The 57671-nt window shown below is 68.0% G+C and carries 50 protein-coding genes (2 of these 50 only partly in view); 23 read left to right on the top strand and 27 right to left on the bottom strand.

What is annotated here, in order from left to right; genetic code table 11:
* Nucleotides 1-124, bottom strand: the 5' end (the start) of a protein-coding gene (locus KV110_RS34600) for a flavin-containing monooxygenase (RefSeq protein WP_218471347.1). It extends 1418 nt beyond the left edge of the window; only the first 124 of its 1542 coding nucleotides appear in the window; it begins with the start codon at nt 122-124; its stop codon lies beyond the left edge, outside the window.
* Between the two features lie 69 nt (nt 125-193).
* Here KV110_RS34600 and KV110_RS34595 point away from each other — a divergent pair, with 69 nt between their 5' ends.
* Nucleotides 194-820: a TetR/AcrR family transcriptional regulator gene (locus KV110_RS34595; RefSeq protein ID WP_218471346.1), complete on the top strand. Its 627-nt coding sequence runs from the start codon at nt 194-196 to the stop codon at nt 818-820.
* Nucleotides 821-958: 138 nt separating this feature from the next.
* Complete coding sequence (locus KV110_RS34590; protein WP_218471345.1) at nt 959-1672, top strand: GAP family protein; 714 nt, start codon at nt 959-961, stop codon at nt 1670-1672.
* 259 nt (nt 1673-1931) lie between these two features.
* Here KV110_RS34590 and KV110_RS34585 read toward each other — a convergent pair whose 3' ends face one another.
* The 10 genes from KV110_RS34585 to KV110_RS34540 form a co-directional block, all read right to left on the bottom strand.
* A complete protein-coding gene (locus tag KV110_RS34585; RefSeq protein WP_218471344.1) occupies nt 1932-2252 on the bottom strand; it encodes a hypothetical protein in 321 nt (106 codons plus the stop codon).
* A complete protein-coding gene (locus tag KV110_RS34580) occupies nt 2252-3613 on the bottom strand; it encodes a hypothetical protein (RefSeq protein ID WP_218471343.1) in 1362 nt (453 codons plus the stop codon). Before KV110_RS34580 ends, KV110_RS34585 begins: the two co-directional genes overlap by 1 nt.
* A 3-nt stretch (nt 3614-3616) precedes the next feature.
* Nucleotides 3617-3916: a WXG100 family type VII secretion target gene (locus tag KV110_RS34575; RefSeq protein WP_218471342.1), complete on the bottom strand. Its 300-nt coding sequence runs from the start codon at nt 3914-3916 to the stop codon at nt 3617-3619.
* Nucleotides 3913-4254: a WXG100 family type VII secretion target gene (locus tag KV110_RS34570; protein WP_218471341.1), complete on the bottom strand. Its 342-nt coding sequence runs from the start codon at nt 4252-4254 to the stop codon at nt 3913-3915. The genes KV110_RS34575 and KV110_RS34570 overlap by 4 nt, the downstream gene beginning before the upstream one ends.
* Nucleotides 4255-4369: 115 nt before the next feature.
* Nucleotides 4370-8143, bottom strand: coding sequence for a multifunctional oxoglutarate decarboxylase/oxoglutarate dehydrogenase thiamine pyrophosphate-binding subunit/dihydrolipoyllysine-residue succinyltransferase subunit (locus KV110_RS34565; protein ID WP_218471340.1), 3774 nt, complete (start codon nt 8141-8143; stop codon nt 4370-4372).
* A gap of 159 nt (nt 8144-8302) precedes the next feature.
* The gene (locus tag KV110_RS34560; protein ID WP_246634162.1) at nt 8303-11908 is read right to left on the bottom strand and encodes an ABC transporter ATP-binding protein; all 3606 of its coding nucleotides are present in this window, start codon (nt 11906-11908) and stop codon (nt 8303-8305) included.
* A gap of 132 nt (nt 11909-12040) precedes the next feature.
* Nucleotides 12041-12823, bottom strand: coding sequence for an ABC transporter permease (locus tag KV110_RS34555; protein ID WP_218471338.1), 783 nt, complete (start codon nt 12821-12823; stop codon nt 12041-12043).
* Complete coding sequence (locus tag KV110_RS34550; protein ID WP_218471337.1) at nt 12820-13821, bottom strand: ABC transporter ATP-binding protein; 1002 nt, start codon at nt 13819-13821, stop codon at nt 12820-12822. Before KV110_RS34550 ends, KV110_RS34555 begins: the two co-directional genes overlap by 4 nt.
* A complete protein-coding gene (locus tag KV110_RS34545) occupies nt 13818-14549 on the bottom strand; it encodes a hypothetical protein (protein ID WP_218471336.1) in 732 nt (243 codons plus the stop codon). Before KV110_RS34545 ends, KV110_RS34550 begins: the two co-directional genes overlap by 4 nt.
* A gap of 98 nt (nt 14550-14647) precedes the next feature.
* Nucleotides 14648-15670 carry a glutathione S-transferase family protein gene (locus tag KV110_RS34540; RefSeq protein WP_218471335.1) on the bottom strand — a complete coding sequence of 341 codons (1023 nt, stop codon included), beginning with the start codon at nt 15668-15670 and terminating at the stop codon, nt 14648-14650.
* A gap of 38 nt (nt 15671-15708) precedes the next feature.
* Here KV110_RS34540 and KV110_RS34535 point away from each other — a divergent pair, with 38 nt between their 5' ends.
* Nucleotides 15709-16503, top strand: coding sequence for an enoyl-CoA hydratase/isomerase family protein (locus KV110_RS34535; RefSeq protein WP_218471334.1), 795 nt, complete (start codon nt 15709-15711; stop codon nt 16501-16503).
* 92 nt (nt 16504-16595) lie between these two features.
* Complete coding sequence (locus tag KV110_RS34530) at nt 16596-17870, top strand: class I adenylate-forming enzyme family protein (protein WP_218471333.1); 1275 nt, start codon at nt 16596-16598, stop codon at nt 17868-17870.
* Nucleotides 17871-17877: 7 nt separating this feature from the next.
* On the opposite strand, the gene KV110_RS34525 is transcribed toward KV110_RS34530, so the two are convergent.
* The gene (locus tag KV110_RS34525) at nt 17878-18621 is read right to left on the bottom strand and encodes a tyrosine-protein phosphatase (RefSeq protein ID WP_218471332.1); all 744 of its coding nucleotides are present in this window, start codon (nt 18619-18621) and stop codon (nt 17878-17880) included.
* A gap of 479 nt (nt 18622-19100) precedes the next feature.
* Here KV110_RS34525 and KV110_RS34520 point away from each other — a divergent pair, with 479 nt between their 5' ends.
* Together KV110_RS34520 and KV110_RS34515 are read left to right on the top strand one after the other, a co-directional pair.
* Nucleotides 19101-19487 carry a TetR family transcriptional regulator gene (locus KV110_RS34520; RefSeq protein WP_246634161.1) on the top strand — a complete coding sequence of 129 codons (387 nt, stop codon included), beginning with the start codon at nt 19101-19103 and terminating at the stop codon, nt 19485-19487.
* Between the two features lie 161 nt (nt 19488-19648).
* Nucleotides 19649-20827, top strand: a complete 1179-nt coding sequence (locus tag KV110_RS34515; protein WP_218471330.1) for an amino acid deaminase/aldolase — start codon at nt 19649-19651, stop codon at nt 20825-20827.
* A 13-nt stretch (nt 20828-20840) separates the two neighbouring features.
* Here the strand turns inward: KV110_RS34515 and KV110_RS34510 are convergent, their stop codons facing one another.
* Together KV110_RS34510 and KV110_RS34505 are read right to left on the bottom strand one after the other, a co-directional pair.
* Nucleotides 20841-24206: an AAA domain-containing protein gene (locus KV110_RS34510; protein WP_246634160.1), complete on the bottom strand. Its 3366-nt coding sequence runs from the start codon at nt 24204-24206 to the stop codon at nt 20841-20843.
* Between the two features lie 259 nt (nt 24207-24465).
* The gene (locus KV110_RS34505; protein WP_218471328.1) at nt 24466-26259 is read right to left on the bottom strand and encodes a DEAD/DEAH box helicase; all 1794 of its coding nucleotides are present in this window, start codon (nt 26257-26259) and stop codon (nt 24466-24468) included.
* A 62-nt stretch (nt 26260-26321) separates the two neighbouring features.
* Here KV110_RS34505 and KV110_RS34500 point away from each other — a divergent pair, with 62 nt between their 5' ends.
* Both KV110_RS34500 and KV110_RS34495 read left to right on the top strand, forming a co-directional pair.
* On the top strand, nt 26322-27170 hold the full coding sequence (locus KV110_RS34500) for a carbon-nitrogen hydrolase family protein (RefSeq protein ID WP_218471327.1): 849 nt from the start codon (nt 26322-26324) through the stop codon (nt 27168-27170).
* A 109-nt stretch (nt 27171-27279) separates the two neighbouring features.
* Entirely contained in the window at nt 27280-27903 is a 624-nt protein-coding gene (locus KV110_RS34495) for a phosphoribosyltransferase (protein ID WP_218471326.1), read from the top strand.
* A gap of 16 nt (nt 27904-27919) precedes the next feature.
* Here the strand turns inward: KV110_RS34495 and KV110_RS34490 are convergent, their stop codons facing one another.
* Genes KV110_RS34490 through KV110_RS34475 form a run of 4 tightly spaced genes read right to left on the bottom strand, consistent with a single transcriptional unit; the run spans nt 27920 to nt 31273 of the window.
* Nucleotides 27920-28714: an ESX secretion-associated protein EspG gene (locus KV110_RS34490; protein WP_218471325.1), complete on the bottom strand. Its 795-nt coding sequence runs from the start codon at nt 28712-28714 to the stop codon at nt 27920-27922.
* Nucleotides 28711-30033, bottom strand: coding sequence for a PPE domain-containing protein (locus KV110_RS34485; protein ID WP_218471324.1), 1323 nt, complete (start codon nt 30031-30033; stop codon nt 28711-28713). The genes KV110_RS34490 and KV110_RS34485 overlap by 4 nt, the downstream gene beginning before the upstream one ends.
* Complete coding sequence (locus KV110_RS34480; RefSeq protein WP_246634159.1) at nt 30026-30487, bottom strand: hypothetical protein; 462 nt, start codon at nt 30485-30487, stop codon at nt 30026-30028. The genes KV110_RS34485 and KV110_RS34480 overlap by 8 nt, the downstream gene beginning before the upstream one ends.
* An 18-nt stretch (nt 30488-30505) precedes the next feature.
* The gene (locus KV110_RS34475; RefSeq protein WP_246634158.1) at nt 30506-31273 is read right to left on the bottom strand and encodes an alpha/beta hydrolase; all 768 of its coding nucleotides are present in this window, start codon (nt 31271-31273) and stop codon (nt 30506-30508) included.
* Between the two features lie 100 nt (nt 31274-31373).
* Here KV110_RS34475 and KV110_RS34470 point away from each other — a divergent pair, with 100 nt between their 5' ends.
* Complete coding sequence (locus tag KV110_RS34470) at nt 31374-32303, top strand: SMP-30/gluconolactonase/LRE family protein (RefSeq protein WP_218471323.1); 930 nt, start codon at nt 31374-31376, stop codon at nt 32301-32303.
* Here the strand turns inward: KV110_RS34470 and KV110_RS34465 are convergent.
* Nucleotides 32288-33280: a helix-turn-helix transcriptional regulator gene (locus tag KV110_RS34465; RefSeq protein ID WP_218471322.1), complete on the bottom strand. Its 993-nt coding sequence runs from the start codon at nt 33278-33280 to the stop codon at nt 32288-32290. The two genes, KV110_RS34470 and KV110_RS34465, sit on opposite strands and share 16 nt — an antisense overlap.
* 97 nt (nt 33281-33377) lie before the next feature.
* Between KV110_RS34465 and KV110_RS34460 the strand changes: the two genes are divergently transcribed.
* The gene (locus tag KV110_RS34460) at nt 33378-34523 is read left to right on the top strand and encodes an epoxide hydrolase family protein (protein WP_218471321.1); all 1146 of its coding nucleotides are present in this window, start codon (nt 33378-33380) and stop codon (nt 34521-34523) included.
* Nucleotides 34524-34563: 40 nt separating this feature from the next.
* On the opposite strand, the gene KV110_RS34455 is transcribed toward KV110_RS34460, so the two are convergent.
* Nucleotides 34564-35451 (bottom strand): hypothetical protein, encoded by an 888-nt coding sequence (locus tag KV110_RS34455; protein WP_218471320.1) that lies wholly within the window; start codon nt 35449-35451, stop codon nt 34564-34566.
* 240 nt (nt 35452-35691) lie between these two features.
* On the opposite strand from KV110_RS34455, the gene KV110_RS34450 reads away from it, so the two are divergent.
* Complete coding sequence (locus KV110_RS34450) at nt 35692-36864, top strand: acyl-CoA dehydrogenase family protein (RefSeq protein ID WP_218471319.1); 1173 nt, start codon at nt 35692-35694, stop codon at nt 36862-36864.
* A gap of 9 nt (nt 36865-36873) precedes the next feature.
* Entirely contained in the window at nt 36874-38001 is a 1128-nt protein-coding gene (locus KV110_RS34445) for an acyl-CoA dehydrogenase family protein (protein WP_218471318.1), read from the top strand.
* Nucleotides 38002-38039: 38 nt separating this feature from the next.
* On the opposite strand, the gene KV110_RS34440 is transcribed toward KV110_RS34445, so the two are convergent.
* Nucleotides 38040-38534 (bottom strand): hypothetical protein, encoded by a 495-nt coding sequence (locus KV110_RS34440; RefSeq protein WP_218471317.1) that lies wholly within the window; start codon nt 38532-38534, stop codon nt 38040-38042.
* Nucleotides 38535-38882: 348 nt separating this feature from the next.
* Between KV110_RS34440 and KV110_RS34435 the strand changes: the two genes are divergently transcribed.
* Entirely contained in the window at nt 38883-39116 is a 234-nt protein-coding gene (locus KV110_RS34435; RefSeq protein WP_218479550.1) for a hypothetical protein, read from the top strand.
* A 74-nt stretch (nt 39117-39190) separates the two neighbouring features.
* A complete protein-coding gene (locus KV110_RS34430) occupies nt 39191-40024 on the top strand; it encodes a GNAT family N-acetyltransferase (RefSeq protein WP_218471316.1) in 834 nt (277 codons plus the stop codon).
* Nucleotides 40025-40044: 20 nt separating this feature from the next.
* Here KV110_RS34430 and KV110_RS34425 read toward each other — a convergent pair whose 3' ends face one another.
* A complete protein-coding gene (locus KV110_RS34425) occupies nt 40045-41268 on the bottom strand; it encodes an ROK family transcriptional regulator (RefSeq protein ID WP_218471315.1) in 1224 nt (407 codons plus the stop codon).
* Nucleotides 41269-41371: 103 nt separating this feature from the next.
* On the opposite strand from KV110_RS34425, the gene KV110_RS34420 reads away from it, so the two are divergent.
* Complete coding sequence (locus KV110_RS34420) at nt 41372-42895, top strand: carboxylesterase/lipase family protein (RefSeq protein ID WP_218471314.1); 1524 nt, start codon at nt 41372-41374, stop codon at nt 42893-42895.
* A gap of 45 nt (nt 42896-42940) precedes the next feature.
* Here KV110_RS34420 and KV110_RS34415 read toward each other — a convergent pair whose 3' ends face one another.
* A complete protein-coding gene (locus KV110_RS34415; RefSeq protein WP_218471313.1) occupies nt 42941-44710 on the bottom strand; it encodes a protein kinase domain-containing protein in 1770 nt (589 codons plus the stop codon).
* Between the two features lie 319 nt (nt 44711-45029).
* Between KV110_RS34415 and KV110_RS34410 the strand changes: the two genes are divergently transcribed.
* From KV110_RS34410 to tuf, 5 genes are all read left to right on the top strand, one after another.
* Nucleotides 45030-45800: a deoxyribonuclease IV gene (locus KV110_RS34410; RefSeq protein ID WP_218471312.1), complete on the top strand. Its 771-nt coding sequence runs from the start codon at nt 45030-45032 to the stop codon at nt 45798-45800.
* A 172-nt stretch (nt 45801-45972) separates the two neighbouring features.
* The gene (locus KV110_RS34405) at nt 45973-47190 is read left to right on the top strand and encodes a CaiB/BaiF CoA transferase family protein (protein WP_218471311.1); all 1218 of its coding nucleotides are present in this window, start codon (nt 45973-45975) and stop codon (nt 47188-47190) included.
* A 222-nt stretch (nt 47191-47412) separates the two neighbouring features.
* Nucleotides 47413-48339: a hydroxymethylglutaryl-CoA lyase gene (locus KV110_RS34400; RefSeq protein ID WP_218471310.1), complete on the top strand. Its 927-nt coding sequence runs from the start codon at nt 47413-47415 to the stop codon at nt 48337-48339.
* 429 nt (nt 48340-48768) lie between these two features.
* Nucleotides 48769-48960, top strand: a complete 192-nt coding sequence (locus tag KV110_RS34395; protein ID WP_218471309.1) for a hypothetical protein — start codon at nt 48769-48771, stop codon at nt 48958-48960.
* A 420-nt stretch (nt 48961-49380) separates the two neighbouring features.
* Complete coding sequence (gene tuf, locus KV110_RS34390) at nt 49381-50559, top strand: elongation factor Tu (RefSeq protein WP_218471308.1); 1179 nt, start codon at nt 49381-49383, stop codon at nt 50557-50559.
* A gap of 96 nt (nt 50560-50655) precedes the next feature.
* Here tuf and cqsA read toward each other — a convergent pair whose 3' ends face one another.
* From cqsA to KV110_RS34370, 4 genes are all read right to left on the bottom strand, one after another.
* Nucleotides 50656-51945 (bottom strand): alpha-hydroxyketone-type quorum-sensing autoinducer synthase, encoded by a 1290-nt coding sequence (cqsA, locus tag KV110_RS34385; protein WP_281427702.1) that lies wholly within the window; start codon nt 51943-51945, stop codon nt 50656-50658.
* A gap of 230 nt (nt 51946-52175) precedes the next feature.
* Nucleotides 52176-53429 carry a formamidase gene (gene fmdA, locus KV110_RS34380; protein WP_218471306.1) on the bottom strand — a complete coding sequence of 418 codons (1254 nt, stop codon included), beginning with the start codon at nt 53427-53429 and terminating at the stop codon, nt 52176-52178.
* Nucleotides 53430-53446: 17 nt separating this feature from the next.
* Nucleotides 53447-53725: an FmdB family zinc ribbon protein gene (locus KV110_RS34375; protein WP_218471305.1), complete on the bottom strand. Its 279-nt coding sequence runs from the start codon at nt 53723-53725 to the stop codon at nt 53447-53449.
* Between the two features lie 103 nt (nt 53726-53828).
* Nucleotides 53829-54917 carry a substrate-binding domain-containing protein gene (locus KV110_RS34370; RefSeq protein ID WP_218471304.1) on the bottom strand — a complete coding sequence of 363 codons (1089 nt, stop codon included), beginning with the start codon at nt 54915-54917 and terminating at the stop codon, nt 53829-53831.
* Nucleotides 54918-54968: 51 nt separating this feature from the next.
* Between KV110_RS34370 and KV110_RS34365 the strand changes: the two genes are divergently transcribed.
* The 3 genes from KV110_RS34365 to KV110_RS34355 all read left to right on the top strand — a co-directional run.
* Nucleotides 54969-55406, top strand: a complete 438-nt coding sequence (locus KV110_RS34365) for a MarR family winged helix-turn-helix transcriptional regulator (RefSeq protein ID WP_218471303.1) — start codon at nt 54969-54971, stop codon at nt 55404-55406.
* Between the two features lie 92 nt (nt 55407-55498).
* Nucleotides 55499-56275: an ABC transporter ATP-binding protein gene (locus KV110_RS34360; protein ID WP_218471302.1), complete on the top strand. Its 777-nt coding sequence runs from the start codon at nt 55499-55501 to the stop codon at nt 56273-56275.
* An 11-nt stretch (nt 56276-56286) separates the two neighbouring features.
* Nucleotides 56287-57671 carry the 5' portion of an ABC transporter permease gene (locus KV110_RS34355; protein WP_218479255.1) on the top strand. It continues 1129 nt past the right edge of the window, so only the first 1385 of its 2514 coding nucleotides appear in the window; its start codon is at nt 56287-56289; the stop codon falls past the right edge of the window.

Genomic DNA, 57671 nt, shown 5'->3' with positions numbered 1-57671 from the left:
TGCGGCCCCGTTGGCTCAACCGGATCGCTAGGCCTAGGCCCGCGAAACCGCTGCCGATGATGATCGTCTTGACGTGGCGCACTGGCCGGTCGCCGACAGCTTTGTCTGTAACCTTGCGACTCATGTAACTGAGCGTAGATGCTTATTGAGCAGCAGTCAACAGTATTGAATCACGTTCAGTAGGATGTGAGATGTGAGCAGCAGTCGTTCCGGAGAGACCAAGCGTGTTCGGCTCAGCCCGGACGAGCGCCGCCTGCAACTGATCACGCTGGGGGCCGAGATGCTCGCCGAGCGGGCGCTCGAGGATATCTCTGTCGAGGACATCGCCAAAGAGGCGGGTATTTCCCGCGGCCTGCTGTTCCACTACTTCGCCTCGAAGAACGAATTCCACGAGGCCATCGCACGGCACGTCAGCGCCGAGTTCCTGGCCGCGACCGCGCCCGACCGCAGCCTCGGTCTGTTCGACATGCTCCGCGATTCGGTCGAACGCTACGTCGACTACGTAGAACAGAACCGGGCCGCCTACCACGCCATCCTGCGCGGACCCTCCAGCTACAACCCCGGCATGGTCACCTTCGTCAACGAATCCCGCAGTGCGATAGCCGAACTCGTGCTCTGCGAAGTACCCATCCCCGCCGATGACCCCGACCGTCCCCGCCTCGCCCTCGCCGTCCGCGGTTGGATCGCCTTCGTCGAGGAAACCATTCTCACCTGGATGAGCGAAAAGTCCGTCCCCCGTGAGCAACTCATCGAGCTACTCGTCGAATCCCTTCCCGCACTTGCCCTCAGCCCCGCCCTGGCCGCCGCTTTGCGCGGCTGAGACTTCCACCCGTACCGCCCGGCCTCGCCGGGAACGACTACGTCGCGGGGGTGACCGGGGTCCTCCCTTTGTCGGACGCGGCGGGGGGACCGGCTGCGACACCATCAAAGGCGTGTCGCATCCCGGAACGGAATACTGATGACAGTCACCCTCGTCGGGGCGCTGATCGGCCTCGCCCTCATCGACAGCACCAGCTTCGGCACCCTGCTGATCCCGATCTGGTTGCTGCTGACCCCCGGTCGGCTGCGGTTCGGTCGCATCGCGATCTACCTCGCCACCGTCGCCGTCTTCTACTTCGGGGTCGGCGTCCTACTGGTCCTCGGCGCCGACGCAGTGCTGACGGCGATCCGATCCGGTTCGATCGACATCCCGCAGTTGCCGTTGCGAATCGGCCAGCTGATCCTCGGCATCTCCATCATCGCCCTGAGTTACCGGCTGGAAGCCAGGGCCGAACGGCAAGCAGGCAAACCCGGCAAGATCCAGCGCTGGCGCGCCAAAACAATGTCCGGCAGCGGCAGCGCACGCAGCCTGATGAACCTCGCCTTGGTAGCCGCCACCCTCGAAGTCGCCACCATGCTCCCGTACCTCGCCGCCATAGCCCTGATCGCCAACACCGACCTCAACTGGCCCCTCACCGGCGCAACCCTGGCCGCATACTGCCTGGTAATGACCCTCCCCGCCCTCCTCCTAGCCGCCGCCCGCCTACTAGCCCACGACCGAATAGACCCCCTACTCCAACGAATGAACAACTGGCTCACCAAAAACAGCGCCAAAGCCATCGGCTGGGCCGTAGGCGGCATAGGCATCTGGCTAACCCTCAACGCCGCCGCCACCCTCGCCTTCCAAGCCTGAACCGTCGTAGCCGTGATCAGAACCCCAACTTCGGCCGCTCAGCCGGACGCAGCCGTCCATGCCGGACCAGAAGCGTTTTGGCGAAGAGCTTGATCGGACAAGCCGTGATGGGGCAATCGATGTGCGATTGCATCACCACCTGAGCCGCTTCGATGGTCAGGCCGTTCGCGGCCCGTGCTTGCCGAGCTTAGGGTCGCATCGGACGAACCGACCACGGGCTCTATACGTAAGCCGTGCAGGAAAGTTGGGAACCTATCGCTCAGGCAGGCTCTGTCGAAGTCAAGGCAAGGTACAAGCCCGCTTGTCCTGGTTCGAAGACGGTGTCGTCGTACAGTCGGTCATCGGGCACGTCGGTGGATACGATCTCGTTAGTAGGCCATCGCAGTTGCACGAGCGATGCGGCACCTGTAGAGATCAGGCTTGCCGCGGTCTGTCGGGCTAATTGTTTGGCGGCAGCCTCGTTCAACACGAATTCAGACCCACGCAGTAACCAAAGTAGCTCATAGACGCCGACATTGTCTTCCGTCAGATGGTCGACAGCCTCCTGCATCAACCATTTGGCAGCAGCCGACTCGCCCACTAGTTGCCTCCCAGCGTTGTGTTCCCTTGAAGGGGGATCTTAGTTGTTTTACCATTCTGGGACACTTCCGCGTATGGACCATGGGTCAGTGGATCCGGCCGGTTCCCTTCGGTGTAGCCCGGCATTATGCGGATCTGTCTACCAAAATTGTCCGGATCTCGGTAGACAGTTCCATCGCCGCTCTTGCTGGGTGACTCCACCCATTTGTGGGGAATACCTTCCGCAACTTCCTCTTGGCTTTTGCCCGCGAGAGTCTGCGGATCGAATGCTTTGGGATCACGTACGTTGGGTAGTTCGCGGCTGCGGTCTTCTTCAGCACTGTCTCCGCCGCCGTTGCCGCTTTCACCCTCATCATCGATCAGCACGCGCATGGCGATGATGCCGGTGAGGGCGGTTAGGGTGTTGCCGAGGTCGGGGACGTTGTCGAAGGATTTGATTATGCCGACGGTTCCGGCGGCGGCGGTGGCGAGGCCGACTGCTTTGAGGAGATTGCTGCCCTGGTAGACGGTGCGGATGGTGTTGATTGTGTTGGTGACGATGACGCCGACACCGCCGGCTCCGGCGGCGGCGCTGCCGCCGAAGGTGAAGAAGGCTGCGGCGGCAGCGGCGACCACGGTGAGACCGATTGCCCACTCGGCGGTGGTGATCGCCGATTCGATGTCTGCGCGTACCGCGACCGTTCCGGCGTGATAGTCGGCGACCGGTCCGGCCAGGTTCTGGGATGCGGCGGCGACCTGGCCCGCGCCATTACGCAGGGTTTCGAGGTGATTGAGGATCGGTGGCAGGTTGGTTTTGTCGTCGATGTTGTCGAATAAGCCGATAATTGAGGTGATCCGGGTTGCGGCACCGGTGACTGATTCGTGGTTGGCGAATGTCTTCCAGGTGGACGCCGCTTTGTCGAGCTTCTTGACATCGCCGTTCGGGAGTTTGCCGAATTTTTCCAGGATTTCCGCGACCAGCAAGTCGAAAAGTTCCTGAACCCCGCTGTGGCGTTCGATGCCGATCCCGTTGTCGCGCACCGAGGTCGGGATCGTGACCTGGTGTTGGGTCATCTCGCGAACGTCGGGACGCGGCGGAGGTGGATTGCTCCTGTTGTTTATGCCGTAGTTGTAGCCGGTCGCGTACAGCACATAACCGAAGTTGGTGAGCGCGTCGGCCAGGTTGGTGCACGACTGCATCGTGTCTCGGGCGGTGCGGTCGTAGGTTTCACCCCACTGCTTGCAACCGGGTGCGTCACCGGCCATGCCGGCGCACTCGCCTTTGACGGCGTCGTGGACGGGCTTGTCTGCGCGGCGCAGCTCGGCGGCGAGGTCGTGGCATTTCTTGGCGGCGTCATAGTAGGTCTGCCAATCGATGCGCACTGCTCAGCCCCCTTCCAGCATCTTGTTGTTGATGGCGATCGCGCGGGTATAGCGCGTGTGCGCCTGACGGGCCGCGTCACTCATCTCGCGCACACCTTCGACGAATTCGCGTGCGCCGGTGGCCCATCCGCGATGGGCATCGGCATATGCCTGGGCGGCAACGCTTTCCCATCCGGTCCCATGCAGCGTCGCCACCTTGTCGTCGATTTCATCGAGGTGCTCGGCGACGAACCCGGCAAGTCCGGAGAGCCGGGCCACGATCTGGTCGAGGTGCTCGAGGTCGACCGAGAATTCGGAGCTCATGGCAGATCCAGGCTGGATGTGTTCAGTGCGGTCGCGTTGTTCGAGTCGCGGGATCGGTAGGTATCGGCGGTGACACCGAGTTTCTCCGCCATGCCGGTCAATGCGGACATGATCCGGGTGCCGCCGTCGCGGACGTCGGTCCAGCCGTTGGCGAACTCGGTGGCGGAGTCGCCGGTCCAACTTCCGTTGGTCAGCGCGCCCACGTCCTTGGCCGCGGAATCCAATGCCGAGCGCAGTGCCTCGGCCAGCTCGTAGACGTACCTGCCGACATCGCGCACCTGCTCGGGGACGACCGTGAGCTGCTGTCCCGGAACCACTGGCGTCCCCCCGTCGCTCATGCCGACGAATTCTAGTGACCGCCCTCAGCAGTGTCGACCTCGGAAAACGCCGAACGCCGGGTCGGATCCGCTCATCCAGGAGCGGATCCGACCCGGCGTTCGGGTCAACTAGGGACTAGCTGGTCGGCTCGAAAGCTTCGGCGACGATCTCCGCCTGCTCCACCGCGTGCACCTTGCTGGACCCCGAGGAGGGGGCCGACATGGCGCGGCGGGAGATGCGGCGCAGTTTGCCGAGGCGGTCGGGCAGAACCTCGGGGAGGTTCAGGCCGAAGAAGGGCCAGGCGCCCTGGTTGGCCGGTTCCTCCTGGACCCACGCGATGTCGGTGGCGTTGGGGTAGCGGTCGAGCGACTCGTTCAGGCGGTAGGTGGGCAGCGGGTAGAGCTGCTCGATCCGCACGATCGCGACGTCCTCGCGCTTCTGCTTGGCCTTCTCCGCGGCCAGCTCGTAGTAGAGCTTGCCGCTGGTCATCAGGATCCGCTTGACCTTGCTGCGGTCGCCGATGCCCTGCTCGTAGGCGGGCTCGTCGAACACCGAGCGGAACTTGCTCTCGGTGAAGTCCTTCAGATCCGACACGACGGCCTTGTTGCGCAGCATCGACTTCGGAGTGAAGACGATCAGCGGGCGGCGGATGCCGTCCAGCGCGTGGCGGCGCAGCAGGTGGAAGTAGTTCGCCGGGGTGGACGGCACGGCGACCGTCATCGAGCCCTCGGCGCACAGCTGCAGGAACCGCTCGATCCGGCCGGAGGTGTGGTCCGGACCCTGGCCCTCGTGGCCGTGCGGCAACAGCAGCACGACGTCGGAGAGCTGGCCCCACTTGGCCTCACCGGAGGAGATGAACTCGTCGATGATGGACTGCGCGCCGTTGACGAAGTCACCGAACTGCGCCTCCCACAGCACGAGTGCGTTCGGGTTGCCCAGCGAGTAGCCGTATTCGAAGCCGACGGCGGCGTATTCGCTCAGCGCCGAATCGTGCACCGCGAACCAACCGGGGTTGGTGCTGCCGATGTTGTGCAGCGGGGTGTACTCCTCGGCGGTCTTGCGGTCGATGATCACCGCGTGCCGCTGGGTGAAGGTGCCGCGCCGGGAGTCCTGACCGGTCAGGCGCACCGCACGACCCTCGTCGATCAGCGTGCCGAAGGCCATCAGCTCGGCGAAGGCCCAGTCGACCTTGCCCTCGTAGGCCATTTCACGGCGCTTCTCCAGCACCGGCTTGACGCGCGGGTGCACGTTGAAGCCGTCGGGCACATTCAGGAACGCGTCGCCGATGCGTTGCAGCACCGCCTTGTCCACGGCCGTCTGCACGGTGGTCGGCACCCGCTGGTCGTCCTCGACCGACTCGCTCGGTTCCGGGGTGTACTTCTCCAGCTCGCGGACCTCGTTGAAGACCCGTTCCAGCTGGCCCTGGTAGTCGCGCAGCGCGTCCTCGGCCTCTTTCAGCGAGATGTCGCCACGGCCGATCAGGCTCTCGGTGTAGGCCTTGCGCACCGAGCGCTTGGTGTCGATGACGTCGTACATCGACGGCTGGGTCATCGACGGGTCGTCGCCCTCGTTGTGGCCACGGCGCCGGTAGCAGACCATGTCGATCACGACGTCCTTGCGGAACTTCTGCCGGAAGTCGACCGCGAGCCGGGCCACCCAGTCGCAGGCCTCCGGGTCGTCGCCGTTCACGTGGAAGATCGGCGCGCCGATGAACTTCGCGATGTCGGTGGAGTATTCGGTGGAGCGGCTGTTCTCCGGGGCGGTGGTGAAGCCGATCTGGTTGTTCACCACGATGTGGATGGTGCCGCCGACCCGGTAGCCGCGCAGGCCGGACATGTTCAGCGTCTCGGCGACCACACCCTGACCCGCGAACGCGGCGTCACCGTGCAGCATCAACGGCATGACGGAGTAGCCCTCCTGGCCGTCGCCCTTGTCCAGCAGATCCTGCTTGGCGCGGACCAGGCCCTCCAGGACCGGGTCGACCGCCTCCAGGTGCGACGGGTTGGCGGTCAGCGAGACCTCGATCTCGTTGTCGCCGAACATCTGCAGGTAGGTGCCGTGCGCGCCGAGGTGGTACTTCACGTCGCCGGAGCCGTGCGCGCCGGCCGGGTTCATGTTGCCCTCGAACTCGGTGAAGATCTTCGAGTACGGCTTGCCGACAATGTTGGCAAGCACGTTCAGCCGACCGCGGTGCGGCATGCCGATGACGACCTCGTCGAGCCCGTGCTCGGCGCACTGGTCGATGGTCGCGTCCATCATCGGGATGACGGCCTCGGCGCCTTCCAGCGAGAAGCGCTTCTGCCCGACGTACTTGGTCTGCAGGAAGGTCTCGAAGGCCTCCGCCGCGTTCAGCCGGTTCAGGATGTACTTCTGCTGGGCGACAGTCGGTTTGACGTGCTTCTGCTCGACCCGCTCCTGGATCCACTGCAGCTGTTCGGTCTCCAGGATGTGGGTGTACTCCACACCGACGTGGCGACAGTAGGCGTCGCGCAGGACCGAGAGGACCTCGCGCAGCTTCATCTGGTCCTGGCCGTGGAAGCCGCCGACGTTGAAGGTGCGGTCCAGGTCCCACAGCGTCAGGCCGTGCTGGGTGACGTCGAGGTCGGGGTGGCTGCGGAACTTGTCCTTGACCAGGCGCAGCGGATCGGTGTCCGCCATCAGGTGGCCGCGGTTGCGGTAGGCCGCGATCATCTCCAGCACGCGGGTGCTCTTGTCGACGCCGCGTTCGCGAATGTCCTTGCGCCAGCGCACCGGCTCGTACGGCACGCCGAGGCCGTGGAAGATCTCGTCGTAGAACTCGTCGGAGATCAGCAGGTTGTGGATGGTGCGCAGGAAGTCACCGGACTCCGCGCCCTGGATGATGCGGTGGTCGTAGGTGGAGGTCAGCGTCATCAGCTTGCCGACGCCGATATCGGCGATGCGCTCGTCGCTCATGCCCTGGAACTCGGCCGGGTACTCCATCGCGCCCGCGCCGATGATGGCGCCCTGTCCCGGCATGAGGCGGGGCACCGAGTGCACGGTGCCGATGGTGCCGGGGTTGGTGAGCGAGATGGTGACGCCGCTGAAGTCGTCGGCGGTCAGCTTGGCGTCGCGGGCGCGGCGGACGATGTCCTCGTAGGCGGTGTGGAACTGACCGAAGGTCATCGCCTCGGTGCCCTTGATGGCCGCGACGACCAGCGACCGGCTGCCGTCCTTGCCGGGCAGGTCGATGGCGAGGCCGAGGTTGGTGTGCGCGGGGGTGATCGCGTTCGGCTTGCCGTCGATCTCGGCGAAGTGCCGGTTCATGTTCGGGAACGACTTGACCGCCTGCACGATCGCGTAACCGAGCAGGTGGGTGAACGAGATCTTGCCGCCGCGAGTGCGGGCCAGGTGGTTGTTGATGACCAAGCGGTTATCGATCATCAGTTTGGCCGGGATGGCGCGCACGCTGGTCGCGGTCGGGATGGTCAGCGACGCGGCCATGTTCTTGGCCACCGCGGCCGCGGCGCCACGCAGCACCTTGGCTTCGTCGGCCACGTTGTCGGTCTTCGGGCCACCGGAGGTAGGCGCCGCGTTGGAGGTCGGCGCGGGCGTGGTCTGCGGTGCGCGCGCGGTGGTCTTGGCCGGCGCCGGTGCCTTCGCGGGCGCCGCGGCCTTGGCCGGTGCGGGGGCGGCGGCCTTGGGGGCCGAGTTCACCGACGCGGGAGCCGGAGCCGGGTTCGGCGCCTGCGCGGGAGCGGCCGCGGCCGGAGCGGCCTGGCTGTTACCGGAATCACCCGTGGCTTCGGGCGTGTAATCGGCGAGGAACTCGTGCCAACTCTCATCGACCGAAGATGGATCCTGTTTGAACTTCTGATACATCTCATCGACTAGCCACTGGTTCTGTCCGAACTGGGAAGTTGAGCTGCTCACAGCAGGTGTTCGCCTCATTTCATTTCGCGCTGCGACGTTTGTGACGTGCCCGGCACTCCGTAGCGACTGCTTGCAGGTCGCTCGAAAGGACCAGCATCAGCGGATGCGCGCCGATGCGCCCTATCTGAGGATAGGCCCAGCAGCAAACCGACGGAGCGACTGACCACCCGACAAACCTCACCTCATAGAAGACGACTTGTCCGTTACCGAGAATATTCCCCCGGTTTCCCGTGCCGCTGCCCACAGTCGGGCATACCCGCCGCCGGCGGCAAGCAACTCGGCGTGGGTGCCGATTTCGGCGATCCGGCCGTGCTCGACGACGGCGATCCGATCGGCCCGCGCCGCCGTACCGAGCCGGTGTGCGACGAGGACGGTGGTCCGGCCGCGGGTCAATGATCGACTCGCTGCCAGCACCGCTGCCTCGGCGTCCGGGTCGAGCGTAGCCGTGGCCTCGTCGAGCAGTAACAAGTCGGGGCGCACGAGTTCGGCGCGAGCCAGCGCGATCAGCTGGCGCTGACCCGCGGACAGGCCGCGTCCGCGTTCGCCGACCGGCTGGCGCATACCGAGCGGAAGTGCGGCGATCATGTCGGTCGCCCCGACGGCCGCGGCGGCTTCGGCGATGTCGGCTTCGGTCGCGGCAGGTTTCCCGAACGCGATATTGCTGGCGACGTCGCCGCTGAACAAATGAGCTTCCTGCGGGACGATGCCGAGGCGGGCGCGGAAATCGGTGAGACGGTAATCACGGATATCGATGCCGTCGACGAGGATCGCGCCGGTTCCGTCCGGCGGCAGGTCGTACAGGCGGGCCAGCAGCTTGACGATGGTCGACTTGCCCGCACCGGTGGGGCCGACCAGCGCGAGGGTCGAACCGGGCGGGATGTGCAGCGATACGCCGTCGAGGGCGCGAACCTCGCTGCGCGGATAGTGGAACCGCACATCGTCGACGGTGACCTCGCCACGAAGGCCGTTGTCGATCGACCGGGCGTCCGGCGCGTCGGCGGCGATGGAGGAGGGCGTACGCAGCAGTTCGCCGATCCGTCGCAGGCCGACCCTGGCCTGCTGGTAGCCGTCGAACACCTGGGACAGTTGCAGGATCGGCCCGAAGAGCAGCTGTAGGTACAGCACGAAGGCGATCAACGTGCCCGCGGTCGTGCGGCCGCTCGCCACCTCGCGGGCGCCGACGAACACCACCGCGGCCAGTGCCAGATCGGCCCAGGCGATCACGAAGGCGAAGTAGGTCGCGATGGCCCGTTGCGCGCGCATCCTGCTGTTGCGGTAGCGCTGGGAGTATTCGCCGAAGCGGCGGGCCGAGCGCGGCTCGTGCCGGTTGGCCTGCACGGCGCGCAGGCCGCTGACGTTCTCCTGGAAGTCCGCGTTGACCGCCGAAACATGTTCGCGCGACACGGTATAGGCGGTGGATGAGACCCGCCGGAACAGCGCCGTCGCGAGCAGCAGCACCGGCAGCGCCAGCAACACCACCGCCGCCAGCGAGGCATCGATGACCAGCAGCGCCACCGCGATGCCGACCAGGGTCAGCCCGCCGATCAGGGTGGTCGCGACCCCGGTCTGCAGGAAGGTGGACAGCGCGTCGATGTCCGTGGTCATCCGGGTCATGATCCGGCCGGAGAGCTCGCGCTCGTAGTAGTCGAGGCCGAGCCGTTGCAGGTGGGCGAAGCTGCGCACGCGCAGGGCGTAGAGCACGCGTTCACCGGTGCGCGAGGTCAGCACCGTGGTTGCCGCGCCGACCGCCCAGCCCGCCGCCACCAGCACCGCGCCGATCACCGCCGCGCGGCCGAGGGCCGAGGGCTGGTCGCCGAGCACACCGGTATCGATGGCGTAGCGCACCAGCGGTGGGAAGGCGATGCCGATGATCGCGTCCAACGCGAGAAGTGTGATCACCGCCAGCACCAGCCAGCGGACCGGCCGTAACATCCTCAGGAACCGGAATTCCGGGTCGGGCAGGCGAATTCGTTGCTCATCCAGGCCGGGTTGCTCGGTGGCGGGTGGCAGGCGTTCGATGGTGCGGCGCAGTTCCGGCGTCTCGCTCAGGTCTGCCGCCGCGCTGCCCGGACCGCCGCCGAGTCGAGCCGGTACCGGCCGGGCGATCGGGGTATCGGTGATCGGCACGTGCCCGGTGGGTGCGGGCAGGTGGATCACCCGATCCGCGTGGGCGAGCGTGGATTCTCGGTGCGCCAGGATCAGCGTGGTGCGCCCGCCGTCGTCGGGCAGTGCGCCGAAGATCGCCGCTTCGGTGACCGCGTCCACTGCGGAGGTGGCATCGTCGAGCACCAAAATGCGCGGACGGGCCAGCAGCGCCCTGGCCAGCGCGATGCGTTGGCGCTGCCCACCGGACAGCGTCAATCCCCGCTCGCCGACCACCGTGTCGTAGCCGTCGGGCAGTTCGGCGATGAAGTCGTCGGCCGCGGCGGACTTCGCGGCTTGCCGGATCTCGGCGTCGGTGGCCTCCGGTCGGCCGAGCGCGATATTGGCGGCGATGGTGTCGGAGAACAGGAACGGATCGTCGAAGACGACACCGATCGCCGCGCGGAGGTCCGCCGCGCGTACATCGGCGATATCTACCGAAACAGGTTGTGCGCCGGGAGTTTCGGAACCGAACAGGCGGATGTTGCCGGAGTCGGGCGCGTAGAAGCGGGGGAGCAGCAGCGAAAGCGTGGATTTGCCGGAACCCGCGGGGCCGATGATCGCGACCGTCTCACCGGGTCTGATCCGCAAGTCCAGCTCGCGCAGAATCGGCTGATCGGGATCGAAACCGAAGGTGACCGAATCCATTTCGACGCCGAGCGGGCCGTCCGGCAACTCGACCGGCGTCGCCGGATCCGCCACCACCGGGGCAGTGTCGATCACCTGGTACACCCGCTCGGCCGCCGCACGGGTCAGCTGCGCCATGATCACCACCGACGCCATGGTTCGGGTCGTCGCGGTCATGGTGGCGACGTAGGCGGCGAATGCGAGGAAGGTGCCGATGCCGATCACGCCGTGCACCGCGAGCAGTCCGCCGAGCGCGATCACCGCGACCATCCCGGCTTGCGGGATCGCCGACAGACTCGGCGCGAACCGTGAGTCGATGGCCGCCGCGCGCATCCGTTCGGCGTAGAGCGTGCGGCCCTGCCGTTCCAGCAGTTCGACCATCCGCGCTTCCTGCCCGAACCCCTTCACCACCCGCACGCCGGTGACCGTCTCCTCGACGTGCTGCGCGACCTCCGCCGCCCGCTGCTGCGCCGACCAGGTCGCCGCGTACAGCCGGGGCCGCATGCGATACACCACCACCGCGATCGCGGGCACCACCAGCAGCGCCACCGCCGCGAGCGGCGGCGACAACCACACCATCACCGCGGCGGCCAGCAGAAATTGCAGCAACGCCATCCCGGAGAGCGGCACCATCGCCAGCAATCCCTGCACCAGTTGCAGATCGGTGATCGAGCGGGACACCACCTGTCCGGTCCGCAGCGCGTCCTGTCCGGCCCCGTCCAGTTTCTGCAGCGATCCGAGAATGTCCAGCCGCAACGAGTGCTGCACGTCCAGCGCCAACCGCCCGGCCAGCAGCCGCCGCCCGAACGCGGCGACGAACCGGCCCACCGCCAGCAGCGCGAGCAACATGGCGACGGTTCCGATCACCTCGGTGTCACCGACCCCCGCAGCATCGACGGCCCGCTTGGTGAGCAACGGACCCGCGACCTCGACCAACGCCCCGACGACCAACGCGACCGCGATACCTACGAGCGTTCTGCCGTGCAGCCGACTCTCGGCCCACAGCCTGCGCATCCACCCCACTCGACCCCCCACGCCCGAGTTCGTCAGCTTGCCCCTCTCACCTACCCACGCCACACCCATCGACCATAACGACGCTCACCGACACGCCGTTTGTTCCGCGAGGGGGCCAGCGCCCGCACCGGCTCAGAGGTCGCGCTGGCGCAGGTTCCACCAGGCCGCGCCGCCGATGCCGATGGTCCACAGCAGCAGGACGACGATCGCGGCGGGCGTGGGAGCGAGGAAGTCACTGTCGGGGTAGGAGCCGACGGCGACGGTGCTGACGGTGGCGGAGCCGGGGAAGAGGGTGACCAATCCGCTGGCACCGACACCATGGGCGACCAGCCACAGCAGCGGTTCGACGACGACGAGCCAGCCGAGCACGATCGTGATGGCGGTCGACGACGACCGCAGCAGCAGGCCGAGTCCCGCGCCGATCAACGACCAGCAGACCGCGGCGAACAGTCCGCCGCCGAGCACGGCCAGCAGATCCAGGCCGAAGTCGAATTTGCCGCGGCCGAAAGCGAAGAGCGCCAGCAGCGAAACCAGCTCGATGGCGAGTGCGGCCGCCACCGCGAACACGCCGGTGACGAGAAGTTTCGCGGCGGCGAGCCGGTCGCGGTCCGCGGTGAACAGCGCGGTCATCGGCATGGTGTGGTGGCGGTACTCGGCGCCGCTGCCGATCGCGCCGAACACAGCGGCGGCCAGGATCACCACGGCGAGGCCGACGTACAGGCCGACCGTCGCGGTGCCGGTGATGGGTTGACCCTTGGGATCGGCCTTGCCCGCCATGATCGCGGTGGCCATGCTCGCGACGAGAGCGACCACCAGCGGCACCCCGAGGAGGATCCGGTGCGCCGGGAGCGTGGTGACCTTGCGAACCTCCGAGCTGACGGAGGGCACGAGCTCCGGCGGCAGAATCGTGATCATCGTGGAATCCCGTAGGGCATCGGCGTCGGATGATGGGCTGGCCCGGCGAGGCCGGGATAGGGCGCCGGACTCGGGGGTCTGGTCAGTGCGGCGAGCACCCGGTCGGGATGGATCAGGTCGGGGACGATGCTGTCCAGCCGCACCTGTGCCGCCGCCGCGGCGTCCCGGATATCGGCTTCGGTCGCCTCGGCCACCGCCAGCCGACCGTCCGGCCGGATCACAGCGTCGATGAACCCGCGCGCGGCCAGCGTGGTCGCCAGCGCGATGGGGGTGGAGGCCGCGACGACGAGGCGATCGGGATGACCGCGCCGCAGCCGGGCCGGACTGCCCTGATACACCACCGCGCCCTCGTTCAACACGATCACCTGGTCCGCACCGGGCAGTACCGCCGCGAGGCTCTCGCTGGTCAGCAACGCACTGCCGCCGCGGGTGGTGTGCCTGCGCAGAAAGTCTTGCAGCCAGCCACGTTCCGCGGCGTCGAGGCCGTCCATCGGTTCGTCCAGGATCAGCAGCGGCGGATCGCCGAGCACGGCCGTAGCCAGTGCCAGCCGAGTCTGCTGCCCGGTCGACAGGGCGCTGCCCTTCGTCCCCGCTGCCTCGGTGAGCCCGACGAGCTCGAGTACCTCCGCGACCCGTCCGTCCGGCACTCCGACCGCCGCCGCGTACACCTTCAGATGGTCGCGCGCGGTCCGGCTGGGATGCAGTCCGCGCGGCGCGAGCACCCCGCCGACGATGCGGGCCGAGCCGATGTCCCGCTCGGCATTGTCACCGCGGGCCCGGTTCGACCCGGGCCCGGCGACCGCCGCTGTCCCCGAGGTCGGTTCGAGCAGTCCGAGCAGGGTCCGTGCGATGGTCGTCTTGCCCGCACCGCGCGGCCCGACCAGGGCGGCGGTGCTGCCGGACGCAACCGTGAAACTCACGTTCTCGACGGCGGAAACCAGACCGTATCGCTTGGTCAGGGCGCGGACGGAGAAGGCGAGCGGAGGCACTGCGGTCACTGTGGCGTGGTGGGCGATTGGGGCTTCGTCGGGTCGATCGCGGTGAACGGTTCGGCGTCGACGATGAGGTGCCGGTCGGCGGGCCAAACCACCGGTGGCGGCCCGAACGCCTCGCGGGCGTTCTTGATCGTGGTCTTGCCCATCGTCCGGTTGCCGACGCCGCCGATCACCGCACCGATACCGGCGGGCACCACCTTGCCCGCCATCAGCGCGGCGCGGCGGGTGATGAAGCGAACGATGAACCGCTTGAGCAGCGAGTCATTCATGGAGGAGAGTCCGGGGATCCGATTGGCGAACACCGTGCCCCAGTTCTTCGCCGAGGTGCCCACGGTCTTCTGGACGATCTCCATCCCGCCCTCGCCGAGGACAACGGCGAGCACCAGCGCCCTGCGCTGCTCCCGGTCCTCCGGCGAGATGCCGTGCACGGCCGCGACCGCGAGGGTGAACACGGCGGAGGCCTCCATGAAGAAGGTGGTCTCCGCGCTGACCGCGGCGATGGCCGCGACCGTGCCGACGCCGGGCACCGCCGCCGTCGCACCGACGGCGCTGCCGCTGCCGGTCACCGCGAGCAGGTACTGCTTTTCCAGGCGCTCGATGATCTGCGCGGGACTCTCCGACGGGTGGGAGCGCCGAATTCGGTCGACATACTTGGCGACCGCGGGTGCCTGCAGGCGAGACCCCGTATCGAGTAGCTGGACCACCGTCTTCTCGAACGCGCCTTTAACCATCGGCGGCACCCTCCTCTTCCGGTCTGCTGGTTGAACTGTAGGACACAGTCCACCACCAACTCGTCATGACAACGATGTACCCAGCCTGATCGGTTCCATCAGTCCGGTTGGCGCAGCGCGGGCACCCGTTCGGTCAGCGGGGGCGGGGGCGGCGGGGTGCCGTCGCCGAACGGGCGGCCGCCCAACGCTTCCCGGCCGTGCGGGGTGAGCCAGTTCGTCAGATCCGGTCCCTTGGGCACGATCCCGGTCGGGTTTATGTCGGTGTGCACCACGTAGTAGTGCGTCTTGATCTGCCCGAAGTCGATGGTGTCGCCGAAACCGGGTGTCTGGTAGAGGTCGCGGGCGTAGGCCCACAGCACCGGCATCTCGCTCAGCTTGGACCGGTTGCACTTGAAGTGCCCGTGATACACCGGATCGAACCGCGCCAGCGTGGTGAACAGCCGCACGTCGGCCTCGGTGATCGTGTCGCCGACCAGATAACGTTGCGCCGCAAGCCGTTCCGAGAGCCAGTCCAAGCGGTTGAAGAGTCGATCGTAGGCGGGCTCGTAGGCATCCTGCGACCCGGCGAAACCGCAGCGGTAGACGCCGTTGTTGACGTCGCGGAACACCGCCTGGTTCACCTCGTCGATCTCGGCGCGCAACGCCTCGGGATACAACTGCGGCGCGCCCGGCCGGTGGAACGCGGTCCACTCGGTGGCGAAGTCGAGCGTCAGCTGGGCGTAGTCGTTGGTTACCACTTGCCCGGTCGGCACGTCGACGACCGCGGGCACCGTGATGCCGCGCGGATAGTCCGGAAAGCGCGCCAGATACGCGTCCCGCAGCCGGGGAATACCGAGTACCGGGTCTACGCCGCCGGGATCGAGATCGAAGGTCCAGCTGAGCTTGTCGTGCGTCGGCCCGCACAATCCCAGCGAGAGCACGCTCTCCAGCCCGAGCAGGCGGCGCACGATCAGCGTGCGATTCGCCCATGGGCAGGCCCTGGCCGCGACCAGCCGGTAGCGACCCGGCTCGACCGGGTAGCCGTCGCGGCCGTCGGCCGTGATCCGCGTGGTGATGTAGTTCGTATCTCGCTTGAACTCGCCGGGCTCGACGTAGGAACCGCTTTCCACCGACTTGGTCACCCGAACAGTCTCGCAGATCGAGGCCCTAGTCTGACGAAATGACTGAAACGAAGGCCACCCGCCTGGAACGGGAAATCACCGACGGTGGCGCCGAGGTGGCGACGCTGACGCTGGCCCATCCGCCGCTGAACCTCTTCGACCGGGCGATGCTGGACGCGCTGATCGACGACATCGCCGAACTGTCGGCCAACCCGCCGCGCGCGGTGCTGCTGCGCGCCGAGGGCAAGCTGGTGTCCGGCGGTGTCGACGTGCACGTCTTCGACGGGTTGTCGGTCGAGCAGGGCGCCGAACTGTGGCGCACCCTGTTCGCGCAGATCATTCACCCGGTGGAGGCGCTGCCGTGCCCGGTGGTGTTCGCCGCGCACGGCCTGACCCTGACCGCCGCCTTCGAGATCGCGCTGGCCTGCGACATTATTCTGGCCGCGCCGAAGGCCAAGTTCGGTCTGGTGGAGACCGTCGTCGGGCTGACGCCGTCGATGGGCGGCCCGCAGCGGCTAGCCGAGCGCGCGGGCTCGGGCCGGGCACGGGAATTCGTGATGACCGGCGATCTGTACCCAGCGGCGACCATGGCGGAGTGGGGCGTGGTGAACGCCGTGCACGACGATGTCGACACTGCCGCAAGGGAATTGACGCACCGTCTGGCGCAGGGCCCGACCGTGGCACACGCGGCGACCAAGAAGATCATCGAGGCGTGGCGCTCCGGTGGTGTGGCGCACGCGGATTCGGTGACGCCGGAGGTGTCCGGCGCGCTGTTCGACACCGCGGACCTCAAGGGCGCGGTGCGCAGCTTCCTCGAGGTCGGTCCGGGGAAGGCGAGCTACACCGGGCGGTGACAGCTAGGACACGTTGATCGCCTCACCCGGCTAAAATGTGACTCGCGTCATATAGTCGCAGTGCCTGCTGACTCGAGGCGCGCGGAGGACGGATGTCGCAGTTGCTTGTCGAATACCCATGGTCACGTCCGCATGCCCGGGATACCCCGCTGGCGCGCGGGGCCGACGGAGTGTTGCGCTATGGCAACCTCACCCCGGCGCTCACCGAGCTACTCGACCTGCAGGTGCACGCGTTCTCCACCCGCGAGGCCGTGGTCGAGGTCGGCGGCCCGCGGCTCACCTACCGGGAGCTGTGGCACTCGGCCTCCCGGATCGCGGGCGGGTTGCAGGAGCACGGCATCGGCTACGGCGACCGGGTCGCCGTGCACATGCCCGCCGGTGTGCGCTGGGTGCAGGCGTTTCTCGGTGCGCTGCTCAGCGGCGCGGTACCCGTGCTGGTGCACGACGGCTTACCGGACGCGGTGGCCGAGCGGGTGATCGCCGACAGCAGCGCCGATTTCGTGCTGGGCCGGGAAATCGCGCGCGGCGCCGAATTACCCGACGGCGCCGCCTTCATCGATGACGGTGCGGCACTGGGTGATCTGGCGCTGCTCAGCTATACCACCGGCACCCCGCTCTGTACTACTGCCGCGCCCAAGGGTGTTGAGCTGACCAACGAAAACCTGCTGTCGGCAATACGTTCGGTGGTCGCCGCGCTCGACCTACCGACCGACGGCCTGCGCAATCTGGTGTTGCTGCCACTCGCCCACGCCAGCGGCTGCGTCGATCAACTGTTACCGACCTTCGCGGTCGGCGGCACCGTCGTTCTCGCCAGGGACACCCGTGGCCTCGCGGAAGCCATTGTGGCCGAACGGATCGACATGGTGTCGGCGACGCCGCGAATCTTCGCGGGCCTGCTGCCCGAACTCGACGGGTTGCGCGGCGAAGGTCTGCGCACCGAGGGCATCACCCGAATCAGCAAGGCCGGGCACCGGGCCGAACGGGCCGCGGCCCCGGCCACCCCCGCGGACCTGGCCGCCGAACTGCGCGAGATGTTCCCCTCGGCCCGGCAGTGGTCCATCTGGGGCGCCACCGAAACCAGCGGCATCGGCCTCGCGGTCGACGACGCGGCCGAGTCGGAGCACACCGTCGATACCGACGCGGTGCTCGGATTCCCGTTCGGCGGAACGGAATTGGCGCTATGGGGACCGAAGGCGCAGACCGGCCACGGCGAACTGCTGTGCCGCGGCCCGAATGTCGCCCCGCGCTACTGGAACGACCCGACCACCACTGCGGCCCGCTTCACCGGAACCTGGTTCCACACCGGCGATCAGGTCACCATCGACGCCGATGGTCTGGTGCGCCGCGGCCCGGCTCAGGACGAATGACCCTGCGTCACTCCAGCATCCGCTCGCGCAGCCGGGCGCGCAGCTCCGGGGTGATCCCGGCGGTCGTCAGGTAGCTGTCCACGTCCCCGTGCAGCGTGTGCATCGAGTCGGTGGCGGTGCTCAGGTATTCCTCGCGCACGCCGAGCAGATCCACCGAGAGCTCTTCGCCACCGAGCAGCTTCGTCGTCATCATCGAGCGCAGCGCCGGGATGGCCCCGTTGCTCAGCATGAAATCGGCCTGCACGTCGGCCTCGGTCACCCCGACCGCACGCAGCAGCGTGGCGATGGCCCAGCCGGTGCGGTCCTTGCCCGCGGCGCAGTGCACGAGCACCGCGCCCTCTCCGCGCGCGATGGATGCGGCGAGGGCGGCGATCGCGGCGTGCGCCTCGGGCAGCGCGGGGAACATCCGATAGACCTCGAGCATGTGGGTGAAGGCCGACTGCGGGGTGGCGTGGTGCGGCGGCGCCTCGGCCATCCGGGAATCGAACGGCGTGACCGCCAGCCGGACACCTTCGGGCAGCCGGTCGTGGCCGATGTGCTCGATCTCGCGTTCGCCGCGCAGGTCGTGCACGTCGCTGACGCGCAGTTCGCGCAGGGCGGCCAAGCCCGCCTCGTCGAGTCCGCTCAGCTGGGCCGAGCGCAGCAGCACGCCCGGCCGGATCTTCGCGCCGTCGACGGTGCGCAGCCCGCCCAGATCTCGGAAGTTGAAGGTGCCGGAGATGAAGTACTGGTCGGCTGGCGAGAGAGTCACCGATCCAGGTTATCGGCCGTCGGCGGTCACCGATAGATGACCGTTTTGCGCGGTTCACCTGTGTGATCGGCCACAGGATTCGGGGGTCGCTCGGGTCCGTCCGTACAGTGGACAACGGTCTGCTTTTCAGCCGGGCAGGGCTGAGAGTGACCCCGAGGGAGGGAATTCGGGGCAGGACAGGGTGGTCTCCCCGTCATTCCGTTTGGGTAACAAAACATTCTTTCAGTCTGGAATTCCCCACTGAACCTGTTCTCAAACCCCGAAAACCCTCTACCATTGATGAACGTTGGACCGGGCAGCCTGGGGTTTCCAGCGCGTATGCCCGCCATGTTCGACGAGTCGCGCCGACGAGGGTGCGCGAGTTCTTTTCGCCGAGGGAGTCGTCGTTGAGCGTACGAGGAGACATAGCAGAGGTTCGGCTACGGCCGACCATCTGCGAGGCCGTCGAAAAGGCGGCCGCCTCACTAGACCATGGAGGCGTGCGTGCGCTTCGGGTGCTACTGCATGCCGGAGTGAGCGCGTACTGGCCGCTGGTCAAAGCCGCCCCGTCCAAGCAGGTCCAGGCCTATGCGGCGACGGTGCAGACACTGAGTGAGCGCTGGGAAGCGCAGACCGACTGCATCGCCGACCCGACCGCGACGGCGGCCTACCGCGAGATGGATACCGAAGTCGCCGCCTTCCTGCAGCTGTGTGCCGATCGCTCGGGCGCGCAGTGGCTGGAACCGGTGGAGGCCATCGCGGCCTACGCGGTCTCGGTGCTGCAAGGCACCGTGTTGCGCTGGCTCGCCGATTGCAATGACGAAACTATGCTGGTGGTGCTCGACGATCTGGTGAGCAGCCTGGCGACCAGGGCCGCCGAGGTCTAGTCCCCTCGGACGCACGGTGACCTTGGGAAATAGGGTCCCGCAAATACTGGACGTTTGACCAGTTTGATGGTTGAGTTGTTCTCGTGAGCGAGCGCAGCGAGCGAACCGACGACACAGCCCGCTTCGGGCATGACGGAGCCGAGCGCCAGCGAGGCGGAGTCGTGTCCGAGACTTCTCCCATCGCGGGGCTGCACGCGGCCACCGCGGAGCTCGACCCGCCGCTGGCCGCGCTCGACCTGACCGCATTGCGTGCGAACGCCGCCGACCTGGTGCGCCGGGCGAACGGTGTCCCGGTGCGGGTCGCCAGCAAATCCGTGCGCTGTCGCGCCGTCCTCGAAGAAGTGCTCGGCGGTGAACTCACCGCTTCTGGCGGCTTCGCGGGCATCATGTCCTACTCGCTGGCCGAGGCCATCTGGCTGGCGCGGTGCGGCGCCCGCGACATCCTGCTCGGCTACCCGACCGTTGATCGGGCGGCGCTTGCCGAACTCGCCGCCGACGACACGCTGCGTCGATCCATCACGCTGATGGTCGACGACGTCGCCCAGCTGACCTTCATCCGCGCCGCCATCGGCACCGACCGGGTGCGCCCACGGGTGTGCCTGGACGTGGACGCCTCGCTGCGGATCGGTCCGATCCACCTCGGCGTGCGCCGCTCGCCGGTGCGCACGCCCGAGCAGGCCGCCGCCCTGGCCGGCGAGGCATTGCGCCGCGGCTTCGAGGTGGTCGGTGTGATGACCTACGAGGCGCAGATCGCCGGCCTGCCCGACAGCAATGTCGCGATACGCCTGGTGAAACGGGCGTCCGCCGCGGAAATCGGCAAGCGCCGTAAGCGGGTACTCGACGCGGTCCGCTCGGTGACCGGGAAGCTGGAGATCGTCAACAGCGGCGGCACCGGCTCGATCGAGGTCAGCATCGCCGACCCGGACGTCACCGAGGTGACCGCGGGTTCCGGACTGTACGTACCGACGCTGTTCGACCATTACCGGTCCTTCACGCCAAGGCCAGCACTGTTTTTCGCCACGTCGGTACTGCGCCGCCCAACCCCTTCCATCGCAACGGTTTTCGCTGGCGGCTACATCGCCTCCGGCCCGACCGGCCCCTCACGGGTGCCGAAGCCGGTGTGGCCCACCGGGTTACGGCTGATCGGCACCGAGGGCACCGGCGAAGTGCAGACCCCGCTGACCGGTGCGGCGGAACTACGCATCGGTGACCGGGTGTGGTTCCGGCATGCCAAGGCGGGCGAACTGTGCGAGCGCTTCGACAAGGTGCATCTGGTCGACGCCGACGGCACCAGGACGACGGTGCCCACCTACCGCGGCGAAGGAAACTGCTTCGGCTGAGCGGGTTCCGCCGTCAGAGCCGGAGGAACCCGGCCAGCTCGGGCAACTCCTCCGGGCAGGCGGGCAGGTATTCGCTGAGCAGCGGCGAGCGGATGATGACCGCTTTCCACATGGCCCGGCACAGCGCCGCGTGAATCAGTGCCCGCGACAACAGGAACGGCATGCCGTAGGGTGCGTCCGCCGGACTGGACGTGGTCATCGAGAGCAGCACCACGGCCGCCTCCCGGCCGCGGAATCGGTCCGGGGTACCGACGAGCACGTCCTCGATCCTGGCCCTGGCCAGCAGTGTCCGAATCCGCCCGACCTGGGCCGCGTACGGGGCGACCACGAAGATGTCGTGCGGGTGCAGCCGCCGGGTCATCGCGCCGATAGTCCAGTTCATGGTGAGCAGCGCCCGCACTCGGCGGACCACTTCGCGGGCTTCGGCCGCTGATTCGGTGGCATTGCCGTGATGGGGTACCAGGACGGTGCTCACCCCGGGCGCCTCGCCGTCGAGTTCCCTTGCGAGCGTGACGGTTTCATTGGAGCGCAGGCGTCCGTCGTAATACAGCCGGGAGATCGGCTCGCACACCTTCGGATGCATCCGCCAGGTGCGGTCCAGGAAGTAGCCGCGTTCGCCGGGTAGCGTGTGCCGCCCCTCGGCGAGCCAGCCGAGCACCGATTCGCCGACCGGTTCCGGGTGCGCGCTGTGGGTGTCCGGTGGGACGGGGTCGCCGAGCAGCAACAGGTTTCGCGCGCTGACCCCGACCGCGACGGCGTCGGCCAGCGGAAACCGGCCCGCGTCGGCGATCACCAGCAGGTCGAGCCCGTCGCGCGGCACCATCTCCTCGTTCGCGAAATCCGTTGGCGTGCCACCGAGTACGCATCCGCTGATGGCGTTGTCCAGGAACCGGGCGTACCGGGAGGCATCGAGGACGACCCAGTCCGGCGCCACCGCCTGAACATCCTTCTTCGCGACCAGTTCCGGCAGCACACCGACCCGCACGACCGCGTCCAGCAGATTCTCCACGGTCGAATGCGTCTGCCCGACAATGCCGATCCGCCACTTCTGCTTGGTGACGAGGCGCTCCAGCACCCGGGCGGCGGTGGAGGTCTTGCCGGTGCCAGAAGGCCCCTGCACCGCGAGGTAGGAGTGGTCCAGTTCGCGCATTGCGGCGGTGATCGCCGCGGCGTGGTCGCCGTGCACCTCGGGCAGCGCGGCACCGGCGCGCAGCCGGGGTGGGCGGCGGGCGAGCAGGTCGAATACCGCGCTCTCCGGGATCTCGGGGAGCGCGACCAACAGTTGCTGCGCCGCGAATTCGACCGCGAGCTCGGCATTCTCGTCCCAGGCCGGTAGGCCGGGCGCGATAGCGGTGGGCAGTTCGTCGTAAGGTTCGCAGCCGTCCGGCAACAGTTCCTCGAGGCGAACGGCATCATCGAATTCGGCGTCCACCGAGCAGCCGAGCACGGTGGCGACGGCGGTGGCGCGCCGACCGACGGCGGTCACCATGCCCGCCGCCGCTGGCCGGTCGTAGAAGGTGTACACGGTGGCGCCCGGCGTCAGCACGGTGGCGGGTCCCGGCCCGCCCGCGCTCCAACTCGAACCGATCCGGCCGGTCAACGTGAGATAGCGCCGCATGGTCGGCCGGTCCGGGCTGCGATGCCATTTGGTGTCGACGGTGCCCCATTCGGCGACGAGCACCCCTGGCGCGTCGGCCCATTCATCGACCGGATGGCTGAGCCGATCCACGTGCGCCCACCACAGCGGCTGTCGCTCCCGCCGGTGATAGCCGAGCGCCGCGGCCATCAGCGCGGCCGTGTGCCGCGGTTCGTTCTGCGCCGCGGCGTATTCGGAAAGCGCCGCCTCGAACGAGGACGGCCGCGACGGCGGCATCGGTTCCAACTCGTCGGGTCCGGCCACCTGGCACCAGGCACCGGCCCGCTCCAGCGTCACCGCCTGCGGGTCGATCCGCTGTTCGGCGGCCCGGTCCAGCAGCCAGTCGCGCAACCGCAGCACGGTCAGGCAATCGCGTTCGGCGGCAGGCGAATGCGCCGCGCCGGGTAGCAGCCGCGCCAGCCTGCTCAACCGGTAGGAACGTTCCCCGATGATCAGCGCGTTGCGGACGATCGGATACAGGTCGACCAGCACGCCGTCGCACAGCAGCTCGTCCACGATCTCCTCGCCGACGCCGGTGCTGCCGGTGCAGTGCAGCAGCGCGGTGCGCACCGCGGCGGTGTAGTGGTAGACGTGCATGTCCGGATACATCCGCCGCCGCTGCACGAGATAGTCGAGCATCTCCGTCAGGGCGCGCCGCTGTCCCGCCGCCTCGCTGCCCGGTTCGCCCTCCGTGCCGAACGGTCCGCGGAAGGTCAGGTGCACCGTGCCGGGCCCGCCGACGTCGACGGCCAGTGGGGTGCGCACGCCGCCGTCGATGGTGAGCGACAGGTCACCGGAGGAGGGTGGCGGCAGTGCGCCGAGCGCGATCGGGTCGACCAGGCTGTGCGTCGGCAGGCCGGAATCCTCCCGGCGCAGCTGGATTTCGGCCTGCCGACGCAGCGCCGCGAAGGTCCGCGGTGGCACGCCGCGCACGGTGTTCTCGGTGCTGACCAGCCGGTCGATGGTGCTCACGCCGGCTTCGCGGAGCCGGGCCCTGGTGGTGGTCGGCATGCCGGCGACGAGTAGCAGGTCCCGCGCGGCCGCCGAGGCCGTGGTGCAGGTGCCGCACCGTCCGCACGCGAGATAGCGGGGATCGCCCCACTGCACGGGTAACAGCTCGCTCATTTTCTCGTCCAGGATGTGTTCCACCCGGCGCCTGCGCGCCCGGTACACCGGGACCAGATCACTCACCGCGTACGCGCTGTTGTCCTCGCCGAGATGCAGCCGGACCAGCGGGCCGGTCAACGATCCGCTGTGGTCCACCGCGTCGGCGCAGGCGGCCAGTTCCAGTGCGACGCCGACACGGTCGGGCCTGCTGTGCGCGGTGCCGTGCACGGTGTAGCGCACCCGGTGCCCCGCCCGGACCAGGAAGTCGCAGGAACAGTCGAACGTTCCGTCGAAGAAGGTGGCGCCGTGGATCACGTGCACACCCGCCCGCAGCGCCGCGATGGTTTCGGCGTGCGCGGCCGTCAGTGCGGCGAGGTGGGTCCGCGTGCTGTCCGATTTGTGCTGCGGGCGTTGGATCTCCACCATCGCGCTGCCGAACCGGTCGCGGAAGTCGCTGATCCGGCGGTCGCGCGAGTCGTCGAACCAGACGCGCGGCTCCGGCGCCCATTCGGCGGCGGTCTCCGGGTCGGCCGCGACGGTTCCCAGTTCGGCATCGAGGGCACGGAGCAGCGCGAATTCACAGCGCGCCGCGCGCACGAGGTCGACGGCGGAGCAGACGACACGATCACCGAACACGAACAAACGCGGCCCTCCTGTGTCTTGCGGGACACCCGCACCCGGTCGGCATCGCTGAGCGGGCTGCGCAATTGTCGCCCATCGACGCCTCGGGTCTCCGCGGGACACCCGCACCCGGTCGGCGTCGATGAGCGGGCTGCGCCATTGTCGCTCATCACGTCTCGAGTTTTCGCGGGACACCCGCTGCCGTCAGCACCAATTACGCACCGGACGGCAACACTGTAGCTAGCGCGGCTGACCTCGGAGTACCCTGCCCGGGTCAGGAGCGTGGCTTACGCCGCTCCGGCCGCTTGGCGGTCGCGCCCTCGCGGCGCGGGCCGCGGGTGAACGAGCGCTGTCCCGGCGGACCCTGGTCCGGCGTCAGCTGGATGAGCACGCCGCTGATCCTGGTGCGCCGCAACGCTTCCAGCGTCTCCGGCGGCAGGTCCGCGGGTAGCTCCACCAGACTGTGGTCCGGCCGGATGCTGATGTGCCCGAAGTCGCTGCGCCGCAGGCCGCCCTCGTTGGCAATGGCGCCGACGATCGCGCCGGGCACCACGCGGTGCCGCTTGCCGACGCTGATCCGGTAGGTGGCCAGCTCGGTGCCGTTGGCCCGACTGTGCGAACCGAAACCGGTCCGATCGTCGTCGCCCTCGAACCGGCGTGGCGCGCGCTCCGGCCGTTCCCTGCGCTCGCGCACCGGCTCCGGCGGCTCGGGCTGCATCAGGAAGTTGTCGCCGTCGCGGGACAGCACGGCCAGCGCGGCCGCGATGTCGACCAGCGGAATGTCGTGCTCGCGTTCGTAATCCTCGATGAGCCTGCGGAACAGCGCCAGGTTCGACGAGGTCAGGCTCTCGGTGATGTCGTCGCCAAACTTGGCGACGCGCTGCGCGTTGACGTCGTCGACGCTGGGCAGCTGCATCTCCTCCAGCGGATGCCGGGTGGCCCGCTCGATCGACTTGAGCAGGTGCCGTTCCCGCGGCGCGACGAACAGCAGTGCCTCACCGCTGCGCCCGGCCCGGCCGGTGCGGCCGATCCGGTGCACGTAGGACTCGGTGTCGTGCGGGATGTCGTAGTTGACCACGTGCGAAATGCGGTCCACGTCGAGACCGCGCGCGGCGACGTCGGTGGCGACCAGAATGTCCAGCGCACCGGACTTGAGCTGGCCGATGGTGCGCTCGCGCTGGTTCTGCGCGATGTCGCCGTTGATGGCGGCCGCGGAAAAGCCCCTGGCGCGCAGCTTTTCGGCAAGCTCCTCGGTGGCCTGCTTGGTGCGAACGAAGATGATCATCGCCTCGAACGACTCGACCTCGAGAACCCGGGTGAGCGCGTCCAGCTTGCGCTGATGCGAGACCTGCACCCAGCGCTGGGTGATGTTGGTGGCGGTAGAAGTCTTCGACTTGACGGTGATCTCGACCGGGTTGTTCAGATACTGCTTGGAGATCTTGCGGATCGCCGCGGGCATGGTCGCCGAGAACAGCGCGACCTGCTTGGTGGACGGCGTGTCCTTGAGGATGCGCTCGACGTCCTCCTGGAAGCCCATCTTCAGCATCTCGTCGGCCTCGTCGAGCACCAGGTACTTCAGCTGCGACAGGTCGAGTGTGCCCTTCTCCAGGTGATCGATCACCCGGCCGGGCGTGCCGACCACCACGTGCGCGCCGCGGCGCAGGCCGGACAGCTGGACACCGTAGGCCTGGCCGCCGTAGATCGGCAGCACGTGCAGCCCGGGGATATGGGTGGCGTAGCGGCCGAATGCCTCGGCCACCTGGATCGCGAGCTCGCGGGTCGGCGCGAGCACCAGGGCCTGCGGGAGTTTGCCGGAGGTGTCCAGACCCATCAGGATCGGGATCGCGAACGCCGCGGTCTTGCCGGTGCCGGTCTGCGCGAGACCGACCACATCGGCGCCGCTGAGCAGTGGCGGAATCGTCGCGGCCTGGATCGGCGACGGCGACTCATAGCCCACATCGGCGATGGCCGCGAGGATGCGGTCATCGATCCCGAGATCGGCGAAGGTCGGGCCGTCGGTGTCCCTGTCGTTGTCGCCAGGAACGCTGTCGACCTGATTGGTACTCATTGACCAGGAGTTTACTGCCTTGCGGTGGTCCGCCCGGCCACCGCCCCAATACGGTGAGACGTATGCAACTGGATAGCTCCGATACGAATCAAGGCCAGGCACCGAACCAGCTGGACGTGGCGGTCGTCCAGTTCGCCCCCGGCACCGATCCGTCGGCCAACCTTTCGGCGCTGCGCGAGCACGTGCGCGCCGCGCGCGATCGGGGCGCGCTGGTGGTCGTCGCGCCGGAATACTCGATGTTTGCCGTCAGTCGGCTCGATGAGCGCGTCGTCGCCGTTGCCGAACCGCTGACCGGGCCGTTCGTCACCGGGCTCGGCGCGATCGCCCGGGAATTCGGCGTGTATCTGGTCGCCGGAATGGCGGAGCAGATCGCGCCGGGCGGCAGCCGGATCCACAACACGCTCGTCGTCCTCGGACCCGACGCGACCCTTGTCGCCGTGTATCGGAAGGTGCACCTCTACGACGCCTTCGGGTTCCTGGAATCGGAGGTGGTCGAGGCAGGCCCGATCGAGCCGCCGACCACTTTCACTGTGGCGGACGTGACATTCGGCTTGCAGACCTGTTTCGATCTGCGCTTCCCGGAGGGCAGCCGCCGAGTAGCCGCCGCGGGCGCGCACGTGCTGGTGCTGCCCGCCCAGTGGATTCCCGGCCCGGCGAAGGTCGATCAGTGGACGACGCTGCTGCGGGCTCGCGCCATCGAGAACATCGTGTACGTGGCCGCCGCCGACCAGGCCGCACCGCGCGGCGCGGGCGCATCGATGCTCATCGATCCGACCGGTGCCGTGCTGGCCGAACTCGGCGACGAACCCGGCGTGCGCACCGCCGGAATCGATCTCGCCCGGCTGGCCGAGGTCCGCACCACCAATCCGAGCCTCGCGTTGCGTCGATTCGCGATCACCGAGCGCAGCTGATGCTGTAGCGCGATCAGGGGTGGTGGTCGGGTGACGGGTAGCGCAGTATCGCGGTGCGATTCGGTGAGGGGTGGTGGTCGGGTGACGGGTGGGCGTAGCGTTTTGGTCGATGATCTACTCCGATCGGACAGTGGCCGGTCGCGCGCTCGGTAAGCAGTTGTTGGACCTACGCGCGGCGCAACCCCTGCTGCTCGGGCTGCCGCGCGGCGGGGTGCCGGTGGCCGCGGCGGTGCGCGAGATCATCGGCGGTGACCTCGACATACTGCTCGTCCGCAAGCTCGGCGTGCCGTGGCAGCCGGAGCTGGCGATGGGCGCCATCGGCGAGGACGGGGTGCGCGTGCTCAACCAGGATGTGCTGTCGCACATCGGGATAACGCCGCAGGAGTTCGCCGAGATCGAAGCCGCCGAGCGGGTGGAGCTGGACCGGCGCCGGGCGGTGTGGCGCGGTGACGCGAAACCGATCCCGTTGGACGGGCGCACCGTGGTGATCATCGATGACGGCATGGCGACCGGCGCGACCGTCGTGGTCGCCTGTCGCGTCGCGCGGCTGCACCAGCCGGTGCGGATCGTGGTCGCGGTGCCCGTCTCGTCGGCCGAGGCATTGCGCAGGGTCGCCGCCGAAGCCGATCAGGTGGTCTGCCCCTTGGTGCCGCATTCCCTTGGTGGCGTCGGCACCGCCTATCAGGACTTCCATCAGCTGGCGGACGAGGAAGTCACCGCCCTGCTCGGCTGAATTCCGCTGTCCCGCTTCACCAGCGGTCGACGTAGGCGATGGTGCGTTCGGCCGCGCTGACCATCGGCCGCAGCTGCGCGATGAAGCCGTGCGCGGTCACCGGGACGACGTCGACATCGTTGCCGGTGCGCACTGAGTAGCGACCGTCGTCGACCACATCGATCCAGCAGAGCACCCCGAACGGGTGGAGTTCACCGTCGTCGCGGCGGGCGGACACCACGATCTGCCCGATGCCATTGCGCGGCTGCCGCAACAGTTTGCGGATCCGGGTGGGCACGGTCGGCCCGGCGACCGGCATGGTGACCAGGTCGCGGCTGTCTTCGCCGACGCGCGCCAGTGGTGCGGTCAGCCGGGGCGTGCGGCCGGGCGGGTTCTCGGGCAGCATCGAAACGACCCGTGCGGTCAAGCTTTTCACGCTGCCGACGAACAGTCGGATGTCACCGCCACGGTCCTCGGTCGCGCCGGGTCGCTGTGCGGCAACCACCGCGACATTGCCCGCCGCGGCGCCGAGCACCCGCACCGGCCGCACAGACTCGGTGCGCGACACCGCGTCCGAATCCGCGGCATTGCCCGCCGCGGCGCGCTCGCCGAACACCTCGAGCCGCAGCTGTGGCGCGCCGAGCACCCGCAACGCGGCCTCCAGGTCGGCGTCGAGCACGCGATCGCACCAGCGCCGTAACTCGGGCAATTGCGCGTCCCGCTCGGCGGTGTCGCGGGCGGACAACCGGACGGCCAGCGGATAGGGGATCCGATCGCCGTCGGTGCGCGCCCACGCCAACGCGAACTGGTCCGGTGTCAGCGTCCAGTTCACTCCAGCTCGGTCCACTCGCCGAGCACCGGCGGCGTGGTCGGGTCGATGGCGCCGATCAGTTCGCCGTTGTCGTCGGCGGGTTCGAGGAAGGTCGGCAGGTCGTCGAAGTGGAAGTCGTCGTCCTCGTCGTCGAAGCGCGTTGGGCGGGCGTTGGCCGCGTTGGCGGCGACGCTGGCGCCGTGCCGCGGCGAGTCGCCCATGGCGAGCGCGCCACCCATCAGTCCGCCCATCGCGCCCGCGCCGAGGCCGGTGACCGCGTCGCTGCTGCTGTCCCGGCGCCGCTCGTCGCGCCTGCGCTGGTCGTCGGTCGTCGGACCGGCGGTGCCCGGCGTGGTCGGTACGACGACCGGCTGGGCTGCCGCGGCGGTGGTGGTCGGTGCCGTGGCTGTGCTCGACTGGGCCGCAGCGGGTGCCGTGTCCGATGGGGCGGTCGTCGCTGCCGCTGCGGTGACTTGGGGTGGTGTCGATGCCAGGGAGCCAACGGCGCCCGGATGAGCTGACGCGCTCGTCGCCGCGAATGTCGAGGGTGCGGCCTCGGCACTCTGCGTATCGGTAGTGGCCTGCTCGTCGGGAGCGGCTTGCTCGTCGCCAGGTACCTGCGCATCGGTTGTCGCCGTGATGCCCGGTTGGGCAGCCGCCGCGGCATGTTCGAGCTGAACCGGTTGCGACACCGAGGTTTCCGTGCCGAAACTGGCTCCGGCCAGTTTGCTGGCCGCGGCACCACCCGGCGCGCTCGGCACGGCGCCGGACTGCTCGTCCAGGAACGCGGGCACGTCGGTGCCGGTCGGAATGAACACACCGGTGTAGATGTCGTTCATCGCGCGCACGATGTCCTGGCGACTGTGCTCGGTCGCCTTCTGATCGGCGACATTGCTGGTGGCCTGCGACGGATCCAACAGGGCGGCACCGAGATCGGGCGCCTTCCCGGTCGGCGCGGACACCGCGGCCCGCAGCGCCTCCGCCGCGTCGCTGGCCTGACCGAGCCGCTGCGAGACGATCGCGAGCACGTCCGCGAGGTCCTGCCCGGTCTGCTCGAACGCGTGCACGGCCTCGGCCGCGTTCCGCGCGCCGCCGCCACGCCAGCCGTCGGCGATGGCCGCCCGAATCTCGGTGTGTGCCTGGGCGACCGCCTCGGCCAGCCCGGCTGCCGACTCGCCCCAGGCCTGCTGCCCGCCCGCGAGCACGTCGGGCTTGAGCAGCTGCACCTTCGTGTAGATCTCCTGATGGCTCATGGTGTCGAAGATTTCGACGGTCGGCGCGTACGCGGGGTCGGTGCGGCGCGGGGCGGTCCCCTCGGCTGTCCTCGGCAATTTACGCATGCGTCGCTCCTGCCACGTCGATCCGGTCGACGGTCACCGCGAGCGCGTGGTCGGCGCCCTGGTAGGCAGCCGCGGCGGCCCGGAAGGTCAGCGCGAGTTCCCTGGCGGCTTCGGCGTATTCCCACAGCCGGGTCAGCGCGCCGTGCGCCTTCTTCTCGAATCCCGCGCGCAGTGCGTCGCCGGATTCGAACCCGCCGAAGCCAGGCAGCGACGAGGCGGCGCTGAGTATCCGCATCTGTTCTTCGATCTGATTGGCGAGTTGCTCATAGCGGCGCGCGCAGCGTTCGTGCACGCCGTCGGCGACGAGCACGCTGTCGATCCACAGCTCACCTTCGTCGACCGCTCGGTGCAGCCCGGCGGCAGTGACGCCGGGTGCCGGGAAATCCGATCGTTCCGGACTGCCGACACCATTGCCGTTCTCGTTCGATGGCACCTCGCCGACCCCCTTCCTCATCTCTGAGCGATGCTCAGGTCACGGGCGCCGTGCCAACCCCACGACGACACCCTGCATCCAGTCCGCGATGTCGGCAGCGACTCGCGCGTGCACCGGCTCGTGCAGTAGATCGTGCCCGGCATCGGCGTACTCGCGTAAATCTACCGATTCGTGGCGCTGAGTCCATACCCTTACCGCATCAATCGGCGCGCGGCGATCCTCAACGCCGTGTACCGCGAGCACCGGAAGCCCAGGTGGCAGCGGCGTTCCCGGCGCGCCCGGTAGCCCGCCGCCGAGTGCCCGCTTCGGCACGCCGGACAGCACCATGCCGCGCACCGCGGCCGCCGGGATGGCGGGCCGCAGCGGGTAGGCGCGTTCGACAACCGTCGAATCGGTCGTCGCCGCGTCCGCATCCGGCACCGCCGACCCGAACAATCCGAGCGCGGTGACCGCCCCGAGCGAATGACCCATCAGCAGCAACGACGATTCCGGCGAGGTCGCGCGGACGATGTCGAACAGCTTCAGCGCGTCCGCGACCAGCTCCGCCAAGGTGCCCGGTTTGCGCGGATCACCTTCGCTCAGTCCGTGCCCCGAGGTATCCAGCGCCCACATCGCGATACCGGCGGCCTTCAACGTCCGCGCGAATCGGTGGTAGTGACCGCTGTGCTGGCCCAGCCCGGGCAGCAGCAGCACCGTCGCCACGCTGTCTTCCGTCGGCCAGCGCCGATAATGCATCCGGCCACGCGCGCTGTCGAAAAAGGGCATGCTCAGATCTTGCCAAAGATCCTGCCGCTCAGTGGACTTCATGTGGCATCCGACGGGTGCGGAACGATGTCGGCCAGCAGGGTTGTCAAGGCGGTTAGACTGCCAGCCGATTGCTGTCCGCGTGGAGAGATCTGGGGATGCGTTGAGAAGACTTCGTAGCCGAGGCCCGCTGCTCTGGATCGCCGCGCTGGTCGCGCTGGCGTGCACCGCACCGGTTGCCGATGCGAAACCGATTGCCCCGGCGGAGCCGATCGCCTCGTGTGCCCCCGCGCTCGCCGCGACCGCGGTGCCCGCGTCGATACCGGTGCTCGACTGGGCGGAGAACATCGGCTACGACGCGCAGGGCAACGTGTGGGTCTCCCGCGTGTATCGCAATGTGGTGCAACGCTATGACCGCTCCGGTGCGCTGACCGCGACCGTCCCGGTGGAATTCCCGGGTGCGGTACGCAGTGGCCCGGACGGCTTGCTCTATGTCGTCTATGGGGACACGCCGACCAGCGTGTTCCGTCCCGGCGGGGTGGTCCGTTTCGATCCGACGGCCGTGGACCCGAAGCCCGAGGTTTTCGTCTCCGGGTTGGCCAGCATGCCCAACGGCGCCGCATTCGACGCGGACGGCTACCTGTACCTGGGTGCGTCACTGTCCGGCGTGATCCGGGTCCGCCCGGACGGTTCCATCGATACCGACTGGACCGCGCAGGCCCCCGAGACGAGCGCGAATGGTGTTGTCGTGCACGACCGCGTGCTCTATGTGACCTCCAATGGCGGCCCGCTCGGCCGCATTCTGCGCATCCCGATCGATGCTCCCGGCAGCCCGTCCACGGTCGCTGATCTGTCCTCGCCGGTGCCCGGTGTGCCGGATTTCGTCGACGACCTACTGATCGATCCGGCCGGGATTCTTTACGTGACCACCATTTTCGGCCAACTCGTCCGCGTCGATCCGGCCACCGGCGCCGCCTGCGCCGTGCTGAACGGGGAGCCGTTGACCTCGGTGGTAGCCATCCCTGGCCAGTCCGGTCAGCTGATGGCAGGCACCGAGAGCGGCGCGGTCCTGCGAATTCAGTTGCCGCGCTGAGCTTGCGCGCCCGCCGAGTTGCCGATAGCGCGATCGAGGCGGACGGACACCGCGCGCAGTTGCCGGATCAGCTCCGGTGGCTGGTGCACCTCGAAGTCGGCGCCGAGGCTGATCAGCCGGTGCGCCAACCATTCCGGGGAGTCGTCGCGGCGGGCGTCAAGGCGGCAGGTGTGCTCGTCGATCGCGACGAGGTCGCCTTGGTCGTCACCGAGTCGACCGGCAACTCGTCCGGCGGGTGCGTGAATGGTGACCGAGAAATGAAAAGTCGGTGTGCCCCAGTCGGTTCGGCGTCCGGCCACATATGCGGCGGGATCGGCGGCGGGTAGTTCTCGCGGCGTGAATCGGGCCGCCGTTGGCTGCGGACGTTCGATCCTGTCGGCACGATAGATGCGCCAGTCGTCGCGCTCGATGTCGTAGCCGACGAGATACCAGCGGTGCCGCGACGGCGCCAGTCCGACAGGTTCGGCGTGCCGCCGGGTCTCGGCCCCCGCCCCGTCGCGATACGTGAAACGCACCCGCTCCCGGTTGGTTACAGCGGCGGCGAGCACCGTCAACACCTCCGGGTCCACCGTCGGGCCGGTATCGGTTGGCAGCGCCAGCGCGGTGCCGAGCACCCGGACCCGACGGCGCAGTTTCGCGGGCAACACCTGTTCCAGCTTGGTGAGGGCGCGAACCGACGCTTCCTCGATGCCGGTGACGGCGTAACCCGCCGCGGCCCGCAACCCGACCGCGATGGCAACCGCCTCGTCGTCCTCGACCAGCAACGGCGGCAGCGCGGACCCGGCCACCAGGCGATAGCCGCCCGCGGCCCCCATCGTCGCCTCGACCGGGTAACCGAGTTCGCGCAGCCGGTCGATATCGCGGCGCACCGTGCGGTCGGTGACGCCTAGTCGTTCGGCCAGTTCGCTGCCAGGCCAGTCGCGCGGGGTCTGCAGCAAGGAGAGCAGGCGCAGCAGCCGTGCGGGGGTGTCGTTCATGAATTTCAGGATTCCAGATAACTAGGACATAGATGGTCCTACATGGCCTCTAACGTAGTGCCCAGATCGCTAGAACAACCCGCAAGGAGCTGCACCGATGACCGACAACCGCACCGCTGTTCGCCCGTTCCGCATCGACATCGCGCAGGCGGACCTGGACGACCTGCACGATCGGCTGAGCCGCACCCGCTGGTCGCCGCAGCTGCCCGGTTCGGGCCGCGAGCGCGGCGTGCCGGTCGCCTACCTGCAGGAGCTCGCCGAATACTGGCGGTCCGAATTCGACTGGCGCGCACAGGAAGCGGCGCTGAACGAGTTCCCGCAGTTCATCACCGAAATCGACGGCCTCGACGTGCATTTCGTGCACGTGCGCTCGCCAGAGCCGGACGCCGTGCCGCTGATCCTGACCCACGGCTGGCCCAACACCTTCGTCGAATTCAGCAAAACCATCGACCTGCTCGCCGATCCGCGCAAGCACGGCCTCGACCCGGCGCAGGCCTTCCACGTCGTGGTGCCGTCGGTCCCCGGCTTCGGTTTCTCGGCGGCGCCGCGGGAGGTGGGGATGACGCCGCGCCGGGTGGCCGAGATGTGGCTGGTGCTGATGGATCGGCTCGGCTACCGGCGTTTCGGCGCGCAGGGCGGCGATCTCGGCGCCTATGTCGCGCCGGAATTGGCGATCGCGGCACCGGATCGGGTGATCGGCGTGCATCTCGATGGCGGTGTCGGCATGCCGACCGCGGCCGACGTGCCGACCATGACGCCGGACGAGCGCGCCGAGTGGGACCTCATGCAGCAGTGGATGACCGGGGTGGACCATCACACCTTGCTGCGCGCCGCCCCGCAGACCTTCGCCCATGGGTGGACCGATTCGCCGGTCGGGCTGCTGGGTTGGCTGATGCACAAGTTCAACGAATTCGCCCCGATGGTCGATCGGGCCGAGGACGCCATCGACCGGGACCACCTGCTGACCAATATCAGCATCTACTGGTTCACCAACACGGCGGCGACATCATCCTGGCCGATGTACAACGGCCTCGGCGACGGCGGATTCGTCTGGCCCAAGGGCCAAAAGCAGGTTCCGACCGGTGTTTACGGCGGCGGGTCGGCACTGATGCTGCGACTCGCCCAGCGTGACAACGACATCGCGTACTGGCCGGAGGGCAATACCGGCAATCACTTCGTCGCGATGGAACTTCCGGCTGAGCACGCGGCCGACATCCGTACCTTCTTCGCCAAGATCCGCTGAACCGGGCTGTGCGGCACCGTCATCCGTGGCGGTGCCGCGGTCAGCTGGCGGGCTTGGTGAATTCGCCGTGCACCGCGGCACCCGCGGGCACGCTAGGGGTGGTCGGCGGCGCCGGGGGAGCCGGGGCCGGAGCGGGCTCGGGGGCCGGGGGAGCCGCAGGAGGGGCCGGGGCGGGCGCGGGAGCGGGCTTCGGCGCGGTGGACGGCGCGCGCTCCGGTGCCGGTCCGATCTCCGTACCGTTGGGGCCCGGCGTACCCAGATCGGGGGCGGTCGTCGTCGGCGGCTTCACCGGCTGACCCGCGGGCTGGTCCGGAACCATGAACGTGCCGACGGTCGGCGTCATCACGCAGTGCGCGAAGGGGTAGTCGATGATGCCCCACATCGAGGCGATGACCGTGCCGGGTCCGCTGTGCACCGTCTTCGACAGCGACGGAAGGCCGTACTCGGTGATGTCGTCGAGCGAATTGATGCCGCTGGCACCGTTGTTGATATTCACCCACGCGACGACGAGGCCGGAAGCCAGCGGCGTGCCGGTGTGCGCGGGGGTCGCGCTGAACCGCAGGGTGCCCGGCTCGACATTGAGGTCCTGGCTGCCGCCTGCCCCGTCGGTGGTGGCGGCCGCGATGATCGTGGTGATCGGCCCGATGCTGCCGCAGCCGAAAGTGGGTGCGGCATAGGCGAACGGGGTGAAGGCGCTGGTGACGTGGCGCAGTGCGGCCACGTCGGCGAGCTTGGTGTACTGCGTCAGCGCGCCGACACCCGCCTGCACGACCGGGTCGGGCCCCGCGGTCTCGGTGAGGTGGGCGAGCCCGGAGTCGAGTGGTGACGGTTCCGGATCGGCGGCTGCCGGGCCGGCCAGGGTCAGCGCCGCGCCGATGCCGAGAGCTGTCACGGCCGTGGTGGCGCGTGCGATGGTCCTGCCGTTCACTCGAACTCCTCGATACGCAAAGTCTCGGGGTCCCCAACCCACGTGCAGCAACGTACCAGTTCGTCGGAAATACCGCCCGGGTAGCCGTGCTGTTCACCTGGTCGACGGGCCGGAGTTGTCGACGGTGCACCGCGAACACGGAGCGCGCGAGCGTGTCCTGCCGGTGTGAGCCAACCGACAGTGGGAGATTACCGGAGGGTAGGTTGGACTCGGACGTACGAGACACAGACGGAGCTGCGTATGAAAATAAGCCTGTCCCCCGACGAAGTCGCCTTCCGCGACGAACTGCGAAACTTCTATCGGACCGAGATCCCCGCCGACATCCGGGAGCGCTTCAAATACGGCCACGAGCTGTCCCGCGAGGACATCGTCCGTTCGCACAAGACCCTCAACGAGCACGGCATCGCGGTGCCGCACTGGCCGGTCGAGTGGGGTGGCAAGGACTGGACCCCGATGCAGCGCCACATCTGGCAGGACGAGATGCAGCTGGCCTCGGTGCCCGAGCCGCTGACGTTCAACGCGCAGATGGTCGGGCCGGTGATCGCGCAGTTCGGCTCCGAGGAGCTCAAGCAGCGCTTCCTGCCGCCAACCGCCGCCTTGGACATCTGGTGGTGCCAGGGCTTTTCCGAGCCCGACGCCGGTTCCGACCTCGCCTCGCTGCGCACCACCGCGGTGCGCGACGGCGACTCCTACATCGTCAACGGCCAGAAGATCTGGACCACGCTCGCGCAGTACGCGGACTGGATCTTCTGTCTGGTGCGTACCGATCCGAGCGCGGCGAAGAAGCAGGCTGGCATCTCGTTCCTGCTGTTCGACGTGAAGTCGCCCGGTGTCACCATCCGCCCGATCAAGCTGATCGATGGCGGCTACGAGGTGAACGAGGTGTTCTTCGAAAATGTCCGGGTCCCGGCCGATCAGCTGGTCGGCGAGGAGAACATGGGCTGGACCTACGCCAAGTTCCTGCTCGGCAACGAACGCACCGGCATCACCGGTGTCGGCCGCACCAAGGTGAAGCTCGGCATCGCGAAAGAGTATGCGGCGCAGACCAAGTCGGGTACCGGCACGCTGCTCGAGGATCCGCTGTTCGCGGCGCGGATCGCCGAGCTGGAGAACGAGCTGCTCGCGCTGGAACTGACTCAGCTGCGGGTGGTCTCGAATTCCTCGGACGGCAAGCCGAATCCGGCGTCCTCGGTGCTCAAGCTGCGCGGCTCGGAGCTGCAGCAGGCCGCCACCGAACTGCTGGTGGATATCGCGGGCCAGGACGCGCTACCGGTCGGTGCCGACGAGATCGCTTCGCCCGGTTGGGCGCAGCGCAGCGGCCCCGCCTACCTGAACTACCGCAAGACAACCATCTACGGAGGCTCCAGCGAGGTGCAGCGCACCATCATCGCCTCCACGATCCTCGGATTGTGAGGCGCCGCCATGGATTTCGATCTCACCGATGAACAGGAAATGCTGCGGGACACCGTCCGTGACCTGCTCGCCCGCAACTACGACCCCGAGTCCAGGCTGAAGGTGACCGACACCGAACTCGGCTGGAGTCGCGATGTGTGGCGCCAGCTCGCCGAACTCGGCGTCCTCGGACTGACCTTCACCGAGGAGGACGGCGGCGTCGGCGCCGGTCCGGTGGAGACGATGGTTGTCCTCGAGGAGGTGGGGCGCAGGCTCGCGCCGGAACCGCTCATGGACGCGGTGCTGGTGCCAGGGGCGCTGATCGCTCTTGCCGGTACCGCCGAACAGCGACAGCGGGTGCTCCCCGAGGTCGCCGCCGGTAACAAGCTGCTCGCCTTCGCGCATGCCGAGCCTGGAGTGCGCTGGCCGGCCACCGAGCTCACCACCACGGCTGTGCCGCAAGGTGATTCGTATGTGCTGACCGGCATCAAGAATCCGGTCGCGCACGGCGACTGCGCCGATGACCTGGTGGTCAGCGCGGAGCTGCCGGGCGGCGGGACGGGGCTGTTCCTGATCGGCGCCGACGCGACGGGCGTGACCCGCAAGAACTACCGCACGGTAGACGGGCAGCGCGGCGCGCAGCTCGAGTTCGACAAGGCCGCCGCCGAACTGCTCGGCGGCGATGTCGATGCGGCCGAAGCGATCCGGTCGGCGCTGGCGCAGGCGCAGGCGAGCCTGTGCGCGGAATCCATCGGTGTGATGGAAGAGGCGCTGCGGCTGACTACCGACTACCTGAAGCAGCGCAAGCAGTTCGGGGTCACCCTGTCGAAGTTCCAGACGCTCACCCAGCGGGCGGCCAATATGTACGTCTCGCTGGAACTGGCACGCAGCATGAGCCTTTACGTCACCGCGGCGGTGGCCGACGGCGAGACCGATCCGCTGATCGCCTCGCGGGCCCGGCTCCAGGTCGGTCGCTCGGCGCGGCACATCGGCCAGGAGGCCATTCAGATGCACGGCGGCATCGGCGTCACCGCGGAGTATCCGGTCGGCCACTACGTGGCCAGGCTGACCGCGATCGAGCGCACGCTCGGCGGCGGGCTGGAGCATCTTCGGGTGCTCAGTGCCCGGGTCGGCGAGTACGCGCTGCCCGAGCTGTAAATGCCTGCGGTGGTGCGTGATCCGCGCACCACCGCGGGTCACTCGTCGTGGTCGTTGGACAAACCCGCTTGCGGGCGCGTGGTCGGCGGCTCGTCCGGTTCCGTCGTTGTCGGCCGGGGCCGCGGCCTGGTGGTCGGCCGCGTGGTGGGGGAATCGGTCGGCGTAGTCGACTCGGTCGTGGTTGCCTGCGGGCGCTCGTCCTCGGACGGGTTCTCGTGCGGCAGACTCCCGTGTGGCTCCGCCGCGGGCGGCTCACCGGATGTCGTGGTGCTGAAACCGGTGAACGGCGTCGCGTGCGGTGCCTGGTACGGCGCGATCTGCCAGGTCGGCGAGGGCGGAATCGATACCTTCGGCACCGTGCCGCTTGGTTCCTGGTGTGCCGCGGGCGCGACGTAGGGGTCCGACTGCAACGGCGGGGGCGCGACGTAGGTGTCCTGCTTGTCGAGTCCGCAGGCGCCGATGAGGACGAGCCCGAGGGAGACCGCGCCTGCGGCGATCGCCGGACCTGCGATCTTGGTCCTGCTGCTCTCCATCGGTGACACTCCTGGTGCTGTTCGAGTGGGCCTCACCTTACTCGAGCACGATCCACCGGGCCAGGCGAAGCGGTCGCCGCCGGTGCGTCGCGGAGGTGTTTTAAACACATGTAATCCACATATCGAATTGGTCTCTTCGGCGTGTCGTGGGCACGTGTCGCTGTCATACGGCCCGGCATGGTCGTAGCGTGTGAGCAAAGTTACGCGTGAGACGCCTGTACCCAGATGAGAGAAGCGTTGTGTGATGAACGCGGCATTGGTTCTCTGATCGGCGTCATCGAGGAGTAGATGATGGGAGCTTACTCGACAACGTCGCAGCGGGGGTCGTCCGCAGCCGCCAAGGATGCGGTGTCGGCTTCTTCGCAGCAGGTCGTGTCGAACAGGTCAGCGCGCTCGCTGTCCACGATTCTTTCGCGGATACTCGCCTGGCTTATCTTCGTCGGCGGCATCGCCGGGGCTGTCCTCGGGATCGCCGGCCTACACGTCGAAATCACCGTCGCCGGGCTGATTCTCGCGTGCACCGCAGGGTTGGTCCTGCTCAAACTCCGCACAGGTGGTCGTGGCGGCAACGAAACGGATTGACGCCGAACCCCACTGAAGCCGGTCCGGCCGAAAACTTCGGGCGTGCAACGTTTCAGCCGCCTACCGTGGTGATCATGAGGATCGAGATCACCACGGACGCGGCCGAGTTCCGCTCGCGTACCGAGTCGTTCCTGCTGCGTGATCCGCTGCGGCACACCGTGATCCTCACGGGTGTCGCCAATCACATCGCGGGGATTCAAGCAGGCAATGGGACATCCAGGTTCCTCTCGCTACACGCCGACGACGCGTCCGTGCTCGGCGTCGCCATGCGAGTAACCGACCGGGACATGTACCTAGGCGAACTGCCCGAGGGCAGCGTCGGCATGGTGGCCGACGCACTGGCCGAGGTGGCCCCGGAAAGCACTGGCGTGGAAGGACTCATCGCCGACGCCACCGCCTTCGCCGAGCGCTGGAGCGAGCGGCTCGGCACCGGCTTCCGGCGGTCCTACACCACCCGGCTGTACCGCCTTGGCGCGCTGCGCATTCCCGACGTCCCCGGAAATCCGCGTCGGGCAACCGAATCCGATGTCGCGCTGTGTACCGAATTCGCCGAAGCCATGCGCATCGAGGCGGGCATCTCGCCGCCCGGACTCGACAAGGCGGCCATTCGCAATCGGGTCGCGGCAGGACTGATGTGGTTCTGGGAGCGCGACGGCCGTCCGACAAGCTTTGCCGCCCAGCAGATCCCGGTGCACGGCTGGTCTCGCATCGGCCTGGTCTACACCCCACCCGAGGAACGCGGCCACGGCTACGCCAGTGCCGTCACCGCGCACATCGCGCAGCTGCTGCGTGCGGACGGCTTGAACGTCTGCCTCTTCGCCGACACCGCCAACCGCACCTCCAGCAAGATCTACCAGGCGATCGGTTTCCATCCGACGCACGAGTTCGTGCACCACGCCTTCGGTTGATCCGCTCGGGATGCGTTGCCTTATGGGCGATGTCGGTAGGGGACCGTCGCGGGGTCCGATAGTGCCGCGCGGCGGGCGAATTCGATGACGCCCAGCAGGGTCGCGTCCGCGCCGAGGAGTGCCGGGGTGACCGTCGGCTCTACCGCGGGCACCAAGGCCCGGCGGCCCGAGAGCTGTTGGCGGATCGCCGGTTCCAGCCAGGGGAACCATGGTGCCAGGACGCCGCCCAGGATCACTTCGTCGATATCGAGCAGGGAGGTGATCGACAGTATCGCGGTGCCCAATGCCTGGCCAGCGATATCCATTGCGGCAAGCGCTCGCTCGTCGCGGCGGTCGAGTGCCTGGACCAGTCGGTCGGCGGCCGGGCCGAGTCCGTCGCGCCGCAGCAGGTCGCCGAGTCCGGCGGCGGTGAGCACCGCCTCGGGGCCGGTGTAGCAGACCAAGCAGCCGCGGGCCCCGCAGGTGCAGGCCGGTCCGTCGATGGCGATGGGCATGTGTCCCGGCTCGCCCGCGATGCCGTGGCTGCCGGTGTGGATGCGCCCGTCAAGCACCACGCCGCCGCCGATCCCGGTGCCTGCCGCGATGTAGACCGCGGCGCGCGGACGCTGTGGATGGGCATGGTATTCGGCCAGTGCGGCGGCGTTCGCGTCGTTGATCACGGCGATCGGACAGGTCACGCTCGGGAGCCTGGCGGCGACCAGCGCACGCAACCGGACCGGTCGCAGCCAGCCGAAATCCGGTGCGACGAGCACGGTTTGCGCATCGTCGTCACCAACCGGCCCCGCCATCGCAATCGCGACGCGCACCAGTTCCGCGTCCGCTGGCACCGCGGTTTCGGCCCGTCGCACCGCGGCGGCGACCGCGTCCGCCATCGACGCGGGCACGCCTGCGGTGCTGTCGTGCGGTGCAATGTCGCGCCACCCGATCGTGCCCGCGAGATCGGCGACCGCCACACGCAGTTGGTCGGCACTGATCTGCACCGCGATGGTCGACGCGCGCCCGGGGACCATCCGGAGCAGCCGTCGGGGCCTACCTCGGCCGCCGCGATTCAGCACTCCGTCCTCGCATACCAGCCCGCGCACCACGAGGTCGGCCACCAGGGTGGTGACCGAGGCGTGCGACAACCCCGTGGCCGCGGCGACTTCGGTGCGCGCGCACGGGCCGTGCTCCGCGATGTGGCGCAGCACCAGACCCAGATTGCCACGCCGGACGGCCACCGAATCGTGCGCCTTTGTCTTCACCACACTCCCGAGACTATGCAGGTCGAGAATTTTTTCAACCATTGACTTATTTCCAGTGAAATCGCGAATATACCGATGGTCCCGGTACGAATCGAAAGAGGTCGCGATGCCCGCTGCGCACATCACCCGTCGAACGGCCCTGCTCGGAGCGGGCGCTTTGGCGTTGGCCGCCGCGTGCTCGACCGAGCGACCCGCGTCGGACACCGTCCAGACCACCTACGGTCCGGTCCGTGGCGTGCGCCGCGACACCGGCATCGCCTTCCTCGGTGTGCCATTCGCCCGGCCGCCGGTCGGTGAGCTGCGGTTCGCCGCCCCGGTGCCGCCAGCGCCGTGGACCGAAACGCTGGCCTGCACCGCGTACGGACCCACTGCCCAGCGCAGTTTGATGGGCGAGGTAACCACCATCCCCGAGCCGAGCATCCCCGGCGAGGCCATCCTCACCCTGAACGTCTTCACCCCCGCCCCGTCCGCGCGCGGACTGCCGGTGCTGGTGTGGATTCACGGCGGCGGCTTCGTGGCAGGCAGTCCGGCCAGCCCCTGGTACGACGGTGCCGCGTTCAATCGTGATGGCGTGGTGCTGGTCTCGGTCGGCTACCGGCTCGGCATCGACGGGTTCCTGCACTTGGACGGCGCCCCGGACAACCGAGGCGTCCTGGACTGGATCGCGGCCCTGCAATGGGTTCGCGACAATATCGAAACGTTCGGTGGCGATCCGGCCAAGGTCACAGTCGGCGGTCAGTCCGCGGGCGGTGGCGCGGTCTGGGCGTTGATGGCCGCCCCGTCCGCGCGCGGGCTGTTCCGCGCCGGAATCTGCGCCTCCGGCGCGGTGACCCAACCGAACGATCTCGCCGCGGGACGCGCCGTGGCCGACCTGTTCACCCGGCGCACCGGGGTGCCCGCGACCGCCGCCGCGCTACGCGCCATGCCCGAGGACACGGTGCTCGATCTGCAAGCCACGCTCCAGGCGCCCGGGCCGGGCAGCGAGACCGTGCCGATGCTGGGTCTGGCGCCGTTCGCCGACGGCGAGCTGATCCACGAAGCGACGCCAGCGCTGCTGAAAAACGGTGCGGGCGGCAATATTCCGCTGTTGCTCGGTTTCACCAGACACGAGTTCAACATGGCGGCCACGATGCTGGCGCAGAACCCCGGCGCTGCGGCAGCCAGCCCACTCGCGTCCGCCGGTCGGGGCGCCGATATGGACGCCTACCGCGTCGCCTATCCCGGTGCCGACGCGACCGAACTCGCCGGACAGGCCATCAGCGACACGATTATTCGCGGACCGTCGTTCCAGGTCGCCGAGGCTCGTTCCGGTCTGGGCCTGCCCACCTGGCTGTACGAATTCGACTGGACCTCAACGGCTCCCGGGTATCGCGGGCTGGCGGCACACTGCCTGGACCTACCGTTCGCCTTCGACCTGTTGCGGGCGCCAGGTGTCGCCGAGGTCGAGGGTGAGCCGCCGCAAGCGCTGGCCGATGCCGTGCACGCGTCGTGGGTCGCCTTCATCGCGGACAACGACCCCGGACCGAACTGGCCCCGCTACACGCCGGAGAAACGGCACACCATGATCTGGTCCGACCAAGGCCATATCGAATCCGACCCCTTCGCCCGCCACCGCCAGATCTGGATTTAGCCGACCTTGCGCTGAGCCGCTTCCGCTCGGACCAACGGGCGTGTGTCAGTTCAGCGGCGCCGAGCGCCACCAGCGCAAGGTCTCATCGATGGAGCCGGAGCCGTCGGTGAACATCAGGTACTGGGCTCGGTCCGGATCGCCGGTGAAGGCCGTGACGATCTTGGGCCCGCCGGTGTCGAATTTGTAGTTGGTGTAGGACTTTCCGCCGTTGGAGTCCGTCGACTTGGTGTTGGCGGGCAACTGCCGCAGCACCGCCTGCGCGTCGGCGGCGGACTTGTAGACGTAGATGCGATAGAGCGGATCCGAGCTGTCACCGCCGCCATAGCAGCGCCACTGCCAGGCCCAGTCGCCGAAGTCCGGATCACCGTCGCTCGGTGACGGCTTGTAGCCGGGATCGGTCTCCCAGCATTTGGCGCCGTTGTAGCCGACCTGCTCGGACTTGGTCGCGGGCACCATGCGCGGGAACTCGGCACTGATCGAGTCCGCTGTCGCGGCCACGACGGCGCCGGTCGCGGCCGCGCTGGTTGTCGTGCTGCCCGCGGTCGAGCCGGAATCGCTGACCGCGCCGATGATGCCGAGCGTTACCACGATGAGCACCAGCACCGCCACGCAGATGCCGATGATGAGACCGACATTCGACTTTTTCGGCGGGCGTGCCGGGGCGCCGCCCGGTGACATGGGCGGTGGCGCGAAGTTGTACCCGGACTGCTGCCCGGGGTAAGGGGAGGTCGGCTGGTGTGTCGGGCCGGTCCCGTGCGGCGGGGCCACCATCGTGGCCGGTGGCGTCATCGAGAATCCTGATCCCGCAAGGTGATTCGGCCCGCTGACCGGCGGTCCGTGGCCGTGCGTCATCGGGTAGGGCGCGCCGGTGGTCGGCCGCGGTCCGGTGGTCGGCCGTGGTCCGGTGGTCGGCCGCGGGCCGTTTACCTGCGGCGCGGTGAACGGTCGTGGCCCGCCGACCACCGGCATCGAGGGCACGCTGGGGTTGGTGAGGGCGTGCTTGGCGGCCGCGGCGAAATCGGCGCAGCTCGGATATCTGTCGTCCGGTCGCTTCGCCATCGCCCTGGCCAGCACGCTGTCCAGCGCGTAGGGCAGCCCGGGACGGTGACTGCTCAGCGCGGGCGGGGCGCCTTGCAGATGTCCTTGGATCACCGCCGCGGGATTGGTCGCGGGGAACGGACCGGTTCCGGTGAACAGCCAGAACAGTGAGCACGCCAGCGAGTACTGATCCGAGCGGTGATCAAGGGATGAGCCGCTCAGCTGTTCGGGTGACGCGTAGGCCAGTGTGGCGGTGAAGGTTCCGGTCTGCGTCAGGTGACCGGTGTCATCGCGGAACCGGGCGATGCCGAAGTCGGTGAGGTACACCCGCTCGCCGCGGCCGCTGCCGGAGCGGGCCAGCATGATGTTCGCGGGTTTCACGTCGCGGTGCAGTACGCCGATGCCGTGCGCGTAGTCGAGCGCGTCCGCGGTTTCGGAGATGATCTGCACGGCGCGCTCGGGCGGCAGCGCCTGCGGTTGCACCGATGCGGCGTCGATGCCGTCGATGTACTGCATCGAGATCCACAGCTGGTCGTCCTCGAGGCCGCGGTCGTAGACCGTGACGATGTTCGGGTGATCGAGCTGGGCGACCAGATCCGCCTCCCGTTCGAACCGCGCCCGCACCTCCTTGTCGAAGAACATCTCCCGGTTCAGCAGCTTCAACGCGGTCAGCCGCGGTAGCCGAGGGTGTTTCGCCAGGTAGACCGAACCCATGCCACCGCGACCCAGTTGCCGCTCGATGACATAACCGGCGAAAACGTCACCGCTGGCCAGCATGTCTGCTCCACTTCCCGCCGCCCGTCGGGACCCACCGACGAACAGGCGCACAGCATAAGAACGCGCGATCAGGCACGGGCCGGACCACGGAAAACATCGAAACCATAGCAGTAGTCGCAGGACCGGCAGTCGCCATCGAAAGTGGGGTAATGCCAGCGACATTCAATAGCGGACAGCTATCGACGTTCACTGTATTCACCCCTCCGTCGGGTCGAGCGCGCGGACACTACCGATGTATCTCGCGCGGCCCACGGGATGCAACAAGTCCCCCTTCGGCATCCTTCGAATGCTGTCGGTGGTGGTCGTTAAGCTGGCCCCTATGCGCATAGGAGCACACGTTCGGCTCGACGGCGATCCGATCGGCTTCGGCGAGAAACTCGGCGCCGATGTCATCCAGATGTTCGTCGTCGACCCGCAGAGCTGGGACAAGCCCACCCCGCACCCACGGACCGAGGAGATCGTGGCGAGCCCGATCGACGTGGTGGTGCACTCGTCCTATCAGATCAATGTGGCCAGCCTGAACAACCGGCTGCGGATGCCCTCCCGCAACGCGGTCGCCCAGCAGGCGAAGGCCGCCGCCGATCTCGGCGCGTTCGGCCTGGTCGTGCACGGCGGGCACGTGCGCTCCGACGCCGAGCTGGATACCGGGATCGACAACTGGCGCAAACTCTTCGAGCGTCAGCAGGACAAGGGCGGCTTCGCCGTGCCGATCCTGATCGAGAACACCGCGGGTGGCAACCACGCGATGGCCCGGCATTTCGACTCGATCGCCCGGCTGTGGGACGCCGTCGGCGATTTCGGCGCGGGCTTCTGCCTCGACACCTGCCACGCCTGGGCGGGCGGCGAGGAACTGGTCGGCGTCGTCGACCGGATCAAGGCGATCACCGGCCGCATCGACCTGGTGCACCTGAACTCCTCGCGCGACGACTTCAATTCCGGCGCCGACCGGCACGCCAACTTCTCCGACGGCACCATCGACCCGCAACTCCTCGCCGAGGTCTGCAAGACCGCCGATGCCCCGGTCATCCTGGAAACCCCCGCCGAAGGCGTCGCCGACGACCTGGCCTACCTCCGCGAACACGTCGGCTAGGAGGTGCCGTCGCGGGTCTGTCCGACATGCAGGTACGGCGCCGAAGCCCCGTCGAGCTGCCGGGTGCGGGTTACCGGCACCGATCATGCCCGGCGGCTGGGCGCGTGATCTTGTTCGGTCGCAGCGAGGTGTCGTCGTACACCGCTCCTGGCGACCCTGAGACACTGTTGCGATGAGTATTCGGCCGTTGGACGGTGTACGCGTCCTGGAGCTGGGCAATTACATTGCCGCGCCGACCGCGGGGCGGATCCTCGGCGACTTCGGCGCCGAGGTGATCAAGGTGGAGCGGCCGAAGGCCGGGGACGAGTTGCGCAACTGGCGGCTCTATGGCGGCGACACCTCCATGCTGTACCGCACCGTCAACCGGAACAAGAAGTCGATCACCCTGGACCTACGCACCGAAGCGGGCCGCGGCATCGTGCTCGACCTGATCCGCCGGTCCGACGTGCTGCTGGAGAATTTCCGCCCCGGCATGCTGGAGAAATGGGGGCTCGGCCCGGCGGTGCTCAACGAGGCGAACCCCGACCTGGTGATCACCAGGATCTCCGGCTACGGCCAGACCGGCCCGCACGCCTCGCGGCCCGGTTTCGCCGCCGTCGCCGAGGCGGTCGGCGGCCTGCGCGAACTGATGGGCGAACCGGACCGGCCGCCGGTGCGAACCGGAGTGTCCATCGGTGATTCGATAGCGGGCGTCTACGCCGCCTTCGGCACGGTGATGGCGCTGTTCCAGCGCGAACGCAAACCGGACGAAACGCCGATTCCGTTGCGCGAGCGCATCATCGACGTCGCACTCAACGAGACGATCCTTTCGGTGATGGAATCCCTCGTCCCCGACTATCTCGCCTACGGCATCAACCGGGGCCGGGTCGGCGGCCTCGTCGAGGGCATCGCGCCGAGCAACGCCTACCCGTGCAGCGACGGCGTCAGCATCATCATCGGTGGCAACGGCGACGCCATCTTCCAGCGCTACATGCAGGTGATCGGCCGCCCCGACCTGGCCGCCGACCCGGAACTGCACGACAACGCGGGCCGCTGGCGCCACCACGACCGTCTCGACAAGGCAATCACCGAATGGACCATCCAGCACACCCGCGCCGAGGCACTGCAGATCCTCGAGGCCGCCGGGATACCGTGCGGACCCATCTACACCGCGGCCGACATCGTCGCCGACGAACAGTACAAGGCGCGCAACATGATTCAGCCCTTCTCAGTGGATGTCGGTGCGGCGGAACCGAAGATGGTCGGCTTTCCCGGCATCGTCCCGGTGATCGGCGAGCAGTCACTACCCATCCGCAACATCGGTCCCGATCTGGGCGAACACACCCGCGAAGTGTTGTCCGGACTACTCGGCATGAGCGACACCGAGATCGACGCCTTGGCGGCGACATGAGCGAACACCGCGCAGCATTCATGCCGCAGCTGGGAACCGGGACTGCCCGCCGAATTCAGGAGACATCATGAGGCAAGACCGGCGGCGACCTCCGGGGCGCGGTCCACGTGATCTGCGTTCGCCGGGCTTCACCCGCCCGACGGTGCATCCGAACCCGGCGGGCGTGCACGAAAAGCCGTGGGGCGGTGTGATGTGCGCGCCGAGGCAGGAACGAGACGAGCGATGACCGCGCCGGTCCTGCGCGACGTGACCTTGCGAGATGGGTTGCAGCTCACCGGAAAGGTGCTGCCGGTCGAGCGCAAGGTCGACATCGTCCGGCGGCTGCTCGCGCTGGGGGTGCCCGCGTTGGAGATCGGTTCCATGGCGCGGCCGGATCTGGTGCCGCCGATGGCGAACACCATGGAACTCGTCGCCGCGCTGAGTCCCGAAGAACTGCAACGCTGTTGGGTGTGGGTCGCCACGCCGCGGCACGTCGAGAAGGCGGCCGCGGCGGGGGTGCGCAACTTCCAGTACTGCTTCTCGGTCTCGGATGCGCACAACAAGGCGAATATCGGCCGCAGCACCGAGGACAGCGTCGCCGCCATGCCCGACGCGGTGCGGCTCGCCGAGGCGGCGGGCGGATCGATCCAGCTGTGCCTGGCCACCAGCTTCACCTGTCCGTTCGACGGTCCGGTCGATCCAGAGCGGGTCCTCGCCATCGCCGGCGACCCGCGCACCGAGGGTGCCGCCGACATCGTCCTCGCCGACACCCTCGGCCAAGCCAACCCCGCCGAGGTCGGTTCGCTGGTCGCCGCCGTCCGTGTGCGAACCCCGCAGCGCCGCATCGTCTTCCACGGCCACGACACCTGGGGGATGGGTGTCGCCAACACCGTGGCCGCCATCCAATCGGGTGCCACGATGGTTGACGGTTCTCTGGGTGGTCTCGGTGGTTGCCCGTTCGCGCCCGGTGCCAGCGGTAACACCTCGACCGAGGACATTCTGTTCGCGACGCGTCCCGAGTGGTTCACCCCGGCTACCCTCGCGGGCTTGGTCGATCTGTCCGAGGACTTACTCGCGGAACTCGGCGAACCGAATCGATCTCGCACGGCGGAGGGCGCACGCTCCAAAGCCGATGCTTTCGAATGGGTTAACGCGCGGACTGCTGGGTAAATATTCAGACAGCGGTCGGTCGAGGGAGAGATGGACAATTCGGCGGGCCTGGCAAATGCGTGGCGCACACCGAGCATCCGGGATGTCGCCGTTCGGCAGCACCGTCGAGCGGGCCGGTGCACTGGACCGCAATGACCAGGCATTGGGTCGGTCGTGGGACGAATATGTGATCTATATCTCGCAGTAGCCATCGATTCGCCGAGGCCGAAAGTGGATGGCCTTCCGAGAAACATCTGTTGAACGGGAGGGGTTGTGGGGCAAAGGCTCAGGCTTTTTGCCCTGCATTGCCGTCTCTATCGGTGCAAATATCCAGTTACCTTGCTGGTGGTCATGCGTCCAGGAAACGCACGTGGGTGTTGCCCCGCCGTGATATCTCTATCGAGCCGACACCGAGGGAGTGTCGGCTGCTGTTCTCTGAAGGGAAAGTCTTTGAAGAAGATTCGTACGTTCGGTTTCGTCTTCGTCACCGCGGCCTCCATCGTGGTGGCCGGCTCGGGCCTCGCGATGGCCGCCGACAAGCCCCCGCTGACCGGTTCCGGTACCGGTTCCGCCGAAGGTTCCGGTGTGGCGATCGACGCCCTCCTCAAGGGCCTGCTCACCGGCAGCAGCGCCGGGAAGTAGTCCGAGAATCGAGGCGCTCGGTGTCCGTTGACCCCGAGCGCCTCGGCCGAACCTCCGAATACAACATCCGATCCCGATTCAGCCGCGGGGTCGGATTCGCCGTTTCTGGGGACTGCCGAACCAGCACTGAAGTCCTAGCGCAGGCGAGGCACGGAAAATCCGTCGCGCCCGCCGGGTCTCGGCCCTTACCATTCCCAGCATGTTCAGCTACGCCATCGCCGCATCGTCCGCAGTCGCGGGCGCGATGGCCGCTGTCCTGGCCGCCTCGGCAGCAGTTGCCGCGCAGCTCGACGGAGCCCGAAGCTGACCTTCCCCGGGATGTCCCGGGACCTCGGACGGGGAAGGTCGCCCCGTCGCTGAGGTCCCGCTCGACACCGTCGGGCACTTCGCTCGTGCCCGCCAGGCAACCCAGGAAAAACCATGTCCAAGAAGACCTATGTCCGCACCAAGCCGCACCTCAACATCGGCACCATGGGCCACGTCGACCACGGCAAGACCACCCTCACCGCGGCGATCACCAAGGTGCTCGCCGAGCGCGGCGGCGGTAGTTTCGTGCCGTTCGAGCGGATCGACCGGGCCCCAGAAGAGGCGCAGCGCGGCATCACCATCAATATCGCGCACGTCGAATACGAGACGGCGACAAGGCATTACGCGCACATCGACATGCCGGGGCACGCCGACTTCGTGAAGAACATGATCACCGGTGCGTCCCAGCTCGACGGCGCCATCCTGGTGGTCTCCGCGCAGGACGGCGTGATGCCGCAGACCGCCGAGCACGTGCTGCTGGCCCGCCAAGTCGGCGTCGAGCACATCGTCGTGGCCCTCAACAAGGCCGACGCGGGTGACCCCGAACTGCTCGACCTGATCGAGCTGGAGGTGCGTGAACTGCTCACCGCCCAGGGTTACCCCGGCGCCGACCTCCCGGTTATCCGGGTCTCGGGCCTGCGGGCGCTCGAAGGCGACGAGCACTGGACCGCCGCCCTGATCGAGTTGCTCGACGCCATCGACACCCACGTGCCGATCCCGGTGCGCTACACCGACGCGCCGTTCCTGCTGCCGGTGGAGAACGTCCTCACCATCACGGGTCGAGGCACCGTCGTCACCGGCGCGGTGGAGCGCGGCCGGGTCCGGCTCGGCGACCGAGTGGCCCTGCTCGGCCTCGGCGAGGAACTCGGTTCGGTCGTCACCGGCGTCGAAACCTTCGGTCGCACCATGGAATTCGCGGCGGCGGGCGACAATGTCGCGCTGCTCCTGCGCGGTATCCACCGCGGCCAGGTCCGCCGCGGCCAGGTCGTCGCCGAACCCGGCAGCGTGGCGGTGCACACCGGGTTCACCGCCCGCGTCTACCTGCTCGGCACCGCGGAAGGCGGCCGCCGGACGCCCATCACCACCGGCTACCGCCCGCAGTTCTACATCCGCACCGGCGACGTGGTCGGCGATGTGACGCTCGCCGGCGACACCGCCATGGCGATGCCCGGCGACACGGTCGAACTGACCGTCGTCCTCGGCCGCCCGGTCCCGTTGGAACCGGGCCTCGGCTTCGCCATCCGCGAAGGCGGCCGCACCGTCGGCGCCGGAACGGTGCTCTCCACCGCCTAGCAGTTGGGGCCGCGGAAACTCCCGCGGCCTCAACTCCGGCAGGTGCCGACTGGGCAGTGGCACCTCACGGTGGTGTCGTTTCGGTGTTCGCCGCCATCAGGTGCCACTCGATAAGCCGCCAGCGGTGGCGTGGTGTTTGCCGGGTCGGTCGGCGGGCATCTTGGGGAGGGGTTCGAGGGGTGGGGTGGCACCGAAGCGTGCGCGGATTTCGGTGCAGGCGCCGATGATTCGGTCGATGTTGTGGTCGGTGATGGCGGCGTGCAGGCCGAAGCGAATGAGGGTGTGGTTGCGGGCGGTGGTGGGCGGGCACAGGAGCGAACCGAAGATGCCGCGCGCTTCCAGGAAATCCCGGATGGCCATGGCGCGCAGGTCGGGCCCGGCCTGTAGCGCGACGATGTGGCTGGCCGAGCCTTCGAGGTCGAATTCGAGCGCGGTCAGTGCCCGCCGCACCATGGTCGACAACTCCCGGAGCCGTTGCCGCCGCCAGTTGTCGAGCCGGATCACATCGAGTGTCGCGGCCAGGCCCGCGATTTCGTACGGCAGCAGGGTCGAGGAGAACACCGCGGGGTGCGACTCCATTTTGAAGTAGTCGACGAAATCGGCGGTGTTCGCGCCGACGAACCCGGCGCGGCCGCCGAATGCCTTGGAGAGACTGGCAATTCGGTACGGCACCCGTTCAGTGAGGCCGAGCGCCGCCACCATCCCGGCCCCGGCGGGCCCGTCGGTGCCGAGCGCGTGGGATTCATCGACAACGAGCACGCTGTCGGTTTCGTCGGCGATATCGCAGATCTGGGTGAGCGGACACCGGCTGCCGTTGGTGCCGTAGATGGCGTCCACCGCGATGATGCCCGGTCCGTGTGCCCGAATCTGCTCGCGGAGGTGGCCGGGAAAGTTGTGCCGGAACGAATATATCGGCGCCCTGCTGACCTTCGCGCCGTGCCAGAGCGACATATGCGCGAATTGATCGATATAGACCGGGATTTCGGGGTCCGCGATTGACTGCAGCAGACCGACCTTCGCTTCCCACCCCGATTGGCAGAGCACTCCGGCGGGTACCCGCAGATGCTCGGCGAGCGCCCGTTCCAGCACGACCTGCGGATGGTCGTCGGGGAGAAACGCGCACGACGCGAACCGGCCGACTTGTGTGGACCGCAGCGCGGTCTTGATCGCATGGGTGATCCGCGGATCGGCGCCCAGCGCCAAGTAGTCGCTACCGTTGAGAACGATGTCGCCGTAGCCGGGCGTGCGGCCGTGCAGGATGTGCCGCCCGCCCCATTGCCCGGCAAGTCTGTCCGAATGAAATCTCTCGACGCGCAGGCGGATCCGTTCGGCGACAGTCGGGCCCATGGAACTCCTTTCGCTAGCGATAGCTACTTCAGAGCACACACGGGACGATTGAACCACTGCCAGGTCGGGTCGGGGTCATATTGGACAACTTGACGGATGACCACTAATTCTCAGGTCGGGGATCGCGCTTCTCGTATTGCCGCCGTCCGGCACCAAGTGTCCGCAATGTTTCAGCAATCGATGAACCGACGGTGCTTCGCCGCGCGGTCGGCATACCGACTGCGCGACCGGTCGTGCGGGATGCACCGGCACAACCGGCCCGGTGAAAGTCAGCGGGTGGCGCGGGGTGCACCCGGACCGGGGTCGATCTGGACTGGACCCGATGCGGTCGGCAGGACCGGAAAGTCGAAGATGGCGGTGGGGATGTACACCGTGGCACAGGAATTGGGGATGTCCACCACACCGGAGAAGCGCCCTTCGATGGGCGCGGCGCCGAGCAGGAGGTAAGCCTGCTCGGGGGTATAGCCGAACTTGGTGAGGTAGTCGATGGCATGCAGACAGGCGCGTTCGAAGGACAGTTGCGAGTCGAGGTAGCGCTGTTCGCCGTCCAGGGTGACCGAGGTGCCGGAAAAGGCAAGGTACTCAGCGTAATTGGGGCCGGAGTTGCCGGGCACGAAGATGGCGTTCTCGCTGACGCCGTAGAGCTCCATGCCGTTCTTGATGAGATCGACCCGCAAGTCGATGAATCCGCCCATCTCGATGGCGCCGCAGAAGGTGATCTCGCCGTCGCCCTGGGAGAAGTGCAGATCGCCGACCGAGAGGTGCGCGCCGTCGACGAAGACCGGATAGAAGACCCGGCTGCCGCGGGTGAAGTTCTTGATGTCCTGATTGCCGCCGTTCTCGCGCGGCGGCGCGGTGCGTGCCGCGTCGGCGGCGACCCGGTCGAACTCGGCACGTGAGAGTCCGCCGAGGATGGCGTCGCGCGGTTCGGGCGGCAGCGCGAGCGGCGGAACCCGGTGCGGGTCGGTCGCGATCAGCGCCGCCTCGCGAGCGTTCCACTTCGACAGCAGTGCGGCGGAGGGTGCGGTACCCATCAGGCCGGGGTGCGTCATCCCGGTGAACTTCACCCCGGGAATGTGGCGCGAGGTGGTCGTTTGTCCGCTGAAGTCCCAGATGGCCTTGTAGGCGTCGGGAAAGTGTTCGGTCAGGAAGCCGCCGCCGTTGTCGGTGGCGAAGATGCCGGTGTAGCCCCAGCCCTGACCGGCCAGCGGGCCGGAATCCTCCTGCGGGATCGGGCCGATGTCGAGAATGTCGACGATGAGCAGGTCGCCGGGCCGCGCGCCCTCGATCGCGAACGGACCCGAGAGGCAGTGCACGGTGCTGAGCGGGGCGTTCAGTACATCCTCGGCGGAATCGTCGTTGTGGATGGCGCCGTCGAACCACTCGCGCACGTGCACCCGGAACTCATCGCCCGGCTTGACGGTCACCGCCGCGGGAATGTCGGGATGCCAGCGATTGTGGCCGACGAACTTCTGCTCGGTGAAGCGCTTGCTGGAATCGAGCGGAAACAGCAACTCGGGCATGGTGTCTTCCTTCGGTATCAGGGGCGGGGAAGCTTGCGGTGCAATGGATTTCGCGTCACCGGTAGGGAGCGGCGTGGCGGCGGAGCGGTAACGACCGCTGGCTCGCTCGCCGTGCGCTTCGTCGCGTCGATCAGCCGGGTGGCGGCCGACCCCGGCCGGATCAACGCGGCGACACCGAACTGCCGTTTGCTGCTCGACGCACATTCCGGGCACGGCGCGGCGGCAGGCACGTCGGCCATCGCGAAGGCGACATCGAAGCCGCCGCAGGCGCGGCAGTGGAACCAGTAGAGGGGCACGATGACCTCTTTATTTTCATATGAATATGTTTCGTCTGAAGACGATACAAAGCTATGCCGATCGCCGCAGCGAAACCGGCAGGTGAAGTTCGGGTTACGGGATTCAGGAGCTCAGTTCGGCGAGCACACTGAATTCGAGGGCGTCGGCATCGGCCAGATAGACCGGCTGGGTCGTGTGCGCGCCACGCACCCGAACCTCACCGCGCGGCCCGCCGTAGCTGACCCGCGACGCGTTGCGTTCGATGGCGCGCAGGTCGAGGCTGCGGGCGGACTCGGCCAACGAGGCGAACAGCAGCAATCCCTCGTAACAGGATTCGCCGATATTGTTGAGTGCGGGCGCGGCCGGGCCGAACTCTCGCAGATAGCGCGCGCCGAAATCCATTCCCGCCGACGACACGACGCTCTCGAAATAGCCGCTGGCGGTGAACAATCCGCGGGTACTGTCGGCGCCGCCCGCGTACAGCACATCCTCGCCGATCATCATGCTCAGGCGCAGCCGGTCGCCGTCGAGCCCGGCCTCGGCGAAGGCGCGGTTGAACGCGGCGCAATCCGCGCCGACCATGAACAGCAGTACGCCCTGCGCCGGTGAGCGGCGGACCAGCTCGAGTGCCTGCCGGAAATCGCGCCCGCCGAGCGGGACGAAGGTCTGCCCGACAATGTCGATATCGGCCGTGGTGTCGGCGAATTCCTTGGTGACCCTTGCGGTTTCCCGAGGCCACACATAGTCGTTACCGACAACGCACCAGCGGCGGATGCCGTGTTCGGCGCGCAGCCAGCGCAGCGCCGGAAACAATTGCTGCTCCGGTGTCTCGCCCACCATGTAGACGCCGTCGGAGTCCTCGCCACCCTCGTAGAACGTCGTGTACACGTACGGCACCCGGCCCGCGGTCTGCGGCGTGATCACCTTGCGCGCGTTGGACAAATGCCAACCCACGACGCCGTCGACCATGCCCGCGCCGACCATCCGGTCGATCGTCGCGGCGAGGACGGGCAGTGGCGCGCCCGCGTCGACCGGATGCAGTCGTACCGGCCGGTCGAGGATTCCGCCCGCGGCATTGATATCTCCCACGGCAAAGGCGGCGCAGGCCTCGCAGGAGGGCCCGAACATGCCCGCGGGCCCGCTCATCGGCACCACCAGGGCGATGTCAACCGTGGAGCGACGAAAACCGGAGAGCGACAACGGAATCACCACCGTATATTTCCATTTGAATATTTACCATACGGGGTTGGATATAGTGCTGCTGTGGACGATAGCACCGCCCCCACCGCGCTGGAGGAGTTGGCGCGACTCGCGCGCAGGGCGTCACAGGAACTCGACCGGGCCATCGCGACCTGCCTCGGCGAAAGCTCCGTCGCGCGCTGGCACGTCCTCGCGGCGGTGGTCGACGGCGTCGGCCACCCGATGTCGCACCTCGCCGAGGCGACCCTGCTCACCGGCGCCAACCTCACCCGATTGATCGACGGGATGATTTCCGACAACCTGGTGCACCGCAAAGTCGACGACACCGATCGCCGCCGGGTGCTGGTTTTCCCCACCCGCCGCGGCTTGCTCGCCTACCAAGGGATGAATCGGGCGATCAGCGAGAGCCGCCTCGATGAGCTCGGCACAAGTAACGGGCGATTGGCCAGATCGCTCGCCACCATGGTCGACCAATTGCGCGCCGAACCCGCTACCACTTAATTGGCTTCCGCGCAGCAATATCGCATCGATACCGGGGGAGTCGGGGAATTCCCTGATGGCGCGTGGGCGCGAACGCGGTAAGACTGGTGTGCATGACTTCGCAAGCTTTGGGCGCCGACACCGCTGATGTGGCGGTTCGGACCGACGTCGCGGCCCGCGCTATCGACCTGGTGAAGACTTACGGGTCGGGAGATACGCAGGTCCGGGCGCTGGATGGGGTGTCGACCGAGTTCGCGAAGGGGGAGTTCACGGCGATCATGGGTCCCTCCGGATCCGGCAAATCGACCTTGATGCACTGCCTGGCCGGGCTCGACAGCGCCAGCACCGGCACCGTCCGGATCGGCGACACCGATCTGGCCGGGCTCTCGGACAAGCAGATGACGCGGTTGCGCCGGGACCGGATCGGCTTCGTCTTCCAGGCGTTCAACCTGGTACCGACGCTGACGGCGCTGGAGAACATCACGCTGCCGCTCGACATTGCCGGACGTAAGCCGGACCAGGCGTGGCTGGATACCGTGCTCGGGCGGCTCGGCCTGACCGACCGGCTCACCCATCGGCCCAGCGAGTTGTCCGGCGGACAGCAGCAGCGGGTGGCCTGCGCGCGGGCGCTCGCGGGCAAGCCGGAGATCATCTTCGGCGACGAGCCGACCGGCAACCTGGACTCGAAAGCCTCCGAGGAGGTGCTGTCGATCCTGCGGGCCGCGGTGGACGAGTTCCGGCAGACCGTGGTAATCGTCACACACGAACCGCACGCCGCCGGGTTCGCCGACCGGGTGGTGTTCCTCGCCGACGGCCGGATCGTCGACGAGATGCGTGATCCGACCTCGGATACCGTCCTCGATCGGATGAAGGCGCTGGAGCAAGCGTGAACGCCAGTCCGATGCGCAAGGTTGCGCTGCGCAACCTTGCCGCCCACAAGGTGCGTCTCGCGCTCACGCTGTTGTCCGTTGTGCTCGGCACCGCGTTCATCGCGGGTTCGTTCGTGTTCACCGACACGCTGCAACGCACGTTCGACGGCATCTTCGCCGATCAAGCGAAGGGTGTCGACGTCAGGGTCGGCCCCAAAGAGCGCCAGGGACAAGGGGTTCCGAACAACATCGTCGACGAACTGCGCAAGTATCCCGGGGTGCGGACGGTCGCGCCGAGCGTGAACGGCGTCGTGGTGTTGCTGACGCCGGACGGCAAGAAGGCGATCCAGACCGGTGGCGCGCCCACCTTCGGGCAGTCGTATCTGCCGCCGGAGAAGGCGGTCGCCGAGCCGAACAAGTTCATCGAAGGCGGGCCGCCCACCAAAACGGGTGAGATCGCACTGAATACCGGTGGCGCCGAGCGGGCCGGGTTGAAGGTCGGTGATCGCACCAAGGTGATGATCCCGTCGCAGGCGAATCCCATCGACGTGACGCTCACGGGCATCTACCAGATGCCCTCGGACACCGGTGGTTTGATCGCCGTGCTGTTCGACGACGCCCAGGCGCGCAAGCTGTTCACCGATGGCTTGTACGTGGCCTATGTCGATATCGCGGCGACCGGCGTCCCCGGCGACCAGCTGCGCGACGAACTCGCCAAGGCGCTGCCGAACTACAAGGTGCAGAACGGCGATCAGGTGCGCGCGGACCTGAAGAAGGAAGTCTCCAACGCGCTCAACTTCATCAACTACTTCCTGCTCGCGTTCGGCGCGATCGCGCTGATCGTCGGGACGTTCATCATCTACAACACCTTCTCGATGATCGTGGCGCAGCGGCTGCGTGAACTCGCGTTGCTCCGAGCCGTCGGCGCGAGCAGACAGCAGGTCGGCCGGTCCGTGGTCGCGGAGGCGTTCGTCATCGGATTGGTCGGCAGCGCACTGGGTTTGGCCGGTGGCGTGGGTCTGGCATTCGGCCTGTCGGCAGTGCTCAACGCGTTCGATCTGGGGTTGCCCACCGGTTCGATGGCGGTGTTGCCGCGCACCATCGTGGTCGGCTTGGTCGTCGGTCTGGCCGTGACGATGCTCAGCGCCTACGCGCCGGCTCGCCGGGCCGCGCGGATCCCACCCGTCCAGGCGATGCGCGAGGAATTCGCTTCGGCCGGTGAGTCTTTGCGGGTGCGGACAGTGGTCGGAGTGGTGCTCGCGGTGGCGGGCGCGGTGCTTGTCGCCGTGGGTGCGCAGTCCACCGGCGGCGATGCGGCGTTGACCGTCGGCATCGGTGCGCTGGCACTGATTCTGGCGGTCCTGCTGGCCGCGCCCGCCCTGTCGCGGCCGGTGGTGGGCGGGCTCGGCGTGCTGAT

It is taken from the genome of Nocardia iowensis (assembly GCF_019222765.1).
Classification (GTDB): Bacteria; Actinomycetota; Actinomycetes; order Mycobacteriales; family Mycobacteriaceae; genus Nocardia; species Nocardia iowensis.
This window is presented reverse-complemented; position numbering and strand designations above follow the sequence as displayed.

Excerpts from the sequence above, each read along its gene's own strand:
- KV110_RS34590 (WP_218471345.1), top strand. The coding sequence starts at position 959 with ATGACAGTCACCCTCGTCGGGGCGCTGATCGGCCTCGCCCTCATCGAC.
- KV110_RS34575 (WP_218471342.1), bottom strand. The coding sequence starts at position 3,916 with ATGAGCTCCGAATTCTCGGTCGACCTCGAGCACCTCGACCAGATCGTG.
- KV110_RS34570 (WP_218471341.1), bottom strand. The coding sequence starts at position 4,254 with ATGAGCGACGGGGGGACGCCAGTGGTTCCGGGACAGCAGCTCACGGTC.
- KV110_RS34565 (WP_218471340.1), bottom strand. The coding sequence starts at position 8,143 with ATGAGGCGAACACCTGCTGTGAGCAGCTCAACTTCCCAGTTCGGACAG.
- KV110_RS34560 (WP_246634162.1), bottom strand. The coding sequence starts at position 11,908 with ATGCGCAGGCTGTGGGCCGAGAGTCGGCTGCACGGCAGAACGCTCGTA.
- KV110_RS34555 (WP_218471338.1), bottom strand. The coding sequence starts at position 12,823 with ATGATCACGATTCTGCCGCCGGAGCTCGTGCCCTCCGTCAGCTCGGAG.
- KV110_RS34545 (WP_218471336.1), bottom strand. The coding sequence starts at position 14,549 with ATGGTTAAAGGCGCGTTCGAGAAGACGGTGGTCCAGCTACTCGATACG.
- KV110_RS34535 (WP_218471334.1), top strand. The coding sequence starts at position 15,709 with ATGACTGAAACGAAGGCCACCCGCCTGGAACGGGAAATCACCGACGGT.
- KV110_RS34530 (WP_218471333.1), top strand. The coding sequence starts at position 16,596 with ATGTCGCAGTTGCTTGTCGAATACCCATGGTCACGTCCGCATGCCCGG.
- KV110_RS34505 (WP_218471328.1), bottom strand. The coding sequence starts at position 26,259 with ATGAGTACCAATCAGGTCGACAGCGTTCCTGGCGACAACGACAGGGAC.
- KV110_RS34500 (WP_218471327.1), top strand. The coding sequence starts at position 26,322 with ATGCAACTGGATAGCTCCGATACGAATCAAGGCCAGGCACCGAACCAG.
- KV110_RS34495 (WP_218471326.1), top strand. The coding sequence starts at position 27,280 with ATGATCTACTCCGATCGGACAGTGGCCGGTCGCGCGCTCGGTAAGCAG.
- KV110_RS34485 (WP_218471324.1), bottom strand. The coding sequence starts at position 30,033 with ATGCGTAAATTGCCGAGGACAGCCGAGGGGACCGCCCCGCGCCGCACC.
- KV110_RS34480 (WP_246634159.1), bottom strand. The coding sequence starts at position 30,487 with ATGAGGAAGGGGGTCGGCGAGGTGCCATCGAACGAGAACGGCAATGGT.
- KV110_RS34475 (WP_246634158.1), bottom strand. The coding sequence starts at position 31,273 with ATGAAGTCCACTGAGCGGCAGGATCTTTGGCAAGATCTGAGCATGCCC.
- KV110_RS34465 (WP_218471322.1), bottom strand. The coding sequence starts at position 33,280 with ATGAACGACACCCCCGCACGGCTGCTGCGCCTGCTCTCCTTGCTGCAG.
- KV110_RS34460 (WP_218471321.1), top strand. The coding sequence starts at position 33,378 with ATGACCGACAACCGCACCGCTGTTCGCCCGTTCCGCATCGACATCGCG.
- KV110_RS34450 (WP_218471319.1), top strand. The coding sequence starts at position 35,692 with ATGAAAATAAGCCTGTCCCCCGACGAAGTCGCCTTCCGCGACGAACTG.
- KV110_RS34445 (WP_218471318.1), top strand. The coding sequence starts at position 36,874 with ATGGATTTCGATCTCACCGATGAACAGGAAATGCTGCGGGACACCGTC.
- KV110_RS34440 (WP_218471317.1), bottom strand. The coding sequence starts at position 38,534 with ATGGAGAGCAGCAGGACCAAGATCGCAGGTCCGGCGATCGCCGCAGGC.
- KV110_RS34430 (WP_218471316.1), top strand. The coding sequence starts at position 39,191 with ATGAGGATCGAGATCACCACGGACGCGGCCGAGTTCCGCTCGCGTACC.
- KV110_RS34420 (WP_218471314.1), top strand. The coding sequence starts at position 41,372 with ATGCCCGCTGCGCACATCACCCGTCGAACGGCCCTGCTCGGAGCGGGC.
- KV110_RS34415 (WP_218471313.1), bottom strand. The coding sequence starts at position 44,710 with ATGCTGGCCAGCGGTGACGTTTTCGCCGGTTATGTCATCGAGCGGCAA.
- KV110_RS34410 (WP_218471312.1), top strand. The coding sequence starts at position 45,030 with ATGCGCATAGGAGCACACGTTCGGCTCGACGGCGATCCGATCGGCTTC.
- KV110_RS34405 (WP_218471311.1), top strand. The coding sequence starts at position 45,973 with ATGAGTATTCGGCCGTTGGACGGTGTACGCGTCCTGGAGCTGGGCAAT.
- KV110_RS34400 (WP_218471310.1), top strand. The coding sequence starts at position 47,413 with ATGACCGCGCCGGTCCTGCGCGACGTGACCTTGCGAGATGGGTTGCAG.
- tuf (WP_218471308.1), top strand. The coding sequence starts at position 49,381 with ATGTCCAAGAAGACCTATGTCCGCACCAAGCCGCACCTCAACATCGGC.
- fmdA (WP_218471306.1), bottom strand. The coding sequence starts at position 53,429 with ATGCCCGAGTTGCTGTTTCCGCTCGATTCCAGCAAGCGCTTCACCGAG.
- KV110_RS34360 (WP_218471302.1), top strand. The coding sequence starts at position 55,499 with ATGACTTCGCAAGCTTTGGGCGCCGACACCGCTGATGTGGCGGTTCGG.